Source organism: Paenibacillus sp. 203 (assembly GCF_037027525.1).
Classification (GTDB): domain Bacteria; phylum Bacillota; class Bacilli; order Paenibacillales; family Paenibacillaceae; genus Paenibacillus; species Paenibacillus polymyxa_B.
The window spans coordinates 1-57671 of the sequence record NZ_JAXCHD010000013.1; the positions used below are offsets into that span (position 1 = coordinate 1).

Below are 57671 nucleotides of genomic sequence, written 5' to 3' on the forward strand. Positions count from 1 at the left end.
CATAACCGATGCCTTTTTGCGGAATATGACGCAGCCCTTCCTTAATCCGTTTGATCAGACGAGCCGTATTTCCCCCTTGTCCCAGACTTCCATCCAGTACAACCGGGAATTGGCTCGTAAACCAGCCGACCGTGCGCGTAATATCCACGTCGGGTACAACGGCTTCCCGTCCGTGGCCTTCCAGGTTAACCAGCACCCGTTCGGAACCGGACCATTCATACACGGCTTTGCCGAGTGCGGCCAGCAGCAGGTCATTCATTTCCGTGTTGTATGCGCGATGAGCTTGTTTGAGCAGTTGCTCAGTTTCCTGTTTCGTCCAGCGGACAGTCACAACCTCACTGTCTCCCAGCAGAGCATTGTCATTTGCAAAATCCTTCGGCAAAGGCTTCGCGAGGCTTGCTTCTGCTTGTTCGATATGCTGCCAGTAGGCTAGCTCCCGCTCCATCGTCGCACGATTCGCGTAGGCTGACAGCTGTTTGGCCCATACCTGGAAAGAATCTGTTTTATGCGGCAGTCGAATAGCTGTGCCTATTTGACCTGCAACAGCCTGCTCATAACCGGATGCCAAATCCTCCAGCAAAATACGCCACGATACGCCGTCCACAACCAAATGATGAATGACGATTAGCAAATGGTCGCCCCCAGCGCAATGGAACAGACCAAGCTTCACAAGCGGACCCTCGCTCAAATGAATGCTCGCTTGAATTTCGCTCGCCTTGGCTTCGACAGCGGTGGATTCGTCTTCCACTCCGCTAAAATCTATAATGTCCAGCGTGTATAGCTCGCCCTCCTCCACACTGCGGTTCCAAGCGACATAACCCTGCTCCGTCTCACGGAATACAGTGCGCAATGCGTCATGATGCTGGACAATACGGTCCAACGTACGGTGCAGCGCATCGACGTCAAAGCGCAAAGCTCGATACAGCATCATCGCCTGGTTGCTGTGGTGCAGATCAACCGGCTGCTGCTCGAAGAACCACCGTTGAATAGGTGTCAGTTCTACCTTGCCTACGGCCTCTTCCTGACTGGCCATCTTGCCATCTGTACGAAGCAAAGGACTGAGTGACGCTACCGTCGGATTGCTGAACAAATCCTTTATGTCCAGTCGATACCCTGCTTGCAGCAATCGGGAGGATACTTGCAGCGCTTTGATCGAATCGCCGCCCAGTTCAAAGAAGTTATCCTGCGTACCTACGGCTTCTGCGCCCAGCACCCCAGCCCACACCGAAGCTAATACTTGTTCCACCGTAGTTCGCGGTGCCACATAAGCTGCACCGGTATGAATGCTTCCTTCCGGTTCCGGTAAGGCCTTGCGGTCGATTTTGCCGTTGCTGGTCAATGGTAAGGTCTCCAGACGCATCAAGCGTGCAGGTACCATATGTGCTGGCAGTGCTGCTTCCAGTGCTGCTTGTACTTCCTCGATCTGCAGCTCGGTTTCTCCCGTGATGTATCCGCACAAATACTTGTGCCCACGCTCGTCCGTCCGGTCGATGACTACGGCTTGACGCACACCGGGCACCCGTTGAATCGCCGTTTCAATCTCGCCCAGCTCAATCCGGTAGCCCCGGATTTTCACTTGATAATCCATCCGGCCGATAAAGTCCACATTGCCGTCCGGCATCCACCGCGCGAGGTCACCTGTGCGGTACAATCGTTCACCCGGTACGTACGGGTTTGCCACGAACTTCTCGGCCGTCAGGTCCGCACGATTCAGGTAGCCTCGTGCCACCCCGGCACCGCCAATGCACAGCTCGCCCAGCACGCCGATCGGCACCGGATTCAGCTGGCTGTCCAAGATGTAAAACCGTGCGTTCAGCCACGCCTGACCAATCGGTACATTGCCGCTACTTGGCAGCTTCGACAGTTCTTCGTCGTAGAAGCTGGAGTCGATCGCCGCTTCCGTGACGCCGTAGCTGTTCATAATGCGAACATCCGCGCCAAACCGTTCTTGCAGCACCCGATAATCCGTCACGCTGCAGCTGTCCGAGCTGGTGATTAGCAGTTCCAGACTGCTCATGTCCAGTCCCTGTTCATGTACATGCTGCATGAACGGTACAATTAAAGCCGGTGTGGATTCGAACACCGTAATCTGATAGTCGTGAATCCAGCCGTACAGACGGCTTGGGTCAATCCGGTCGTCTTTCGGGCAGATGACCATCGTGCCACCGTTATAGAGCGCCCGCGCGATATCGCCGACAAACACGTCGAAGGAGAAACTTGCCAGCTGTAGCAGTCGTACCGGAAACTGGTTCAGACGGTAATCCCGGCGGTAGGCCGCGGCTGTGTTTACCAGACTGCGATGCTCGATCATGACCCCTTTCGGGCGTCCCGTTGTACCGGACGTATAGATCACATACGCCAGATCCTGCGGCTCATTGATAGGTTCCACATCCGTGGCATCCCCGGTATACAGCGACTCATCGTCCAGCGTCAGTACGGTGTGCAGACGCAGTCCCGTTGCGGGTTCGGATGCTGCTTCGCTATCAGATGACGAATCTGATTTCAAGCTTAATCCCTCATTAAGGCTGTCTCTTTCCATCGTTTCAATGCTAACCGCCGTTTCCAGCTCGCCCTCAGACTGCCCTCCGGCCAAAGTCTGTCGGCTTTCCTCCAGCCATGCCTGCGCGCGCTCCTGCAAGCCGATTTGCGTCAGCAGCACTGTCGCGCCGCTGTCCTCCAGCATAAAGCGGATACGTTCGTACGGATAATCCGCATCTAACGGTACATATGCCCCGCCGGCTTTCCATACTGCCAATACGCCGACCAGCATGTCCACCGAACGCTCGCTCAAAATACCAACAATGGATTCGCGCCCAATGCCTTCATTCCGCAATCTACGAGCAAGTTGGTTCCCACGCTCGTTCAGCTCACGGTATGTAAGCTGCCGCTCCTCGTATACAACTGCCACGTGATCCGGTGCAAGCTGCGCTTGTTCTTCCACATAGGCGTGGAACAACCCTTCTGATTGCTTTTCATCACTCCATGCAGATACGCCTACTGATCCAAAACCGTCGATGATCTTCACTTTTTCCTCAGCAGTCACTAGCTCCAGCTCATCTACCAGCGCATCTGGTCTGTTAATCGCTTCTTCAATCATATGCAGCCAGTGCTCACGGAATTGCTCGACAGCTGCACGTTCAAACACCAGCGCGTTGAATTCCAAATGAATATCCATTTCATCGCCTGGCACCACTGTAATATTAAAATCATAGTTCGTTTGCTCTGACATTGAAGCATTGGCAATCGTAAAACCATTCGTACCACGGCTACCCATGTGCTCCATGCGCTGTTCTACTGGGTAGTTTTCAAACACCATAATATGGTTCACCAGGTCCTGTTTTTGCTCTGTCAGGGCCTGAATTTCATATAACGGATAGGTTTCATAGGCTCGGGAAGCCAGTGCCTGCTCCTGTATCTGCTTCATTAACGCAGCAAACGTCATATCTTTCTCACTGTGAATCCGTACAGGAACCGTGTTAATGAACAAACCAACCATTGTATCGATGCCCGGAATATCTGCTGATCTACCAGATACGACACTGCCAAATACAACATCCCGACTGTTGTTATACCGTTGCAGCACAACGCCCCACGCTGCTTGCAGCAGTGTATTGACCGTCACTTGCTTTTGCTTAACCAGCTTGTTCATCCGTTCCGTCACTTCGCGGTCCAGTGTAAACGAAAGTTTGTCCGCTTCATATTCTTTAGCGTGACCGTCCAGCTGTTTTGCCTGCGGCAATACCGTCTGCTGCTCGAAACCAGCAAAATAATCACTCCAGAACCGTTCAGCCTCAGCTTTGTCCTGCCGCTCCAGCCATTCAATATATTCGCTGTATGGCGTTACTGGGACAAGCTCCGGCTTGCGGTCTTCGAGGATGGCAAAGTACGTATTAAATGCCTCTCCTACAATTAGGAACAAGCACCAGCCGTCCATCAAAATATGGTGGAAGCTCCACACAAAACGGTACGATTCCTCGCCTGTACGCAAAACAGACACCCGCATCAGCTCGCCAGAGCTGAAATTAAAGCCCTCGGCTTTGTCACGCTCAGCAAAATCAGCAATGTATGCGTCCTGCTCTCCTTGTCCCATTGAACGCACATCTTCAAAACGGAACCCGGCATGTTTGTGGCGGTACACCACCTGTAAAGGCTGCTCATTCCATCCGCTATAAAAATTCGTTCTGAATATTTGATGGCGATCCACCAGTTGATTTAAGCTTTCGGCAAAAGCCTCCACTTGAAAGCTGCCTTGCAGATCAAATGTCGCCTGCTCAAAGTACGCCCCGGAGTTCGGCTCCATTAAGCCGTGGAACAGGATGCCTTTTTGCATGGGTGTGAGCGAATAAATATTTTCTAGTTCTCCCGCAGTAGCCGTCTGCTCTACAATATGATCCAGCTCTCCAGCCGTCAGTCCTTGGAAGGACAAGTCGCTTGGCGTCAGCTCTGGCAACTCTTTTTCCACACAGTGAGCCAATACCTCACGCAAGCTCTCCTGAAGCAGATCAGCCAGCTTTTTGATTGACTTTTTCATGAACGTTTTGTTGCTGTAGCTGATCGTCAGTTCCAGTGCACCGTCCGTGATCATGCCGTTGATATCCAGAGCATACCGCTTGGTCAACGTATCACTAATGGAAGCTCCGATGGAATAAGGAGACATGCGAAATGCGTTATTCTTCAAATCCTGATCGAATTGTCCGAGATAGTTAAAGCTGATTTCCGGCTCGGCGACAAAAGCGGCTTCCCCTTCCCTAGGCGCAGAAAGATATCTCAAAATACCGTATCCAATTCCTTTATGCGGCAAACGACGCAGCCCTTCCTTGACGCTCTTGACACGCCGTCCCACATTCCGATCCTCGCCCATATCGAGCACAACCGGGAATTGGCTGGTAAACCAACCGACCGTACGCGTAATATCCACATCCGGCAAAATAGCTTCCCGTCCGTGACCCTCCAGATTTACAAGCACCTGACGGATGCCTGCCCACTCCTGAATTGCGGTGCCCAGAGCTGTCAGCAACAGGTCGTTCGCTTCCGTGTTGTAGGCTTGGTGTGCCTGCTTCAAAAATTGTTCTGTTTCTTCGACAGTCCACGCTACTGTCAGTGTCCGATCATCGCGAAGCTGTGGCTTGGCCTGAGATTTACGAGTGTAATCTTTAGGCAAGGATGCCTGACTCTTCCCTGCTTGCTCAATCTGCTCCCAATACGCACGCTCGTTCTCCAACGCTCCACTGCTCGCATAAGCGGATAGCTGGTCTGCCCACAGACGGAAGGAATCCGTCTTATTGGGCAAACGGACAGACTCGCCACGTAAAGATTGCTCATAGCCGGTTGCCAAATCTTCCAGCAAAATACGCCAAGACACGCCGTCGACCACCAAATGGTGGATCGCTACCAACAAATGGTCTCCATCGGTGCAACGGAACAGACCCAGCTTCACCAGCGGTCCTTCGGACAGATTCATGTTATTTTGAATTTCAGTTGCTTTCGTCTCAATCGTCGCGCTCAGCATGGATTTATCTGTCAAAGCTCTAAAGTCCAGCACGTCCAGATGATACAGCTCGCCTTCCTGTATTCCGCGGTTCCACGCTTGATAGCCTTGCTCGGTCTTCCTGAACACCATCCGCAGTGCATCGTGGTGCTCCGTCAGCTTGATAAGCGCCTGACGCAAAGCAGCTTCGTCAAAGCCCTGCTCCCGGTGCAGCATAACCGCCTGATTAAAATGATGCGCATCCACTTGCTCTTGTTCAAAGAACCCGTGCTGGATCGGAAGCAACGCTGTTTTCCCGCTCACTTCTCCCTGATCTGCCGTATGACTTGCCTCGTGCATGTGCGGTGCCAATGCTGCAACGGTTGGATACCGAAGCAGATCCTTCATGTCCAGCTTGTAGCCTGCCTGGAACGCACGAGATACGATTTGAATCGCCTTGATCGAATCGCCGCCCAGATCAAAGAAATTGTCCAACATTCCGACGGTTGGCACGCCCAGGACTGACTGCCAGACGGCTGCGAGTGCCCGTTCCGTTGCAGTGCGTGGCTCTACATAATCCGCTCCGCTTTGCAGGCTGCCTTCCGGTGCTGGCAAGGACTTACGATCAATTTTACCGTTCGGTGTCAGCGGCATCTGCTCCAATTGAATGAAATACGACGGCACCATATAGCTTGGTAGCTCCCGCCCCAGCTCACTTCTCAGTTCGCTGGCTCCGAGTTCTTGACTCGCCACATAGTACGCCACGAGTTGTTTTTGACCCGTTTCGTCCGTATGGGCCACGACGACCGCTTCTCGTACCGATTCCACCTGCAATAGCTGCGATTCAATCTCGCCCAGTTCGATCCGGTAGCCCCGGATTTTCACCTGGTGGTCCATCCGTCCCAAATATTCAATGTTGCCGTCCAGCGTCCATCTCGCCAAATCGCCTGTACGGTACATACGTTCATACCCGACTTTGCCTCCGGCAAACGGATTATCCACAAATTTCTCGGCCGTCAGTTCTTCGCGATTCCAATATCCACGGGCCAGTCCTTCCCCTGCAATACATAACTCGCCCGGCACACCGACTGGCTGCAATTCCCCACTCGCATTCATGATATAGATTTGGGTATTCGCGATGGGACGTCCGATATTAATGTCTTGAGCATGAGTCAGTTCCTGTACGGTCGACCAAACCGTCGTTTCTGTAGGTCCGTACATGTTATAAATGCGGGGACCGTTTATTTCTTGCAGTGCTGCGAGCAGCTTGGACGGAAGGGCTTCACCCCCGACCATAATTTCCTTTACGTCTCGCAGCGCGCGGAAACCTGATTCATGATCCATCAGCATTTGCAGCCGCGATGGTGTCATTTGCAACATATCAATATGATGGTGAGCAATCAACTCACCAAGCGCCTGAGGGTTCACCTGATGCTGGCGGTCGCCAAGCACAACAGTCATTCCACTCAACAGGGGCAGGATGGTTTCCAATACGAAAATATCGAATGAAATGGTCGTCAGTGACAAAATCGTTTTGTTCGCTTCAAAGTCGATGATTTCACGCATCCCGGTAATAAAGTTGAGTACCGAGCGATGCTGGAGCATAACTCCTTTCGGATTTCCAGTCGAACCAGAGGTATAGATGACGTAAGCCAGATGCTCTGGGCGGGCAAACGCCTCTAGGTTGCCGCTTTCTCCCTGATACAATGCTGCATCCTCAAGAAACATGGTATTGGCGATGTAATGATGTTCTTCTGCCAGATCACGACTGGTCAGAAGCACTTCGGCCTTGCTGTCTTCCAGCATGTATTCAATACGAGATGACGGAAATTCGGGATCGATCGGCACATATGCACCACCTGCTTTTAAAACGGCCAGCAGACCTACGATCATTTCCAATGAGCGCTGCACCATCAGACCAACCAGTTTGTCAGGTCCTACTCCTTGTGCTTGAAGCATTCGTGCCAATGAATTCGCCCGTTCATTCAGCTCCCGATAGGTCAGACACTGATTTCCAAACATAACCGCTGTTTGACCCGGTGTACGTTCTGCCTGTTCCTCGAATAGCTCATGAATCCCCACATTGTGTGGATAGGGCACTGCTGTCGCATTAAATACATCCATAATTTGTGCCCGCTCTTCGTCACTCATCAGTGACAACTCCTGAATCCGCTTCTGTGGCCCTTTCACCATATGCTCTACCACACTCAGGAATTGGCGAATAATTCGGGCGATCTCCTGCTCGCTGAACAACTCGGTCCGATAATCCAGTTGCAATACAAGTTTATCGTCATCCAGCATGTCTATCATGGCAATATCGAAGTCACTCACCGTATCTCCGCAGAAATCGGTATGCACCTGCTGAACGGCTTCATCAAAACGGGAGAAGCTCAGTGTACGGTATTGAATGGTAACGCCAAACAGGCGGCGAATATCCGTGCCGCTTTGCTGTTCACGCAAATCCTGCATGATTTTGTTGTACGGATAACGCTGATGCCGCAAAATGGACGCCTGCTCCTTGCCAACACCTTGCAGGAAGGTGAGTAGCTCGGATTCCGGCTCAACCCGCAGACGTGTAGCCACAGTGCTGACGAACATGCCCATTGTATTTTTTTCCTTCTTCAACGTACGGTTAGCATACAATGTACCCACGGTTAAATCCTGTTCCCCTGTCATTTTATGCAAATAAATATACAGAGCAGCCAGGAAAAATGTAAAAATACTGATGTTATTCGCCTCGCAAAAAGCCGTGACACCACGATATAATTCGTGCTCCAGTGTATAGTTCTCCCGGCGTGCAGCCGTACTCACCGTAAGCGGATTGTATGATTTTAAACCTGTAACCTCCGGCAAATTGGCAAATTTCTCCGTCCAGTACGTCTTGTCCTTTTGATAGCGGTCCGATTGCTCATAGCTTTGCTCCACCTGAATAAAATCGAGATATGAATTCGCTGGAGCCAACGCATCTGAACCTGTACCATGCACAATATTCATATAATGCCCCGTAATTTCATTAATGGCCTGCTCCATGGTTACGCCGTCCGAAATAATATGGTGCATTTTGAAACTAAACCAGGTGTCTTCTGCCCCCAACCGCAAAATAACAAACCGATACAGCTGCGAATCCAACAAGGGGAACGGCTGTGCGTTATGATGGCTGACCCATAGCTCAGCTTCCTCCGGGGTAACCTGAAGCGTTTCTATGCTTTGAGCAGCAAACGGCTCCACATATTGATAGGGGATGCCGTCCCGAGCCGTGATTTTGATACGAAAAGAATCGTTTTGTGCAATCACCTGGTTCATTGCCTGCTGCAATGCATCTATTCGAACTGTTCCCTTGATTTTAACAGTGGTAATAATCGTAGACGTGTTGCGATTGGGATACACAAGCTCCGTGTACCAAATACGTTGCTGTGGTTGGCTTAATGCAAACAATTGAACATTGTGCTGAGTCATACGTATCTCTCCTCGCGAAATAGATGTGGGTAAAAAGTAACTCCTCATAAATGACCGTCCTTGTCAAGGAACTGGTCATGCGTACCTTTTCACCGGCATTAAATTGCCAATGACAGTCGGCAAAAGCGACCACTCCTGATATACCATTGAGATATGGGTGTCTTCGAAAAGCTGAATTTGAATAGAAACAAGCACATCTCTCTTTTTCATCACTCACACTTTCGCAGTGCAAGCTTTTTTAGTTGGGCGGACATAGTGAAATAACTCTGACTCTGGATGTATGAATATGTGCATGGAGTGAGAACATTTTTGAATTATGCTGAGAGTACATCTTGGTGGTGGGTTGTAGAATGGTTGCCGCAGTGTTAACAACGTAATGTATCATGCTGTGTGCTGTTAGAATCTTGGCTGGAGGGTATCGATGCTGCGAGATACATGAGCTGCTGCAGCGTGGTTAGGAGCGTAATTCTAGGATGAAAGGACAAAAAAATACTCACGACTGCGTTTATAACTTCCCTGATTTTGTACATGGATGAAAAATGATGGTCATCGGACGAGCCAACGGGATTCCAAGGCTGTTTAGGATATATTTCGCATACCTTAAAATAATAGAGTTGACTTTTGGAATACGGAAAATGTGAGACGGATTTACCAGATATGATGCTATGGACAGGAAATCTTGCAGTTTTGCCTATACAACTGCCATGCTGTTTCAATTACAATCAGTGCTCCCATACAGTGTCTAAAAAAGAAAACAGCTTATGTACTTATGAAGCCATTTCGGGAAGCCGTTGAGGGCATATTGTTCTGCTTGATATCCATGGAGCTTCTGTTGAACAACTTTCATGTTCTGTAAGCCATTCAGGTTTAAAGCCCCCATGTCGAGCGAAACAAAATAACTGGATCTTCTCAGTCAGATGGATCACGTTTTTAAAACCAAGTCATGACCGAGTTGACATATAAATTTCTCATATCCTCTTACTGTCCAAAATCTCACAATAAATCCTTATATCCCTTTTTTCCTCCCAATACTTTCTAGCTATTTTAAATATACAAACTTTAAAACCGATTAGCATGGGACATAAGTTCCAAATTGATGGATTTCATGAAATCAATAAATAACCCATATTATTCTATTATTTTTATAGATTCAAATTCAAGAATTTTACTTTTTTATTAAATTGAATACTGACCATGACCCGTTAACGTGATTCAAAACAAATTTTTTGATTTTATCAATTGATAAAATCAAAATAATGTAGGCTTGCAAGAAAGTCTCAAAATCCTTGTGCCAAAACAAATTTTACGTTACATACCATTAACACAAATATAACAAATCAATCCTGACATTATCCGACAAATTTCAACTTTTTCAGCAATATTCTTTAATTACCTATATCATGGAATTTATTTGCATTAAGCTGGAATGATTCAAAATTAATAACTCTTCACTTTTTAAATAGATAGTGACTTTTAATAGATCTTTTGAACTAATTTACATGCGGAATTTTCTTTAATTTTTCTTGTGAAATTTTAGTTCAGCTTAAATTTCCTCTAATTTAAGCTATAAATTTTATTTTTTAATTAATAGAAACGTTTTGATTCCCCTTTAAAAATATAAATTTTTAGAAAACTCATAACTTTGGAACTATTTTTTTCGCAAAATTTAATGAACGGAAAATACAAAATAGCAAGTCTCCATGTTGCAAGAGACTTGCTATTTTAAGGTTTTGGCAACTTGACCCTTAAGAATGAAGTGAATACTCTCACAGCGAACGTACCGGAAACATTTGTTGTGTGATGTATACTGTGTACGAATCGAATCGTTTTTGTTACCGAGCGCATCACAACCGAGTGAGCTTCTGCCCTGTGACCAGACAGGAAACGAATCCTTTGAAACCACTCATCAGAAATCCAGACAAACCCTCGTACATCACGTCTTTTAAATGACAAGGGCTTGCCGCAGCTGTTCACATTAACCGATTCAAAATGGTGTGCGTCAGGCAGGAAAATGATTCGAAATGCTTCACTCGTTGGGAAGCTCCAGTTTTTTTACGCAAAACAATCTCATTACTGTCTTCCTCGCTAAACATCCCATACAAACGAGCGCTGACAGCCCATCCTGACAATCCGAACTGTTCCGAGCTGGAGGTCTCCATTAATGCGCCATCCAAAGCAATAATTAAATCGCAGCTTTTTACCGTCAATGGTTGTTCGCCTAATTTACCAGCTTGCACTGCCTCCGTAATGAGAAACAGCGAAACATCTCTAACCTAGCATGTTCCCCTTTTAGTTGATCCAGCTGTTAAGTCTCTTAGTATCAAGCCAATGGAATATGTATTTTGTGGCATGGATTATTCTTCCCAGTATATTGACATAATTAACAAAAATGCTGACATCTATGTAACTCGATGTCAGCAGGCAGAAATCAGCACTGTCAATTTGCTGTAAAGATATACTACGAAGTCAACTACCTTCAGCAGAATAAGAATAGTGAATAGTTCTTCACCCATCCACCACATCTGCTTGCAAATCTGTTGCAATTTCAATCATCTTAGGCACGACAGCCTCATCGGAAATAGCCACATACACATCACCCATGTAATGACGAAAAGGTATTTCTACATCAGCATACTTCCACATGAAAAAGTCTCCCTCGATCGACATGGTACTCTCAGCACCTTGTATGATTAGCACTCGTGAATACGAAAAGTCTGGCTGGGATGCAAAGTAATCTTTGCACTCCTCCAGGGTAATGGATTGCTCCACAGGACTTTCCTGCATGGAACGGGTGATTCGAAAACGCTGGTTCATTGATCTGCCTCCACAATTATGATTAAAAAATTCTGGCTTTCATACCTTATAATGTACACATGCTGCTGTCAATTTCGTTGGAATTATATGGATATTTAATATGCTTTCAAGCATTTACTTTTAAGATGCATGTTCAAACTGACTATTGTATAGATCGGCATAGAAGCCGCCTTTAGCCAACAATTCCTCATGGTTACCCATTTCGATAATGTCACCGTCCTTCATGACCAGAATCAGATCCGCATTCTTGATCGTCGAAAGTCGGTGAGCAATCACAAAGGAGGTTTTCCCCACAGTCAGCTGGTCCATCGCTTGTTGAATCAGCAATTCCGTACGCGTATCGACCGAGCTTGTGGCCTCATCCAGAATGAGCATGGGTGAATCTTCAATCATGGCTCTTGCAATGGTAATCAATTGCTTTTGACCGGCAGAGAGATTGGCTTTGTCATCCAACACTGTATCATAGCCCTGCGGCAGTGTTTTAATGAAGCTGTGCAGACCCACCGCTCTACATGCAGCTTCCACCTGCTCATCGGTAACATGATCTTTGGAAAAGACGATATTGTCACGAATCGTTCCTTCGAACAGCCAGGTATCCTGAAGCACCATACAGAATAATTCATGAATATTCTCGCGCGTTAATTGGCTAATCGGGGTGCCGTCAATGTAGATTTCTCCATCGTTCAGCTCATAAAACCGCATGAGCAAATTCACGAGCGTGGTCTTACCAGCGCCTGTCGGACCGACAATGGCAATTTTCTGACCAGCTTCAGCTTTCATGGAGAAGTCCTTGATGATCATACGATCTGCATTATAGCCGAAACGGACATGTTTGAATTCGACATCCCCTTTGGCAGTGTCCAGCTTTATGGTCTTGTGACGCTCATCTGCCAATTCTTCTTCACCCAGAAATTCGAATACACGTTCACTGGCGGCAGCCGCCGACTGCAGATTGGTTGCGGCCTGTGCCAGCTGCGACAAGGGCTGTGTAAACAGACGAATATACACCATGAAGGCGACAATAGTTCCAATAGTTATAGTCTGTTGGTTGACCAGCAAAGCTCCCACGACACAGACCGCGACATAACCAAAATTTCCAATGAACATCATGACTGGCATCATCAGACCAGACATGAATTGGGACTTCCATGCATTTGTATATAAGCGGCTGTTAATGCCATGAAACACTTCCTTGGCTGCTTGTTCCCCGTTATATACCTTGACTACGTTATGACCAGCATAAGTTTCTTCGATATGACCGTTGATCTGGCCAAGCTCCGCTTGCTGTGCAACAAAGTATTTCTGTGAATGCTTCATAATCACGCTCATCAGGCAAAAGCCGATCAGCGTAGCTATAATTCCGGTAACGGTCATGATCCAGTTCGTATACAGCATCATAATCAAGGCGCCCACAAAGGTAGCCAGCGCACTGACAAGCGTGCCGAGACTGTTGTTTAACGTTTGTCCAATGGTGTCGACATCGTTGGTTACACGGCTAAGCACATTACCGTAGCTCGTAGAGTCAAAATACTTCAAAGGCATATGATCGATTTTTCGAGACAGTTCTGTCCGCATCTTCTTTGTAAGACGCTGTGAGACGGTTGCTGTAATGAAGCCCTGGAAATAGTTAAAGATAAGACCAAATCCATATAAAAGCGCCAATACAAGAACAATCTTCTGAACAGCACTTACATCAATCCCGGTCACGATTCCTTCCTGAATCAGGTTGGCAATATCGCTGAGCTTATCGGGGCCAATCACGTTGAGGGTGGAGCCGACCAGGGCCAGTACCATAGCTAGTATAATCATAGGCACATAGGCCTTGCTGTAGGATACAAGCTGACTGATGGTCTTTTTAAAATTATTCGCTTTTTCACCAGTACCCTTGCCCCCCGCGGGTCCTTTACCCATGGGACCTCGCTGATTCATTTTCATTTGCTGGCTGTCGACGGTGTGTTCATTCTTATCCATGTATGAGTTCCTCCTTCGAAAGCTGCGAATATGCGATCTCCTGATAGGTGCTGCAGTTCGTCATCAGCTCTTCATGCGTGCCGCTCCCTACAATCTCTCCCTGGTCCAGCACGATAATCCGATCAGCGTCTTTGATAGTACCTATGCGCTGACCAACGATAAGTGTCGTAGCGTGGCCGGTTTCTTTTTTGAGAGCGGAGCGCAGAATTCGGTCTGTTCTGTAGTCTAATGCCGAGAAGGAATCATCGAAAATATAAATTTCCGGCTGACGGTAGATGGCACGCGCAATGGACAGTCGCTGCTTTTGACCACCGGACACGTTCGCTCCACCTTGCGAAATTCTACCCTGATATTGACCATCCATCTTTTCGACAAACTCCGTTCCTTGAGCAATACCAACGGCTTCTTTAACGAGTTTCTCCGAAGCTCCTGCTCTTCCGTTATCGCCATACGAAACGTTGGATACAACCGTACCGTTGAACAATACAGCTCTCTGGGGGACATACCCGATTTTGTTATGGAGTGCCTGCTGATTATAGTTCCTGACATTCACACCATCCACGAGTACCTCTCCCTCGGTCACATCATAGAAACGGGGAATCAGATTGATCACGCTGGTTTTTCCGCTGCCTGTAGCGCCAATAAAGGCAACCGTCTCGCCTCGTTTCGCCGTAAAGCTAATGTTGCGAAGCACGGCCTCCTCCGCGTCTGGATATTTGAAGCTGACATTACGGAATTCCACTTGCCCCATAACGCTCTCTTCTCCTGTCGTCTCATGCCCGTTAACGATGCTGGATTCGGTATTCAAAACCTCCATGATCCGTTTGGCAGAGATCGAGGCGCGAGGCATCAGAATGAATATCATACTTACCATCATAAAGGCCATAACCACCTGCATTGCATAAGAGGAGAATACGACCATATTGGAGAACAACGTGATGCGGTCTGGTACGGCCGCCCCGTTAATCAGGTAAGCGCCGATACAATAGATAGAGACACTCAGACCTGACATAATAAAGGTCATACCTGGGCCAATCATCGTCATTAATCGGTTCGCGAACAGGTTTGTATTCGTCAACTCAACGTTAGCCTGCTCGAACTTCTCCTGCTGATACTGATCTGCATTATAAGCGCGTACTACCCGAAGTCCGATCAGATGCTCACGTGTTACCCTGTTCAGATTATCGGTGAGACGCTGGATTCTCTGAAAACTTGGAAGAGCGAAAACAACAATGACACTTAGCATTAAAATCAGAACAGCCACGGCCGCTCCTGTGGAGGCGGTCCACTGCCAGTTTTTATCCGCAATCTTCACAATAGCCCATACGGCCAGAATAGGTGCCTTGATGATCACCTGCAGCCCCAGCGCAACCACCGTTTGAATCTGCGTAACATCGTTCGTGGAGCGGGTAATGAGGCTTGCCGTCGAAAAGCTGTTCATCTCTTCCATCGAAAAGGATAAGGTCTTGTCAAAGACCATCGCACGCAGACGCATAGCCAGCCCAGCAGCCACCTTTGCCGCGAAATAGCCCACAATAATAGATGCAATCATACTGCCGACGGCACAAAACAACATGTAACTGCCGGGAATCAGCAGTTCGGACACAGGCGTTCCTTCCGTTTGCAGCTTGGTCGTAATTTCCGCCATATAATCAGGCAGCTTCAGATCAAGCCATACCTGCACAACGATGAAAGCTAGGCTGCAAAGTACGAGCATCCATTCATTTTTCTTGAGATATTTGAATATCTTTAGCATTCTGTTGCTCTCCTTTTATCTGATAGTCTTTGATGTTTGGTGAAGTATGGTGCGTCCTGCATCTGCATAGAAATTCAGCTTCTAGAGACAATAAGCTTAATGAGTCGAATCAGTTCTTTAGCATCCTCTTCGTCTAACTTTCGAAGAACATTCTCGGTCCATGCAATTCCTTCATTATGCTTATCAATCATAAATTGCTTACCTGAATCCGTAATGAATACAATCACCTTACGTTTGTCGTTGACATCAGTACGCCGTACAACTAGTCCTTTCTTCTCCAGACTCTTCAGTGCCGTTGCTACCCGTCCCGTACTGACGGACAAGTATTCGCTCAAGTGGCCAGAGGTAACCCCGTCCTTATTGAAATTCAGACAAATGAGAATCCCCATTTCGCCACGTGAGAAGTGCCCTCGTTCCTCTAATGCCGGTTTCCGCGATTTGACGATATACTCGAATAATTCTGTCGCTAATGCTTTATAATCCAATGGTCACAACACCTTCTCGCTAATACCTTATACTATAAGATAATTAATCTTATAGTATAAGGTAATTAATCTTATAGTATAAGATAATAATAATGTCGAGTCACAAAGTCAATTAGAGAAAATATGGAATACAAAAAAATCCTTCGTAACTAGCTTGTATTTGTACCAATTTTTCTACACAAAGTCCAATGTAAAGACATCAGAGCTAAAACTGAATCTCTTCTTATGTATCTTCCTCTGAACATCTTCATTATTGTTTGTAAGGTCAAGTTCTACATGCCGTACTTTGATGAATCGTCTGGTCATCGATTCCGCCCACAGATTCAAAGCATATTCGGCAATCTTACGCACTTCTCCCGCCACAAACGGAAACCTTCTTCCATGCTCCTGCCCAGGCAGCCAGCAAATTGGTTTGAGCAACAATATTCTGGATGCTCTCTGTGATCGCAGAGTTCATTAATTAGACCTTTTGTAGAGTACCTTGATAGAGTACTTTACAGAAGGTCTAAAGGACGTACTTTTTTTGCTTAATCGACCAATTCAAATTCCTTTATCGTTGCATTCGGTCTTAAAATATTTTCCTGGTCGAATATAGCTAGAGGTTCATCATTTTTAACTTTGACAGGCCATGATTAGCAAGAGCTCCTTTGCCGCCATAAAACGCAAGTTGCTCTCCTTGTGGTTGCACTGCTGATGAAGCCAATTTATTTGATTCGAATCGTTTTACTGACCCAAGCAGGCCCAACCAGTAATGTATACAGTCAATCTTAAAACCCTGTAGTATACTGTGTAGGGATTGCAGTTTCTTTTTTCAATTTTGATGCTGCTTCCAGTGACCAATAAGGATTTCTCAACATCCCTCTACCCACAGCAACCAGATCGGCCTCTTCATTACCGATAACTGCATTCGCCAAAATTGGATCTTCCAGTCTTCCAACGGCCATCACCGGAATATCCAGAGCTTCTTTGATATCTTTTGCCAAGGGGACTTGATACGCTGCGTGAGTTCCTGGTCTGCCCCATGCAGCTATAGGTCCCTCACCGCCAGATGAAATATCAAACATATCTACTCCTGCCTTTTGATATTCCTTGGCAAAAGCAATGCTTTCCTTAATACCATATCCACCTTCTACATATTCTTTGGCAGAAATACGCATCAACAGTGGCATATCTTCCGGCATTTCGCCCTTCGCTGCCTGAATGATCTCCCGACCAAAAAGGGTAAGATCTTTACCATATTCATCTTCCCGTTTGTTCGTAAGCGGCGAATGAAATTGATGAATCAAATAGCCATGTGCACCATGAATTTCAATGCTGTCGAATCCAGCCTTAACAGCGCGAGCTACAGCAGCACGAAATTTCTCAACGAGTCCTTTAACCTCTTCGGTTGCAAGCGCGCGAGGTTGTTTTGAATTTTCATCAAATGCAATAGCAGATGGTGCTACAGGGACTTCAGCATCTTCCGCCTTGCGTCCGGCATGCGCGATCTGGATTCCCACTTTGACACCGTAGCTGTGACAAGCATCTACAATCCGTTTGAGAGCAGGAATCTGCTCATCTGACCATAAACCAAGATCAAAATCGGAGATACGACCATCTGGCTCTACATCTGTCATTTCAATTATGATAAAACCAGCTCCGCCTACCGCCCGGCTAACGTAGTGTATATAATGCCAATCTGTGGCGACCCCATCCTTTTTGTCAACCGAATATTGGCACATTGGAGGCATAACTACGCGATTTTTCAATTCCAAACCTTTAATTGTATAGGGACTAAATAAATCTTTCATGTGAGAAAGACTCCTCTCTGATTTATATTATGAAATGCATCAATAAAATGCATGCACAAGCATATACATTAACATGTTTGTTTCATTTGTCAACTCTAGGCATGATTTCAAAACTTCAAAGTAATTGGTGCAAATAATTCTTTATTGTTTGGATTCACACTTGATCATTCATCTTCAGATTTTTTGCAATGCTTCGACAACTGAATCGTCACCAGTAATCAGATCAAATGCTCGCTTGTATGTGTTCTCCTCATCTAAAGCTGCCACAATGGCACGGGCTACATCCTCACGTGGGATACTGCCATAGGTGATATTCTCCGCGGCAGCCACTTTTCCCGTACCGATTTCATTTAAAAGAATCCCCAGTCTTATGATTGTGTAGTTCAAACTGCTGCTTTCCAGCTATGAGTAATGGCTATACTTGAGACAAAAGTTATTCTTACATTCCTAAAATTTCTAGTTATAAGTGATACTTTCTTGCTTTAACTGAGAATTTTTACGTTTTTTTGGATTATAACTGAGACTTATCCTCCAACAATAACATAATCACACCCTAATATGATCACTCGTCATTCTATAACTGTGAAGAGAAATGAGAACCAGTAGATTCCTTTTAGCTACTGGTTCTACCTGAACCGCAACAGCGACACAACATCCGTTTGAGTAAACTGTAGGCAATCTGCCCGGCTAAAAAAGTCTAAGACATATACCAAAAAAAGTATAGCTAAATTCGTCTCATGTATTACCGTAACTCATACCTGCGTCAATATGCCGGAAGTGTATTCAATAAGATATCCTTAGCTCCATGGCTTTTGTCTTGCGTGGCTCTTTAGCCGCAAATACTCTTGCTCACTTTGATATCGCGATCCCCTTGGTTTTTGTACACTGCGGCTTTAACGCAGCCCCGTTGTTTCTTTGCACTCCACCTAGGCGACATTCTTTAGCTTGGCGTATTGTTGCAGGTGTAAGGCTTTTGCCGAAGCCCAACCGCCGATGACAAATTGACATCGGACAATTTGTCCGATATAATCAAAACAAATCGGACAAACTGTCCGAATTTATAATATGAAGGGTGAAACTAGGATGAATATAAAAAAGTTGTATTTTTTACCTGTAGGTGAATGTTTCCTAGATCAATCGGCAGTTAATCGAACCCTTGCCCCCGGGAAATTAGTCGGAATGCCTGTGTGGTCTTTTCTATTGGAAACGACCAGCGGGCTGATACTCATCGATACGGGAATGCCCGACGCTTTTATCAACAATCCCGATTACTACAAGGGGACTAGACGTGAAGGGCGCGTCGTCCCCAACATGTCTGACGGCGACTCGATCGTAAATGTGTTAAAGCGTGTAGGTTATCGACCTGACGATATTCAAATGGTCATTAGCTCCCATTTACACTTGGATCATTCTGGGGGAAACGGGCATTTCCGCAATACGCCGATCCTTATTCAAAGGGCAGAGTATGATGCGGCCATAAACAATGAGGATTACTCTCCATTAGAGTGCAGGCTGCCCGATTTACAATATCAAATCATTGAGGGTGACCATGAATTGATTCCGGGGGTTCAAATTTTATTCACTCCGGGTCATTCCCCTGGCCATCAATCAGTCCTTGTCACAACGGAAAAGTCGGGTCCAGTGCTACTGACAATTGATGTTGCTTATACTCGGGAGAACTTCGAGAATAGCGTACCGTTCTTGACATTCGATCAAGAGATGGCTGCCAAATCGATTACTCGCATGCAGGAGTTAATTCAGGATGTTCGGCCGTCCTATGTTTTCTTGGGACACGATAGAGATCAGGCGCAAAAATGCCGCACCTTTCCTGACTTCCTGTAATGGAGGGACAGGCTATGGATACTCAATCAATGGCTTTATCCGGCAATGAGCGGAAATTAATGGGGACACTTTGCTTGCTCATTATTTTCGGAAACATCAATATGACCATGTTTAATTTGTCTATACCTTCGATTTCCGCTGACTTTGCCCTGACCTCCTCGCAGGTGAGCTGGGTTATGGTCGGTTACAGCATTTTGATGGCTATCGGCGCCGGTACTTACGGCAAGTTAACGGAGTCCTTTTCCTTTCGCCAGCTGTATGTCATTGGTTTAATCCTTTTAGCTTTCGGCTCTATGATCGGCTTTTTTGCAGCTTCATACTTGCAAGTCATCATTGGAAGACTGCTGCAGGCAGCAGGGGCCTCATCCATCTCTCCCCTGTCTTATGCAGCAGTAACCCTGTATTTTAAGCCTACAGTCAAGGGACGGGTGCTGGGAACCTTATCCGCCACAATTGCCTTTGCTTCCGGCTTCGGGCCTGTGTTCGGCGGTTTCGTGGAGCAATACTTTGGCTGGCGTGCTTTGTTCATCGTGTCTAGTCTGAGCCTATTTGTTATCCCTTTGATATTCAAGTATGTTCCTGACAAGAAACACGACCGCGGTTCATTCGATTTTCTCGGAGCTGTTTTGTTCTCCGCGGGACTGGCGTTGGTATTGCTAGGGGTTACGAACTATTGGTTTATGCTCATTGCAGGAGCAGCAGTTCTTCTATGGTTCGGTACTCATATTCAGAAAAAAGAACATCCATTTATCGATGCATCTTTCAGAAAAATGCTCCTTACCGACGAATTCTAGGGATTGGATTCCTTACCTTCGTATGCAACACGGGGTTAACCTTTACTCTTCCTGTCATGATGAAGAATTCCTTTCATTTACCAACTAGTAAAATCGGTCTGCTGATGCTTCCCGGTGCCGCCTGTGCAGCCTTGCTCGGATCCCGGATCGGAGGTTGGACAGATCGTTTCGGAAGCTCCCGCGTGCTTGTCATATCGCAAAGTCTCGTCATCAGCGGATTTATACTACTGGGGGTATCCGTACATTTGCCGCCATGGATCGACGCTTTATTGATCATTATCCTTATGATTGGATTCAACGGTGTCCTCACCTCTAGCAGCAATTTAGTTTCGACGACACTCCGTTCGGCTGAGCTGGGTGTAGGGATGGGTGTTTTCACACTGGCCTATCTCCTAGGCGGAGCATTCGGCCCTGCGCTGGTCGGCCGACTGATTGATCTAAAGATGCCTTTTTCTGTTGTTTATTTTACCATTTCCCTGTTGGCAATCCTGACATACTTATTCGCAAGAAAAGCAAATCGTAGCGGAAGCTATGGTAATTAGTTTGGTAGACTTACGACATGTCCGAAAGATACGGAGGATGAATAGATGAGTAAATTAAATTTCCAACTGTCCTTTGCTGCTATTCATGAGCTGGCCGAGGGGATTCGAACAAGGGAAATATCCCCGGTAGAGATTACAGAACATGCTCTTCACCGCATCGAACGTTTGAATCCGAAACTGAACGTTTTCGTTACCCAAACGTCCGAACTGGCGATTGAACAAGCGAAGCAATCGGAACGCGATATTATGCATGGTCGGTACAAAGGGCCCCTTCACGGGATTCCCATCGTTCATAAGGATCTATATTACACTAAAGGGATCCGAACAACTGCCGGTTCAAAAATATTGAACAGCTTCGTCCCCGATTACGATTCGACGGTTGCAGCTAAGCTACATGAGGCTGGAACAGTTCTGCTAGGCAAAGTACAGACTCACGAGTTCGCTGCGGGATTGACAACAACTAGCCCGCACTTCGGTCCTTGCCTCAATCCGTGGAACACTGAACTTGTAACGGGAGGTTCAAGCGGCGGCTCGGCTTCTGCTTTAGCGGCTGGACTTACTTATCTGGGCACAGGCTCGGATACCGGAGGTTCGATCCGCATACCCGCTGCTTTGTGCGGTGTCGTAGGGATGAAGCCGACGTACGGTCGGGTCAGTCGGTATGGTATCATTCCAATGGCCTGGTCATTGGACCACTCGGGTCCGTTGACCCGCTGTGTCATGGATGCGTCCCTGTGCTTGGATGTGATGTCTGGCTTCGATCCAAAGGATGAATCGACTGTCGATCTGCCTGCGCCAGGTATCAAGATGTATCCGAATGGTCTCAGGGGTGTGCGTATCGGATTGCCGACAAGCTACTATTACGAGGATTTGATGCCGGAAGTGGAAGCTGCGATGAAGGCCGCTATCAATAAATTCCGAGAACTGGGAGCAGAAATCATCGAAGTTAGCCTGCCCCTGATCAAACATGTTAGAAGTGCGACGATGGCCATTATGATGACGGAAATGTACTCGTACCACGAGAAGTGGCTTGAGACAGAATTGGAACAGTATGGACCGGACGTCCGAATGTTTCTTGAAAGCAGTAGAGATATTCCGGCTTCCATTTACCTTCAGTCTCAGCGGGCCCGGCAACTAATTGTCAATGATTTTTTGAATGCATTGTCCGGAATCGACATCTTGTTGACGCCGGCAACACCGATCACTGCGCCGCGTGCAGATGATGATGCTAGTGTATTCAGATTGAACTCATTTACGGTTCCGACCAATTTGACTGGCTTGCCTAGCCTGAGCATGCCTTGCGGCTTCTCACCTTCCGGTCTGCCGATTAATATGCAATTGATTGGCCGCCCCTTCGAAGAAGCGACAGTACTAGGTATCGGCAATACTTATGAAATGAATACAGACTGGCACAAGAGACATCCGGATTTGTAAGCCTGAATATATTTGATGGAGGGTAATCTATGGATCAAAAGCAACTTAACTCTGAAGTTAGCAGGAAAGCATCAACCGAAACCGGAACAGATACGACGAGCGACAAGAAAAAAGCATACGAGCAGTTTATTCATTCGATCGCAAGTTTAAAGGAACTGGACCTATCGGGCATTGAACCGCATTTGCCTCCAATTTACAAAAAGCACTATACCAAGAAATAAAAAAAAGCTCATCGGTCACCCAAATGAATGTATTTTTAATTTTTCACGAAATGTATTATAATATGAAGACGGACAACATGTCCTATACACGAAAAACGGACATATTGTCCGTTTTTCGTGTTAAATAACAGTTAAATTAATGATGAAGGGAGATATTTATGATGAATTCAGAATCGCAATCTGTCTCTCTGAAAATTCCCAGAGAGGAGTTAAACCGAAGACGAATTTTGGCGGCGGCTAGAGAACTTTTCATCAAAAACGGTGTTGACAATGTCAATATGCATCAGATTGCGAAGACTGCTGGAGTAGGACAAGCAAGCCTATACCGCCGCTACTCGGATAAGGGCGACATATGTCAGGAGATCGCGTATGAAGAATACCAACCTTTGTTTGATGAAGTTCAAGCATTTCTTGATCAATCCCCAGAAACCGCTGCCTTGGACCGGCTTTACCATGTAATCGTAAGATATGTCTCTTTTTTAGAAGCGAAAGTTCCTTGGCTCTGTGAGGTCAGCCGGGCCTCAACCGGGCATCGTCCGTTGCAATCTCCGTTATGTCAATGGATGCGCAATATAAGCAGAAATCTGCTAAATGAGGCCGTTGAACAGGGAGACGTATCCGGGGTGGACATTTCATATACTATTGAAGCCCTGCTGGCCGTGCTTCACAATATCGATTACCATCTCCAAGATGAAGGCTTTACAAGCCAACGAGTTCTTGATGGATTACACCGCATATTTATTGAAGGTTTAAGAGCTAATAGACATTAATTGAGGGGCTGGCCACAAAGCCACATAACATGGATGAGGGATAGTCCTGCGTAACTCCTCTTTTTATCTCATAATGGTATATTGAATGTACAAAGAAACCATATCCTTTCAAATGGTCGGGTGGTACCTCCATTTTACCCAGGAACGGTTTCTTATTGTTTTACAATTGGAGAACAGGACGTCCCTAGTCATTTTTATGACTTATGGGACAACCCTTTTTTTTCTGCCAATGGCTGCTATGCGAATTGTCCGGATCGGACTTCCATGGCACGCTCTCCTTATTCGGTCTTCTTATCATCAGCAGCGCTCTTTCGTCTACTTCCTGTAGGCTTCGTAGCAGCAGGCTTAGTAGCCTGAGAATCCATGGAGAACAAGCAGGTTTTCATCTTATGTATTCCAAAATTGCAGTTGAAGAGATTTGTACAGCACTTTTATCGTATGACTTCTTCTCTTGTTGCTTCTCAAGTTTCATCGAGGCTTCCAGTACAAAAGTCGGGTGATTCACTAAATCAGTAAAAAATATCTCTAGATCCTCACCATCAGGCCTCCTTAGCCACACATGAGGGGGATTTATGGTAACCACCTTGAACTTTTTCCCATAAAGACAACACTAAGCATATATCCTGATTTGGTTAAATGCCATACAACATTCCTCCATCTATTTTTTCTACTTGGGGGTTCACCTGTGTGTTTAGTGATATTATGCTACGGGATGAAATAAGCTCGTTGAGATTGGTGATTAATGTTCCTTTTGCGATGAGGTGATAAATCAATGGTTTAATTAAGAGGGGATCTGTATTGTTTACGAATGTGGAGGCAAGATGGTCAACTGGACAAGACACAAATACACTGAAGTCGATAGATAACAGGGTTATACCATTGTGAATAGTACTTTCTCTCTTTTAAAAAACCTTTCAAAAACTTAAGGTTACGGGACAGAGATATCGGAGGTGTTTTTGGGAAAACTACTTGATATTCCCAATCCTTTTTTGATGCGTATGTTCTACAATATTTATTACACAATTCTGTTCGATCATTGTTTCGTTCTTCTTTGGGCTCCAGTTTTATTTGATAAAGTAATGGAATATGCCCTTGCCTAAAAACCAAAACATCAGGAACATGGTACCATTATGATAAGCATTAGCTTGTTCTTGTTTCCTAACCATCGCACGGACTGTGTGTTCTTTGTTTTCTTTCAAAAAATGGATAAGATGTTGTCCAATTTGTCCATTTGAACCTACCACCAAAACCTTCACCTAATCACTCCTCATTATTATATTTTTTCCTTTCCCATTAACTTAAATCACCATTCTTGGCTGTAAGGTCGATCATCTTGTTCTAATTAAACATTAAGTAACCGAATGGTTTAGTGAATACAAATATTGATTGCTTATTTTCCAGAAAAAATACGTCGATTATTTGAATAAACTTTGGTTCATCTTTGCTTTCTAAGTTCTCATCCTTCGGTACGTTAAACTCTGAGCGCTTCTGGTATCCACTAGGAAGCGCTCGCACTGTATATTAATTTTGATGTGGAGGAAAATCTACATTCTCATGCTCTCCATAAAAAAGCTCAATGCATTGGACACCCACTTCTTGGGATGAAGAACAAGCTGAATTTCCAGCTTGAGCTCGGCATGCTCAAAGGGTAACACCTTCAGCTCTTCCCGTTCGATCTCCTCCAGTGCAGCCATTAGAGGTAGAATGGATATGCCCTCTCCAGTCTTGATGCTCCGTTTGATCGCTTCCGGATTACCCAGCTCCAGACTCACGCGATAGGTGATTCCATTTGCTCGAAGCACTCTCTCCAGCAGTTGTCTGTAGTTGCACGTATGCTCGGGCATGATCCACTCCGCATCAACCAGATCATTCAGGTCGATTCGCTCTTTAGCGATAAGCGGATGGTTCGGATGGACAATCAGCACAAGCGGTTCTTCTCGAATGGTAATCCACTGCAACGCCGGATTGCTTGAATCGTCCGCGAGGATCAACCCAACATCGGCCTCCCCTTCCCTCACCTGGTGCAAAATCATCTCTTCGCGATCCGTATGCAATCGTATGTTCAGATCTGGGTATTCTTTGCGAGTCGCCTGCATATACGGGGGCAGAAAATACGAAGCGATGGAATCCATAGTACCGATCGTCATGGAGCCACCGCCCTGCTTGGCCAATTTTTCTTTCGATTGCTCGAAAAGCTCCAGCATTTGTCCAGCAAGCTTGAACAGCTCTTCTCCGGCGGAGGTAAGACGAATCTTATTGTTATTGTAGCGTTCGAACAATTTAACTTGATACGTTTTCTCCAGCTTCTGAATCTGGGTCGTGACGCTGGATTGTGCGTAACCGAGCACTTCTGCTGCTCTTGTAAAGCTTTCACGAATGGCAACTTCCCGAAATGTTTGAAGATAAATGAAATCCAATCTGGCCACCCCATCGAAAATTTTGATTAGAATCATCGTTTATTATAGATAACTCTGATGCTGTTTCCTATGTTACATTAGATTTAATTCAACGGGAAGGGATAACTGATGATGATGAACGAACAACATATTCATGGGATTTTCATACCGCTGATTACACCTTTTACGCGTGACTATAAGTTGGACATCGATTCGTACCGGAAGTATGTTACCTATCTTGCAGGCCATGACATCCAGGGTCTGGTCGTTAACGGTACGACAGGAGAGTCGCCAACCGTATCCTGGGATGAAGTGAAGCAGATGGTACATGTGACGCAGGATGTTCTGAAGAGCATAAACAAAACCATTCCGATCGTCATTGGCACGGGAACGAACGATACCTATTCAACGGTGCATCGGACGGAAATGGCGGCTGAATTAGGAGCGGATGCGGCCATGGTGGTCACTCCGTATTACAACCGGCCGACGCAGGAAGGAATATTGGAGCATTTCCGTGTCGTATCTCGTGTAGGCCTGCCTGTGCTAGTATATGAGATTCCGGTTCGCACGGGTAGTCGCATGACAATAGATACAATTCGCAAAGTGCTGGACCTAGATGGCATAATTGGGCTCAAGGACAGCACGGGCGGTCTTGATCTGCTCTTAAAATTGGCCCAGTACGAGACCAAGCCTGTCCTCTGCGGAGAGGATGCCTATTTCCATGCCATGCTATGCCAGGGGGCTACCGGTGGTATGCTTGCATCCGCTCATCTCCATATCCAGAAGTATGTGGATATATACCAACGTTTTGTGGCTGGCGACATGAACGGGTCGCGAGACAGTTTTATGCTACTAGAACCGATGATCCAGCATGTATTTGCAGAGCCAGCCCCGGCCGCGATCAAGTGGTGGCTTACCCAACAAGAGATTATTGCCGCCGAGCAATTGCGTCTGCCACTTATGCCCCTGTCGGATCAGGTGAAGCAGGGTCTCCTGAATTCAATCATATCCTGATAAATCAGCTTATCTCAGACTCCCCAATCATAACGTAGAAGAAGCATCTCCTGGACAGGAGATGCTTCATTTCTTAGCCGGAACAGGCAGCCTTTAGAAAAACGAATTTAAGAAGATACCCTCTATAGTAGAACGCTGTAAATTACTGGTCCAAAATAAGTGAAGATGTATGTGACGCATAGCAATTTGGTGTTTGTAGACGCTGTCATCAGGAAAACATTTTTTACAAGTCCCGCTATCTGCATTGGGTTGTCTATAAGCGAAATTATTGCAAAAAGAGGGCTGCCGATGAATTTCACCGACAGTCCTTCTCTTTCAAGCAGTATACTCCTCACTCCTATTCGCTGGACAGCTCCTTGAGCGATTTGACTTTACCATGGGGATGCTGCTCTTGCTTTCGTGACTTCCAGGCTGCTTCTTTCCTTTTCTTCTGGTGAGCCATAACAGATATCCTCCTTTGGAAATTGTGATGTATACTACTTTCTTAAGTTGTCATTTCTCAGCTCTGTTCATTCATAAAACTAAATTCGTTGAATTTTCTCCTACATATCACAATCCCAAATATAGGATGTCAAAATCGCTTATCATAAAAATGCACTCACGCACTTTATGTTTGCGGGGGTGTATTTTTGTGATTAAGCAGATCATTGTTCTATTATAATCCATGTATGAACTTACTTATTTAAAATAGGTATCTCTCCAAGCAGATTCTTTAAATTAATAGCATCCCACGGCATATGCTCTGTTATACCTAATCCAACTACATCTGTTTCTTCAGATAGTTCTTTAATCAGATTAAGTAGCTGAGGCATTTGCATTGTTCCCGCAGGAGAAAAATTATAGGGCGCTTCAGGGTTGGCGAACAGTAAAGAACGAAATGCTTTTGGGTCAAGCACATCTAAATCAAGGTGAATAGCTAGATGCTTAATGCCACTTTCTTTAATCCACTCTCTAATAGATTCAGTACTATTCGTTAACTCTTTGGTTCCTGCAGTTTTAATCCCTAGTCTTTGAATCACTTCTGTGTCTGATTCTGCAGGAGCTATCCCTAGTCTTTGAAACGCTTCTGAAATGGCTTCTGTTTCTTGTTCTGTAGGAGCCGCTAATCCCGCGATAAAAACATTTTCAGGTTTTAGTGGGATTTTCACATGTTTTGCGAACTCCTCATCTCCTTCTCCCAAAAGATTTCCGAGCGGTAATGTATGTCCGTTATCATAGCCCACATATCTAACTAAATCACTGTGAGCATCGATCCAAATTAAACCTAATTCCCCACCGTATCGTTCGTTCAAATAGGCAAATGGAGCTTGTTCCACTAAGCAGTCACCACCAAACATTACAATACGATCTGGCTTATGAGCATCAATGATATGCTGAGCAGCCTCTAACTGTTCAAGTAGCTGTTTTCTCCCATTCATACCGTTTTCGTTTTCAAGCGGAGTACCGTTATAAGCTTGAATGGGAACATGAATAAGGGGTTGATCATTATCCGGAGCTAGCCAAGCAAGCAGTTCGGCTCCAAAAGAGTAATTAGGATTGTTTCCCCCTTGCCATTGTGGCATTAACAGACGTATTGTTTTTTTAGTCATGTTTTCTCTCCTTTACTTCAAAAGTAAGGTTAGTATAAACTGAACACAAATAAAAACGTAGTACGCACTATTTTGATAGGTACTACCCGAAAGGATATTGTAAACATGAGTATGGCTGAATTTAAAGGTAAAGTTAAAAACATTCAAGATACACCTTTTGGTTATACAGTTTCACTGATTGGTGGTAAATGGAAAATGGTTATTATTTATCTCCTAGCCGAAAACCGAACAGTTCGCTTTAATGATCTGAAAAGACAGATAGGGGCTATTACTTATAAAACATTGAGTTCACAACTAAAAGAATTGGAAGCGGATGGTCTGGTGAATCGGAAAGAATATCCTCAAGTCCCCCCTAAAGTCGAGTACAGTCTCACAGATAAAGCAGAAACGCTATTACCTGTTTTGGAAGGGTTATGTGAGTGGGGAACAAAAAACCAAAATAGTTAAATCCAATTTTCTAATAAAAAGCCTGTATGCAAAAAGTTGTCCTGTTTTCCAACATTGCTATTCCAAGTTTAAACTCTCTAGTTAAGTGAATCCAGCAATGGCTGAACAACAGCATGCAGCCGTCTTGCAAATTCTATTATCTTAATTATCGCTTCAAGCTAGATTTATTTCCCGAATCACTTCAAGCGGAACCTTCGGTTTTCGGTCTTCCGTCAACAACCCGTTGACTTCCTGCTGTACATCGGTTACCTGTGTATAGCAATAGCCCGAGACGCTTTAATTGCTCCGGTGATTGCACGGAAACGTTCGATAAAAGCTTCGACTGAATCCACCTGGTTTCCGTATCCCCAGCCCTTGTCCGTCTGGAAGGCAATGCCGCCGAATTCGCTTATGATAATCGGTTGTCGTCGGTAGGCATATCCTTCTGCAAAGGCATATTTCCAATTGTTAAAAGAGATGCTGTTGTTTACGATGCTTTCCTTGTCCTGATATCGCTCCAAAAACTCTTCGCCCGTCTCCACATAATCATGAAGGGTCAAAATATCCGAGACCGTATGCTCCCAACCGTCATTGGTAACCACCGGACGATACGGATCAATCGTCTTCGTCAGATGATAGATGGTTTGCGTGAACTGCTGCTGCCTTACATCATGTCCAATGGTCGATATGCCCCACGATTCATTGAACGGGACCCAAGTTATGATGCTTGGATGATTGTACTGCTGCGGCACGATTTCCAGCCATTCCTTCGTAAAGCGGCTAACCGCCTGATCATTGAACTCAAAGGTCGACGCCATTTCTGACCAGACGAGCATGCCTTTCACATCACACCAATATAAAAAGCGAGGGTCTTCCAGCTTCATATGTTTACGAACCCCGTTATATCCCATCACGGCTATTTTATCGATATCTTCGATAAGAGCTTCTTCAGAAGGGGGAGTCAGATGAGTTTCCGGCCAATAGCCCTGATCTAGAATCAGCCGCTGGTAAAGAGGGCCATTATTCAATAGAATCTGTCCGTTTTCAATCGATATTTTCCGCATGCCAAAATAAGAATACACCCTGTCGCTCTCTTTCTCATCCTCATACAGAGCAAACTCTACATCGAACAAGTTGGGCGATTCCGGTGACCACAAGCACTGCTTCCATGGACCACACGCTTCATGAAATACATGGGCCTCCACCGTTATCCAGGGTCTGTCGGCAGATAAGCTGACCTTTTTCACATGCTGTCCTTTCAGCGCAATCCGTGTCTCCAGGCGTAAATTATCTTTAGCCTCAATACCCATGAGCTGAAAGTCAAAGCGGATCATATGACGGTCGATATCCGGTGTTATCTTGACCTCATTGATTCTTACCTCATTCACATATTCAATCCACACACTTTTCTAGATTCCGGTGCTCTGTACATAAAAGCATAATATTTGCTCCAATGCCGAATAACGCTGGCCAAACATCTCCTTGTATCCACGGCACTCACTGTAAAGCAGATTGCACTGGAAACTGGCTTTCATCAAAGCAGCTATTTTATCAAGAGATTTCGGGAGCATACAGGCATCACGCCAGAGCAGTTTCGCCAGCTGAGAAGGATGGGTTAGTACAATCTAATAACTCCTTCAATAGCTGGGCATGTGTGTATGGCAGCGTACAAATCGAAATTACAAATTTTGCAGTTGAATAAAAGAATAAGCGGCCGCTTAGGACGTTTGGTTAACATGTCCTACGCTACCGCTTCTGTTAATGTTTTTTATTTCGCTTATATATAGGATTAAATTGTCTGTTTGGATATCGCTCCGAAATATTCTACAACTACCTCACGGAATTCCAGAGCAGCCCGTGAAATATACCGACTCCTATGCCATAATAAAGCGATCTCCCGTACCAATTCGTGATTTTCTACTTGGAGATATTTAAGATGTTCCCGTGAATTTCTTGCCGTGCTTGGTATAAAGGCTATGCCAATTTCAGCTTCCACAAGCGTACTAAGCCTTGCAGGTTCATCCCCCTCATACACATACTTAGGTATAAAACCTTCCGATTTGCATACAGAGTCCACTAAATCGCGAGTACCGTAGCCTCTCTTTACACCGACAAACCATTCATCCCTTAGATCTGTCAACGTTACACTGCTTCGATCTGCCAGCCGATGCCTCTTTGGAACAGCTACAAGAATTGGATCGATAAACACGATTTGGCATTCGATGTCATCTCCCTCTATTGGAGGTGAGGACAAGCAAAAATCGACCTCTCCTCTATGAAGCAGCGTTACCATTTCCTGCGTGGTCAGCATTTGCACATGAAATTGAATATAAGGTCGCTTTTTCCGAAACTCTCGCAGGATATTCGGTAATGTGCTTGCGGTGGTCACTGCCAATTCGAGAGTGCCATGTTCCGGGCTGGATAAATCACTAAGCTCCTGCTTCCCCTGCTCCAATTCAAATAAAGCCCTCTCTGCACGGTGAAGGAATTTGCTTCCGAACTCATTCAATCGCAGTTTCCTCCCTGTTCGATCGAATAGAGGAACCCCCAGATCTTCCTCTAGACGTTGAATCGTTTTGCTCAGCGACGATTGAGTAACGTGCAGACTTCGTGCAGCTTCGGTCACATGTTCCAAACGAGCTACCGTCAAAAAATATTGCAGTTGAAGAAGTTCCATTATGATCCCCCATTCATTCCCTCAAGTCAATGAGATTATAACATCAAATACGTTGGAATAAATAATCGATTTCAAGTACGATGACATTAATTCGCTATGGGGGGACCAGAAATGAGCGTTCGCAGCTGGTGGTTAATGATTTCAGTTGGTCTAGGGATACTATTGAACCCATTAAATTCTTCGATGGTTTCTGTTGCTATTCCAAGTCTGCAAAATGTGTTCCAACTTGACTTTACAGGTGTTTCCTGGATTATTTTTTCTTTCTACATTGCAAGTAGCATCGCTCAACCTGTCATGGGAAAGGCCAGCGATTTATTCGGTCGTAGGAAAATATTTCTTGCCGGGCTTGTTGTAGCCTTCATTGCATCATTATTAGCTCCATTATCACCAAATTTCGGGTGGCTCATCGTGTTCCGCATTGTGCAATCCATCGGAACAAGCATGATGGTTGGGGTTGGAATGGCTATTGTTCGAATTCATATTACAGAGAAACAAGCAACTGCGTTGTCTGTTTTGTCCATATTCCTATCTGGAGCAGCAGCGATTGGCCCCTTTATTGGCGGTGTCTTGATTCACTGGTGGAATTGGCCTGCTATCTTTTTCATCAATATTCCGTTTGTGGTGGCCAGCTTTGTATTGGCTTGGAGGAATATTCCTAAGGACGAACTGCCAACATCCGTAGCACGCAACATGTCCTTTCGTAAATGGTTTGAATTGATTGATGCATTAGGGATTCTGCTCTTCACAGTGGCTTTGGTTACCCTGCTCGTTGGACTACTCTCAGCAAAATCATCTGGACATATCTTATTAGGAAATGTCATTGTCGGGCTGATAGGTCTCGTTGCGCTGGGGATATTCGTACGACATGAGTTAAAAGCGACATCACCCTTTATTCCTTTACGTACATTTGCCAAGTACCCTGCGATGACTTGGGTTAATGTTGAATTTATGCTCGTTAATGTACTATATTACTCGCTCTTTTTCGGGCTTCCGTCCTACTTGCAAATGGTACGTCATGTCAGTGAGTTCCAAACAGGCATTCTCATGCTAAGCTTAGGCTTGTGCTCGCTAATTACTTCTCCAATTGCAGGACAATGGATCGATAAATCAGGACCCCGACCGGCATTGCTGGTGTCCGCAATTCTGATGACATTGGGGTCAGTGTGGCTCGTGACATTGAATCCAACTTCACCGGTTATCAGCGTGTGTTTGGCTTTAGCTGCATTCGGTATTAGCAACGGTTTGAACAATGTAGGTATGCAAGCAGCACTGTTCCAAAGTTCTCCAAAAGAAATAATCGGTGTAGCATCCGGATTATTTAACACATCCAGATATCTGGGAACCATTATCTCTTCATTATTGATAGCTATCGTAATGGGAGGTACGTTTAGCTTCAAAGGATTTCAAATGCTTGGGATTATCCTCACGGTAATTGCATTGTCTTTGGTATTCATGAGTCGGCAGCAGTGGAAGTCAGCGCAATTGCATGAGTCGTAGGTTCACTAAGTTCATATCTCAAACCATTGCGCGGCACCAATCATCATGCATCCAATGTCATTTATTTGGATTAAAGATCTACTACAACAAGTTTTAATTCAGCGACATTGCTACATAAAACTTCGCTACATTCAAACCACAAAAGCCGTAAATCTCCGGGGTTATTGGAGACTTGCGGCTTTTGTGGTTTGTTTAGATTGCCCCAAAGCCATTCGAAAGCTTTGGGGCAGTTTCCGTATTTTGAACTCGGAGCTTGTTTTTAATGCCTAAAGTGAAAAATCAGATGGACATTATTCCACTTCCGTCTGTTACTAGTAAGTTCGCTAGCTCTGTTTCCAACATTGCTTTAACGATTTCTGGATTTTCTTCAAAAGGAAGTTCCAGTGAGATTTGCAATACATTCTCCATATGCTGAACAGTAAAGAAAATGATTGAATCCCGATAGATGTCCCTCTCTTCTGGCTCGATATTTTTAAACAGCTGATATTTATCCGACGCTTCGCCAAGGTAATTGAAGACAATAGGTAGCTTATTCAGGCTATACTTCAGATACCGGTTAGACTGCGGATACAACGAAGCCATTTCATCATTGTATATGAGATTTAGAAAATTCAGATTACGCGCTACGGCCAACTGCATACTGTTTCTGATCTCATGCCCATGTTCATCCGCATCTGTAAGCAGTACAGGGATTTGGTCTATAAATTCACCTATAATATCAAAATACTGCTTCTCCTCATATGCACGGCCATAATTGGTGAGAAGAATAGGAATCTCGTCCACTTGCAAATATCTGCGGAAAAAGCGGTTAGCTAGTCGTATAGCCAAGTCCCACATGTCTCCGATTGCGTCAGAATCATTCCAATCTGCAAGTTCTACTGTCACATCTGTGCCCGTTGTATGGCTGCGCTCATCAATTGCGAGGACTACAGCGTCCGAAGCAGCAGCAAATGCGGACAAGCGAAATTTGTCGACAATCTCTTGATCGCCCATGCCCTGAGGTCCTTTGCGAACCTGACTCACATAATCACGGTAGCTTCCTGCTAGTTGCTCTTTTACATTGCTCATGTCATCATATGCACGGTAGAACTCACTCTTAACGACCTCTCCGCTCATGCCATCATAGATGAGATGTGAACAAGGGAGCAGCAGCAAATGATCCCGTAAATTAAGGCGAACAAGCGCAATGCGATATAACAAGTTTCCGGTTGTTTCATAAGGGTTCATAAAGAATGCAGGCAGTATATGTGAGAGTATACGATTTTGCATCTCTGCACCGTAGTTCGATAAATCTATCATTGGAATATCCATGCGCTCCTTCATGGACAACATTTCCCATTCCCATCCGACATCTGTTTGGACCAACACACTTCTAAAGAGTTCATGACGCTCTATCAGGCGTTGCATGATTGCAGATAACCGTTCTACATCCAGCAGGTAACTATCAAAAGGAATGACACCTCCTGAGGATTGCGGATGCTCCAAATGATAATGTTGAGCGGGAGCAAGCGCATATCGTTGTAAAGGCTCCCCTGCCAGCATCGTGCTGTTCCATTGGTCATTCATCCGCAGCAGATGTTCCAGCCATTCCTCAGCATGCCGCTTCACAGCTTCATCGTCTACCATCGTATCTGTGTATAACTTTTTACAGTCAGGTGCTTGAGCAGCCGCTTCAAAAGGAAGCAAATGATGTGGATGAAGGTCAGGATGAAGGCGTGACAAAATGACTTCCTTCAGCGCCTCTGCTTGTATAGAATCGAAAGGATCTATGTGCAAAGTTAATTGATCTCGCCCTTCAACAGCTGTTGATTGGAAATGAGCATGTACGTTATAAACCTTTTCGATGATGTCGATTGCCTCGGCAATATCACGTGTTAGCATACCTGACATTGAAGTGTCTGCTCGCATATACTCTGATATTTGGCGAATAGTCTGATATTGAAACACCTGATTAATCCCTATTTCAATGCCAATAGCCTGAGCCTGTGAAACCAATTGAATGGCTTTTAGGGAGTGTCCGCCTAAATCAAAATAGTTATCATCAATGCCAACAATACTGACACCCAGATTCTGCTTCCAAATATCTACCATGTGCCGTTCCATGCCGTTTCGCGGGGCTGCATATTCAACACCTGTTTGAATGTCTCCGTCCGGCGCAGGAAGCGATTTACGATCAATTTTTCCGTTAGTGGTCAACGGCATCTTCTCCAATTGAACAAAATAGCTAGGCAGCATGTACATCGGAAGATTCGGAACCAACGCTGCTTTAAGTTCCTGAATGGTCAGATCGCTATCAGCCACAAAATAAGCACATAAATCTTTTTGTCCTGATTCATTCTCACGAGCAATAACCACCGCTTTACGGATCGCAGGCAGGTTCATTAATTGCGCTTCTACTTCTCCAAGTTCAATTCGGTAACCCCGAATTTTTACCTGATGATCCATCCTGCCTAAATATTCAATATTTCCGTCTGCCATCCATCGCGCCAAATCTCCTGTGCGGTACATACGTTTTCCGGGTTGGAAGGGGTCTGCTATAAATTTCTCATCTGTCAGCTCACGATTTCCCATATAACCTCGCCCTACTCCATCACCACCGATGTAGATCTCGCCTGCAATTCCTATCGGAACCAACTTCCGATTCATATCCATAATATATACGTGCTGGTTAGCCATTGGCTTGCCAATCGGCACCGTATGTGTCCAAGCTGTCATCGTTTCCCCGTCAATGTCGTATGCAGTTGTGTCTACGCAGCACTCGGTAGGACCATAAACATTAGTTATTTGCGGACGATATCCGGGCCGGGTGCTCAAAAATGTTTTAACGAGATGACCGGGCAGCGCCTCTGCTCCAAAAATAAAATGCTGTACATTCAGGTCTGCAACGGAGTCTTGCATTTCCGTCAGCATATGCATGTGTGCCGGTGTACCATCAGTAAAATCAATCCGTTGGGATCTGAAATAGTCAGCCAAACGATGACCATTGGTGCTAATCTCTCTCGGCACCACGTGAAGCGCATGCCCGAGAAGCAGGCATGGGAAAATTTGTTTCACTGATGCGTCAAATACATACGGCGATAGCCATGCCATCCGCATTGGCGATTTGTATTTCTTATACACTTGTTGTCTAAATGCGGTTGTCATATTAACGACATTAGAGTGTTGAATCATCACTCCTTTGGGTTTGCCCGTTGTACCTGAGGTATACATCACATAAGCCAAATGGCCAGGGTCACAAACTTCAGCCAAGTTGGAACCGTCTTCTGCGGATAGCCTGTGACTATCAGGTGAAATGATCAGCACATCCGACGGTACCTTCGCGGCCATTTCTGGCATGGCAACCATAAGCTTAATATGGCTGTCTTGTAACATATAGAGCGTACGTTCCTGCGGAAACTCAGGGTCGATAGGTACATATCCCCCACCAGCTTTTAAAATACCAAAAATCCCTACAATCATTTCGATAGAGCGCTCCATAATCATTCCGACCAATTGATCCGCCTGGACTCCTTCTGCTCTTAGCACGCGAGCCAGTTGGTTTGCACGCACATTTAATTCGTTATATGTGATCTGGCTATCTCCAAAAACTACAGCTACTTGATCTGGAGTCTTCTCTACCTGTTCTTCGAATAATTGATGAATGGTTTTTTCACTTGGGTATTTCACCGCGGTATTTCCCCAGACATCCAATATCATTTCGATTTCCTGTGGCGTAATGATCTCAATTTCAGAAAGCTTTGTCTGTGGTTCATCTACAACAGCTTTAATCAACTGGAGAAAGTGATCGGCCATTCGTTTAATCGTGCTTCTCTTGTACAGGCTATCGGCATATGTGAAGCTGAAAACCAAACCTTCAGAGCTTTCCATGGCCGTAAGTGTCAAATCGAATTTTGCCATATTCTGTTCGCCTGGGCACAGAGTAACCTGCAAGTCTTGGAATTCCGACGTACCAGAGTCCATGTTATCTAGCTCAAAAAGAGTATCGAATAACGGATTCCGACTCAGGTCCCTCTGTACATTCAGCTTCTCCACCAGCATTTCAAACGGATAATCCTGATGCTCAAAGGCATCAAGCACCTGGTCCTTTACTTCCTGAACATATTCGTAAAAAGACTTATCCCCTTCAGGAAAGCTCCGCAATGCAAGCGTGTTGACAAACATGCCGACGACAGGCTGCAAATCGTGATGCTGTCTACCTGCAATAGGTGTTCCAACAACGATATCCTCCTGACCGCTGTACTTGAACAATAGGGTCTTGTAGGCTGCAAGTAATACCATAAATAAGGTAGCTCCAGCCTGCAAACTGATTTGTTTCAAGCCGTCCACGTCCTGATGTGAAATGGCAAAGGAAACGGTGCTGCCCGAAGTGCTACGTGTTGCAGGTCTTTCAAAGTCGACTGGGATACCCAAAATCGGAATGTCGCCGCTCATCTGCTTGAGCCAGTATGCTTCTTGTTTTTCCATCCATGAGCTACCAATATCTCCTTGCTGCCATACCGCATAATCCTTGTATTGAATTCGCAAGGCCGGCAACGTTTTTTCTTCATACAGTGCGGGCAGCTCGTTCAGCAATATACTCATAGATACACCATCTGAAATCACATGATGCATGTCAAACATAAACCAATGACGCTGTGGAGATTCTTGCAACAGAGCAGCTCGAAGTAACGGTGCCTTCCCAAGATCAAAAGGTCTGATAAATTGTCTCATCATTGCTCTTGCTTCGTTCTCTCCGTGTCCCTGCATAACCTCCAAAGTGAAATCGACATGGTCGTGAATCCGTTGTACCAGTTTATCATCTACGAATTCAAAAGAGGTTCGCAAAGTATCATGACGCTGAATTAATTGCTTAAGCGCTCTTTCTAATCTTAAAAAATTCAGTTCCCCTTCCATCAAAAGCATGGCAGACATATTGTAGTTATTCATGCTGCTCAAAACGTATAGTCTATTTTGAGTTATAGATGCCGGATAACTGTCTCTCAATTCGGCAACAGGAATCGCTGCAAATGGATTTGGTGACAATTCATGAACAGCCTGCGCCATTTGCTCAATTGTTGGAAAGTCAAATACATAACGCAACGGTAACTCAATATTCAGTTCTTTGTGAATTTTTGCGGCCAATGCAGTTGCACGAAGTGAATGTCCGCCAATGGCAAAGAAATTATGATGAATTCCAACGGACGGAATGTCGAGTACCTCTCTCCAGATTTGTGCTAACTTCGCCTCCATGGCTGTGCGCGGCGCTGCATATTCTGCAGTCAAATCAGTATGTTCCTCGAATGCCGACAGTGCCTTGCGATCAATTTTTCTGTTCGGTGTCAGCGGCATGTTCTGCAGTTGTATAAAATACGACGGTACCATATAGTTCGGCAATTTCTCATTCAGCAAATTCAACATCATACTGCCACTGATTTCTTTTTCAGCTACGTAGTAAGCGGCCAAATGATAGGCTCCCTGCTGATCTGCACGAGCCATGACAATAGATTCTTTAACACCGTCCACCTTGATAATTTGCGCTTCAATCTCACCGAGCTCAATCCGATACCCGCGGATTTTGACCTGATGGTCAATCCTACCCAAATATTCAATGTTCCCATCTGGCAACCATCGTGCCAAGTCACCTGTACGGTACATTCGCTCATAGCCAACTTCCTCTGCTGCAAACAGATTGGCTACGAATTTTTCTTTTGTCAGCTCTGGACGGTGCAGATAGCCGCGTGCCAGCCCCGGACCGGATACACACAGCTCACCAGGGACTCCTGCAGGTGAAAGATTTCCGTGTGTATCCACCATATACACGCGGTGATTAGATACTGGCCGTCCGATGGATATGATTCCACCTAACTCAGAATTTTCTTCCGATACCGGCCAAAGAGACGTTGCAACGGAATTTTCGGTAGGACCATACGCATTGTAATAAGCCACTCGGTCCTTCCATTTGGACACCAGTTCTGCGGTAGAGGCCGATCCTGCTGTAAGCAGAACACGCAAATCAGGCATGCGATCCGGGTTCAGGTATACAGCATAGTTTGGCGGCAGCGTTGCAATTGTAATTCTGCAGGCAGCCATGTATTGCTCGAAACGTTCATAATTCAAAATAGTCTCGGAGGAAGGTATATACAATGTCGCTCCGCAAAGTAAAGACTGGATTATTTCCGAGCATGACGTATCAAACGAATAACTGGCAAACATGACAACCCGATCGGACAAGCCAATACTCAATTTTTGCTCGAAGTAGGTTTTAAGATTACTAAGACCGTGATGCTCAAGCATTACTCCCTTAGGCTGACCTGTCGTCCCGGACGTATAGATGACATATGCTAGATCGTTTGGACCCGATACAGCCTCCAGATTCGAACCGTTCTGATGATATACGGGCAGCATTTCCCCGCGTACATCCGCTTTTCTTGTATCGGAAGCGACTCCGTCCTGTTCACCGTCAAGCACCAGCACCTTGCCTCCAAACAGCACCTTTTCCGTCAGGTGCTGTTGCGTTAACAACAGTTCCGTACCTGAGTCGTCCAGCATGTAGCGGATGCGTTCCTCCGGATAGGTTGGGTCTATCGGGATATATGCTCCCCCCGCCTTCAAAATTCCCAATATGCCCACAATCATTTCTACGGAACGCTCTGTCATCAGACTAACCAGACTATCGGCTTTCACACCATAGCTGCGTAAAGTACGGGCCAGACGGTTTGCGCGCTCGTTCAATTCATGGTAGGTCAATTGTTGACCTTCAAAATATACCGCTGTCTGATCCGAAGTCTGCAGAACCTGTTCCTCGAACAGTTCGTGAATTGTTTGTTCACGCGAATACTCTGCCGTGGTATTTCCCCACACCTGGATGATGTGCTCCCGCTCCTGCTTAGTCAACAGATCCATTGTCTCAATTAAACTATCCGGATTCGCTATAATTTGATCCAGCAACTGCAGTAGATGTCCTTGAATCTGCGACACACTCTGATGATCATATACCTGGGCATTGTAGGAAAAATCAATTCGTAGCGTATCTCCCTGAAGTACTATGATGCTTAAATCGCAGCTTTCTTGCTCAGTATTGGCCTCTTCCAAAGTAGTCTCAAACACCATTCTATGTCCAAAAAGTGCCAGTTGTTGCACTTTCGTTGTAACCATTTCACACATTGGAAAATGTCCATATACCGCAGATTCATCGGTTTGCTGCTGCACATTTCTCATCAACCCGATAAAGTTGGCTCCTGCTTCGGTTCGAATGCGAACTGGTAAGGTGTGGTTACCCAGTCCAATTGAATGCTTCGAATCCAATTTATCTGTTAAAGGACTTGATATGGAGCAAGCGAACACCACATCATCTGTACCGTTATACTTTTGTAATAAAATTCCCCAGACTGTCTGCAGCAGCGTATTTATCGTCACCTGCTCATTTTGTGCAATTCGCTGCAGTGCCACCGTTCGTTCAACATCCAAATTAATCTCCAGATGCTCTGCCTGATATGGACTGCGCCCCATCAGATTGGCATATGGCAATTGAGGTGCTTCTTCATAGCCTTCGAGCAGAGTACTCCAGTAGCGAGAAGCCTTTAGGGTGTCCCTATGTTTTTTTAGAATCCCTTTGTCTTCTTCCGAAATCAGCGTCAATTCGCCCAGCTTAGTATTGGGATTGGCTACAACAGTTTTAACCAACTGTACAAAATGCCTTGCCATGCTTTCTACCGTTTCCCGTTTAAACAAAGATGTAGCGTACAGAAATTGGAGCTGAATAGATGCTTCCTCCTCACTAACTTCAAGCGTCAGATCGAATTTCGCAGAAACCTGATCTATGTCAAAAGAGCAGAAGAACAACTTGTCCAACTTCACTTCCTTTTTCTCCATATTCTGCAATACAAACATCGTGTCGAACAACGGATTACGGCTCATATCTCGTTTCAGATCGAGCTTTTCCACCAGCTCCTCAAAAGGATAGTCCTGATGCGCATATGCTTGCAGTGCACATGTCTTGGCGTCCTCAATGCAGTTATAAAACGTCTGTTCAGCGTGAGGATGATTGCGTAATGCGAGCGTGCCGACAAACATACCGAGCATAGGCTCCAGGTCAGCATGCGGTCTACCTGCAATCGGAGTACCAACAATGATGTCTTCCTGCCCTGTGTAATAATGCAGCAATGCTGTGTATGCAGCCATAAGTACCATGTACAGCGTAGAATCCGTATGCACCGCCAGTTCTTTTAAACACTGAGTCAATTCCTGTCCCATTTCAAACTCAACAGCGTCACCTTTCGTACATCGTGTTACCGGACGCTCAAAATCAGTTGGCAAATCCAGTTGAGGCAAGTCACCACTAAATCTATTCAGCCAGTACTCTCCCTGACTCTTTATTCGCTCCTGCTGAGTTTTGCTATGCTGCCACACAGCATAGTCCGTATATTGAATACGCAGCGGAGATAATACTTCACCGCTATATAAGCGGGCAAAATCACCAGCTAATATTTCAATGGATACTCCGTCTGAAACGATGTGGTGCATATCAAGCATCAATAAGTGCTGCGGCTCCTGTCCTTCCTCGTCCAATCCCAATTTAACCAGCTTTACACGTAGCAACGGAGCGATCCTCAAGTCAAATGGGCGTACAAAGGAACGGGCATGTTCTTCTGCTAAATTTTCAAGCATAAGTTCATTGGATTCTGTCCGCAGTTCTGATATTGTGGCATATTCCAACTCAAAGTGAATCGTATCGTGCACCCGCTGCATCGGCACACCATTCACCAGTTCAAAGCTTGTCCGGAGTGACGCATGACGTGAAATTAATTGACGGAATACCTCTTCCACCTGGTTCACATCTATCGGACCGATTACTCTCAGTGCTGATGTGGTGTTATAGCTTATCCCTTCCGGATCCAGCTGGTGAAGCACATACATCCGTGTCTGTGCGAAAGAAAGCGGGTAAGTGTCGCGTTTTTCTGCCACCGGAATGGATGCATATATGATTTGATCCTGTTCTTCAAGCAAGACTGCCAATTGCTCGATCGTTGGTGCCTCAAATATGTTTTGCAAATCCATCGGTTTGTTTAAATCTTTGCGAACTCTAGAAGTCAGTGTCGTCGCCCGTAGCGAATGACCACCAATTTCAAAGAAATTTTCGTTGATGCCTACTTGCGGTAGACCCAGCACATCCTGCCAGATGTCTGCCAATTTTATTTCCATCCACGTTCGCGGTGCAACATGGTCGGCCAAACGAACTTCTGGTATCGGCAGCGCCTTACGGTCAATTTTACCGTTTGGTGTAAGAGGTACGTTCTGCAACTGAATGAAATGTGAAGGGACCATATAATTCGGGAGTTCTTCATTTAACATCTTGCGAAGTTCGCTCCCCGTCACTTCGCGTTCCGCCACGTAGTAGGCAACCAGTTCGTGTTGATTTTGGCTGTTTGCATGTGCCAGTACGATGACCTCTTGCATGCGATCTGCCTTCAGCATAGCCGCCTCAACTTCGCCCAGTTCAATCCGGTAACCGCGAATTTTGACCTGATGGTCAATCCGGCCCAGGTACTCAATGTTACCGTCAGGCAACCATCTTGCCAGGTCGCCTGTCCGATACATGCGTTCATAGCCCGCTTCCCCATCTGCAAACGAATTAGCCACAAATTGTTCAGCCGTTAATTCCGGGCGGTGCAGGTAACCGCGTGCCAATCCTGGACCGGATACACACAGTTCACCGGGGATTCCTGCTGGTGCAAGCTGCCCATGTGCATCGACCATATACACGCGGTGATTCGGTACAGGGCGTCCGATTGAGATGGATACCCCTGCTTCGGACCCTCCCGGCACTGGCCAAACAGACGTTGCTATGGAATTTTCCGTTGGACCGTAGGCATTGTAGTATGTCACATGATCCTTCCATTTGGATAACAATTCTGGTGAGGCAGCCGAGCCGCCTGTAAACAGGATGCGCAGATCCGGCATTCGTTCCGGATTCAAGTATACAGCATAGGTCGGCGGCAATATCGTAATTGTAATTCGATGATCCGCCATATACTGCTCAAACTTGTCATAACTGAGAATGGTTTCTGATGTCGGGATACATAAAGTGGCCCCGTTGAAGAGCGCCTGAAGCATTTCCCAGATCGAAGCATCAAAGGAATAACTGGCAAACGATACAACACGGTCGGAACTGCTGATCCGCAACGTCTCCCTGAAGTACGTATGCAGATTGCAGAGTCCACGATGCTCAAGCATGACTCCCTTAGGCTGACCTGTCGTTCCGGACGTATAAATCACATACGCTAGGTTATGAGGACCGGATATAGCATCCAAATTCGTACCATCCCTGTGATATATGGACACAGGTTCTCCTTTTGCCTCAGCCGTACTTGCATCCGCACTGCCTTCGCCCATTTCTGCATCCAACAGCAGGACCTTGCCCCTAAATTCCACTTTTTCAACCAAATGCTGCTGCGTTAACAGCAGTTCCGTACCTGAATCGTCCAGCATATAACGGATGCGGTTCTCCGGATAAGTCGGATCGATCGGAATGTAGGCGCCCCCTGCCTTCAAAATACCCAAGATGCCGACAATCATGTCAATCGATCGCTCTGTCATCAGGCCGACTAGGCCGTCTGCTATCACACCGTTACTGCGTAAAGTACGCGCCAGTCGGTTCGCTCGCTCATTTAATTCACGGTAGGTCACTTGCGCTCCTTCAAAATATACCGCTACCTGCTCCGGTGTCTGCTTGACCTGCTCCTCAAACAACCCGTGAATCGTCTGCTCACATGGATATGCTGCTATCGTGTCACACCAAGCACCCAGCAGTTGCTCGCGTTCCTGAGGGGTTAATATATCCATCTCGCAAATCCGACCAGCTGGATTGATCTTGATTTGCTCCAGCAGTTGCAGCAAATGCCCCCGGATCTGTTCTACCCTTTCATAGTCATATACCTGGGCATTGTAACCAAAATGAACTCGCAGCGTCTCTCCCGGTAACACCACGATATTAAAATCATAATTCGTCTGCTCAACCGCTCCTGCTCCGGTTATTTTAAAATCAGCTTTCTCTCTTTCACCTAATTGTTCAATTTGTTCATCCACCGGATAGTTCTCAAATACCATAATATGATTAATCAGTTCCACTTTCTGCTCTGCCTGTGCCTGAATCTCATAGAGTGGGAACGTTTCGTATGTTCCCAAAGCAAGCGCCTGTCGCTGAGTTTGCTTCATCAGCTCTGTAAATGCAGTTGCTTGTCCGCCTTGAATACGGACGGGGACCGTGTTAATGAATAGTCCAATCATCTGCTCTACTCCGGCAATGTCCGCTGGACGTCCCGATACCACGCTCCCGAAAACGACATCCTCTGTGCGATTATACTTTTGCAACAAAACGCCCCAGGCCGTTTGCATTAGCGTATTTATCGTTACCTGTTCTTGCTTCGCCAATTGCAGTAGGGCCGTTGTCAGGTCTATACCCAAATCAAACTCCAGATATTCGGTCTCATATCCCTGGGTCTTCCCTCTTTTGGCCTGAGGCAAGACCGCCGCCTCCTCATAGCCCCGCAGGTAACCGCTCCAATACTCCGCTGCTTCTTGGCGGTTCTGCCCCTCCAGCCATTCGATGTATCGGCTGTATGGTGTTACCACAGGCAATTGCGGTGGCTTCCCTTCTGCTAGGGCGGTATATCCTCCAAAGACTTCGTTGGTAACCAGCGACAAACACCAGCCATCCATTATGATGTGATGGAAGCTCCATACAAAATGGTATGATTCATCTGATGTACGCAAGATAGATACCCGCATCAGTGCATCCTTTGCCAGATCAAAGCCCCTCTGCTGATCTCGACGCGTGAACTCCTCGATGTACTGCTCTTGCGCCGACTTCTCCTTCTCACGTATATCCTCTACGTACAGTTCTCCGCGTTTATTCCGGTACACCACTTGCAACGGCTCGTCTTGCAAATCGCTCCGGAAGTTGGTACGCAGTGCTGAATGACGCTGTACCAACAAGTTCAGACTGGCAGAGAATGCAGCGAGATCCAGCGTTCCCTTCAGTTCAAAGGTGGACTGCTCTACATAGGCGCTCGACTGGGAATCCAGCATGTTGTGGAACAGCATTCCTTTTTGCATCGGCGTCATGGGATATATATTCTCAAGCTCTCCGTCAGGCTGAAGTTGCTCCACCATCCGGTCCAGTTCTTCAAGGCTTAAGTCCGAAAGCAGCACATCACTCGGCGTCAATTCGGAGTGCTCCCGAGATGTACAATGCTGAATCACTTCCAGCACGTTCTGCTTGAATTGCTCTGCTAGTTGCTCAGCAGCATTTTGTTGAAGTGCCTTATTGTTGTATTGAATACTTAGTTCCAGCATGCCATCTGTAACGAGTCCTCCCACGTCCATAACACAGGACATTTGGGTCAGTTCATGAGTATTAGCTCCGCTGGAATATGGAGAAAAATGCATGCCGCTATGCTGCAGTGTCTGATCAAATTCGCCCAAATAATTAAAGCTTATCTGTGGCTCGACATATGTTGCCCCGGACGGTCCATTCTGGCTGAGATATCTCCAGATGCCATACCCAATTCCTTTATGTGGAATGCTGCGCAGCATCTCCTTCATCCGTTTGATGTGCCCGGAGATATCATCTTCTCGGTTAATCCGCAGCAGTACCGGGTATTGACTCGTAAACCAGCCAATCGTCCGTGATATATCCGTATCCTTTATGATTTCTTCCCGGCCATGGCCTTCGAGAAGAATCGCTACCTTTTCACTGCCAGTCCAAGCGCTTAGCGTCTTGCCGAGTGCCGTCAACAACAGATCATTCACTTCTGTGTTGTACGCGCGGTGGGCTTGCTTCAGTAGTTGATCAGTCTCTTCCTTCGTAAGCCTCACATTTACGATACCCATGTCTTGCTGCATAAACCTATCGCTATGCTCTTGGGACACTAGAAGTTGGGGCGACTCCGATGCCGCCAGTTCATTCACTTGCTCCCAGTATGCGTGCTCACTTTCCATCTCAGGACTATCGGCATAGGCTGATAACCGCTCCGACCAGACCCGGAAGGAGTCTGTTTTGGCCGGGAGCTGTATGGCTTCTCCACGTACAGCCTGCTCATAGGCATTCGACAAATCCTCCAACAGTATCCGCCACGATACGCCGTCTACCACCATATGATGAATAGCCAGTAGCAGATGGTCCCCATCAGCGCACTGGAACAGGCCCGCTTTCAGCAAAGGCCCCTCATTCAGTCGGATGCTACTCTGAATAGTGCTCGCACGGGCTTCTATAGCTTGACCCAATACGGGACCGATCGGCACGTCTTTGAAATCGGCCACTTCCAGATCATACAGCTTCCCTTCCTTCACTCTGCGGTTCCACGCTTCCCAGCCTTGCTCCGCCTTACGGAACACCATCCGTAACGCATCATGGTGCACCGCTAACTGCGTCAATGCCTGACGTAGCAGCTCTTCCTCGAATCCCTGCTCCCGATGAAGCATAACAGCCTGATTAAAATGGTCCGGCATAGGCTGCCCTTGCTCCACAAACCACTGCTGAATCGGCGTCAGTAGAACGGCTCCCTCGATCTCTTCCTGATCAGCTAATTGGGTATCCGACACACGCAGATGCGTGGCTAGCTCAGCAACCTCAGGGTACTTAAACAGGTCTTTAATATCCAGCTTATACCCTGCCTGCAGCAGGCGTGAGGATACCTGAATCGCCTTGATCGAATCCCCGCCCCGATCAAAAAATTGATCTGTCAATCCGACAGGACCGCCGCCCAGTACAGCTTCCCACACATGGGCCAGCGCCTGCTCCTCTGCTGTCTGCGGAGCCCTATATTCCTGCGTGGAACGGGAAATCTGCTCCGGTGCCGGCAATGCCTTACGGTCGATTTTGCCGTTGGGTGTGAGCGGCATTTGCTCCAACTGAACAAAGTACGAGGGAACCATATAATTTGGAAGCTCTTCACTCAGCTGCTTGCGAAGCTCGCCCCCCGTTACTTCCCGTTCCGCCACGTAGTAGGCAACCAGTTCGTGTTGGTTTTGGCTGTTTGCATGGGCCAGTACGCTGACCTCTTGGATACGATCTATTTTCAGCATAGCCGACTCGACCTCGCCCAGCTCAATTCGGTAGCCGCGAATTTTAACTTGTTGATCCATCCGTCCAGCGTATTCTAATGTACCGTCTTCACGCCAGCGAACAAGGTCTCCCGTGCAGTACAGGCGATCTCCGTCCACCCACGGATTGGCAAGGAATCTCTCAGCCGTCAAATCAGGACGGTTCAGGTAACCGCGTGCAACTCCGTCTCCGCCAACAACCAGCTCACCCCATGCTCCAATCGGCTGCAGGTTAAACGCCGAATCGACCACATACGCCGTCGAATTGCGGATAGGACGCCCGATCGGCACAGAATCAAGCTGTTCTTCTTTAATATGATAAGTCGTCGAAAAAGTAGTATTTTCCGTTGGTCCATAGCCGTTAATGATATTCATGTCCGGATTATCACGCAGCACCCGATTGATATGCGGTGCAGACAGCACATCGCCTCCGACCAGCAAATACTTCACATCTCCGAACAATTTACTGTCCTGCTGCGAAAGCTGATTAAATAGCGGTGTAGTCAGCCACATCATAGTAATGCGATGGTCTCGTATGGTCTCCTTGAGCTTAGCTACGTCCAAAAGATCATCCTTATGCACGAGTACAAGCTCACCGCCGTTCAGTAACGCCCCCCAAATTTCAAACGTAGACACATCAAATACAAACGCGCAAGTCTGCAACATTCGGATCGATTCATCGAACGGCACATAATCCGTATTACGCACCAAGCGCACGACACTTTGATGCTCAACAACGACGCCCTTAGGCTTGCCTGTTGATCCCGAGGTATAGATGACATAAGCAGCATGTTCGCCTGATCCATCTATTCCTAAATTGGAAGTATCTGGACTGTAGGACGTATCCTCATTCAGATTGACAATCTGTCCATCAAAATAGCAACGTTCCAGTAAATCTTGTTGAGTCAGCAGCAGTTTGGCTCCCGAGTCCTCCAGCATATAGCGGATACGGTCCTCCGGATATTGAGGATCTATCGGCACATACGCGCCTCCAGCCTTCAAAATAGCCAACGTTCCGCTAATCATATCCAACGAACGCTCCGTTAGAATGCCGACAGTCTCATTGGCCTTCATTCCAGCAGTCTGTAGTGTATGTGCTATTCGGTTAGCCTTCTCATTCAGTTCCCGATAGGTTAGAGATTGATGCCCCAAAGCTACAGCAATATGATCAGGCGTACGCGCAGCCTGCTCCTCAAACAGCTTTTGGATCGTCTGATTGCGCGGATATACAGAAGCCGTGTCGTTAAACTCGCCTGTAATCTGTTGTCTTTCCGCCGTTGTCACCAATTCCAGTTCTTCAACGCGAACATGCGGGTTGAACGAAATTTGCTCCAGCAGACGAGCAAAATGACCATGCAGACGCTCAATGCCGGTTTGATCAAAGCTCAATGCGTTATACATAAAACGAATATTTATGCCTTCTCCCGGCATTACGACGACGTTCAGATCGTAGTTGGTTTGCTCTGTAGCCACCGCGTTTAAAATTGTGAATACATTCTGCCCATCACTTCCCAGCTGCTCTACCTGCTGCTCCACCGGATAATTTTCGAATATCATAATGTGCTTGATTAGATCCTGCTTCTGTTCGGTCAGTGCCTGAATTTCATACAGCGGGAACGTGTCATAGGCATTGGCAGAAAGCGCCTGTCGCTGAGTTTCCTTCATTAATTCAGTAAATGCAGTTGTTGGTTTACCTTGAACACGGACTGGGATTGTATTAATGAATAGTCCAATCATCTGCTCTACTCCGGCAATGTCCGCTGGACGTCCAGATACCACGCTCCCGAAAACGACATCCTCTGTGCGATTATACTTTTGCAACAAAACGCCCCAGGCCGTTTGCATCAGCGTATTTATCGTTACCTGTTCTTGCTTTGCCAGTTGCAGCAGGGCCGTTGTCAGGTCTATACCCAAATTAAATTCCAGATATTTGGCCTCATATCCCTTCGCTTTCCCTGTTTTGGCCTGGGGCAAAACTGTAGTCTCCTCATGGCCCTGCAGGTAACCGCTCCAATACTCCGCCGCTTCCTGACGATTCTGCCCTTCCAGCCATTCGATGTATCGGCTATATGGTGTTACCACAGGCAATTGCGGTGGCTTCCCTTCTGTAAGGGCGGTATATCCTCCAAAGACTTCGTTGGTAACCAGCGACAAACACCAGCCATCCATTATGATATGGTGGAAGCTCCATACAAAATGGTATGCATCGTCTGATGTACGCAAGATGGATACCCGCATTAGTGTATCCTTTGCCAGATCAAACCCCTTCTGCTTATCCCGACGCGCGAATTCCTCGATATATTGCTCTTGCGCCACCTTCTCCTTCTCACGTATGTCCTCTACGTACAGTTCTCCGCGTTTATTCCGGTACACCACTTGCAAGGGCTCGTCCTGCAAATCGCTCCGGAAGTTGGTCCGCAGTGCTGAATGATGCTGTACCAACAAGTCCAGACTGGCAGCAAACGCTACGAGATCCAGCGTTCCCTTCAGTTCAAAGGTGGACTGCTCTACATAGGCGCTCGACTGGGAATCCAGCATGTTGTGGAACAGCATTCCTTTTTGCATCGGCGTCATGGGATATATATTCTCCAGTTCTCCGTCAGGCTGAATCTGCGCCACCATCCGGTCCAGTGCTTCCAGGCTTAAACCCGGAAGCAGCACATCACTCGGCGTCAATTCAGAATGCTCCTGTGATACACAGTGGCGGATCACTTCCAACACGTTCTGCTTGAGCTCCCTGGCTAGTTTTATCACATTATCTTCCTGTAACACTTTTGTGTTATAACGAATATCCAGCTCAAGCATTTCATCCGTTACAATGCCCCCCACATCCAGGGAACACGGCATTCTGGTCAGTTCGTTAACATCTGCTCCACTGGAGTACGGTGACATGCGCGTTTCGCTGTGCCGTAGCGTCTGATCAAATTCACCCAAATAATTAAAGCTGATCTGTGGCTCGGCGTATGTTGCCCCGGACGGTCCGTTCTGGCTGAGATATCTCCAGATGCCATATCCTATCCCTTTATGTGGAATGCTGCGCAGCATCTCCTTCATCCGTTTGATGTGCCCGGAGATATGATCTTCCCCATTAATCCGCAGCAGTATCGGGTACTGGCTCGTGAACCAGCCAACCGTTCGTGATATATCCGTATCCTTCATGATATCTTCCCGGCCATGGCCTTCCAGAAGAATTGCAACCTGATCACTGCCAGTCCAAGTGCTTAACGTCATGCCGAGCGCCGTCAGCAACAGATCGTTCACTTCTGTGTTGTACGCGCGATGAGCCTGCTTTAGCAGTTGATCAGTCTCTTCTTTCGTGAATTTCAAGCTCAAAGTAGCTGTGTTATTTATGGTCAATGTTTTTTTAGAATCCAACAATTCTGTAAGTCTTAAAGACTCGGATGCCGCCAATTTATTCACTTGCTCCCAGTATGCGTGCTCACTTTCCATCTCAGGACTGTCAGCATAGGCTGATAACCGCTCCGACCAGACCCGGAAAGAGTCTGTTTTGGCCGGGAGCTGTATGGCTTCTCCACGTACAGCCTGCTCATAGGCATTCGACAAATCCTCCAACAGTATCCGCCACGATACGCCGTCTACCACCATATGATGAATAGCCAGTAGCAGATGGTCCCCATCAGCGCACTGGAACAGGCCCGCTTTCAGCAAAGGCCCCTCATTCAGTCGGATGCTACTCTGAATAGTGCTCGCACGGGCTTCTATAGCTTGACCCAATACGGGACCGATCGGCACGTCTTTGAAATCGGCCACTTCCAGATCATACAGCTTCCCTTCCTTCACTCTGCGGTTCCACGCTTCCCAGCCTTGCTCCGCCTTACGGAACACCATCCGTAACGCATCATGGTGCACCGCTAACTGCGTCAATGCCTGACGTAGCAGCTCTTCCTCGAATCCCTGCTCCCGATGAAGCATAACAGCCTGATTAAAATGGTCCGGCATAGGCTGCCCTTGCTCCACAAACCACTGCTGAATCGGCGTCAGTAGAACGGCTCCCTCGATCTCTTCCTGATCAGCTAATTGGGTATCCGACACACGCAGATGCGTGGCTAGCTCAGCAACCTCAGGGTACTTAAACAGGTCTTTAATATCCAGCTTATACCCTGCCTGCAGCAGGCGTGAGGATACCTGAATCGCCTTGATCGAATCCCCGCCCCGATCAAAAAATTGATCTGTCAATCCGACAGGACCGCCGCCCAGTACAGCTTCCCACACATGGGCCAGCGCCTGCTCCTCTGCTGTCTGCGGAGCCCTATATTCCTGCGTGGAACGGGAAATCTGCTCCGGTGCCGGCAATGCCTTACGGTCGATTTTGCCGTTAGGTGTGAGCGGCATTTGCTCCATCTGAACAAAGTTCGAGGGAACCATATAATTTGGAAGCTCTTCACTCAGCTGCTTGCGAAGCTCGCCCCCCGTTACTTCCCGTTCCGCCACGTAGTAGGCAACCAGTTCGTGTTGGTTTTGGCTATTTGCATGTGCCAGTACGATGACCTCTTGCATGCAATCTGCCTTCAGCATTGCCGCTTCAACTTCGCCCAGTTCAATCCGGTAACCGCGAATTTTGACCTGCTGATCGATCCGGCCCAGATACTCAATGTTGCCGTTCGGCATCCATCTTGCCAGGTCGCCTGTCCGATACATGCGTTCATAGCCCGCTTCCCCATCTACAAACGGATTAGCCACAAATTGCTCAGCCGTTAATTCTGGGCGGTGCAAGTAACCGCGTGCCAATCCTGGACCGGATACACATAACTCTCCTGCTACTCCAGCAGGTAAAAGATGACCAAGAGCATCGATCATGTACACCCGGTGGTTGGGTACGGGACGTCCTATAGAAATGGTATCGATTGCTCCGGGCTGTTCCGACACCGGCCAAATGGACGTTGCTACCGAGTTTTCTGTCGGGCCATAGCCATTAAAATAGGCAACCTGATCCTTCCACTTGTTTACAAGCTCCATCGAGGAAGCGGAACCAGCGGTGAACAGAATACGCAGATCCGGCATTCGTTCTGGGTTTAGATACACAGCGTAGGTAGGAGGTAATGCCGCTACCGAAATTTTATGTTCCGCCATATACTGTTCAAACTGGTTGTAGTTCAGAATGATTTCCGAAGTAGGCACGTAAAGTGTCGCACCACAAAATAGCGCCTGAAATATTTCCCAGCATGCAGCATCAAATGCGTAGCTCGCAAACAGTAGGGCATGATCTGACGGACTTATCTGCAATGTTTCATCAAAATACGTTTTCAGGTTACACAATCCATGGTGCTCCAGCATTACACCTTTAGGCTGTCCTGTAGTACCTGAAGTATATATAACATAGGCTAGGTCGTTTGCCCCTGATACGGCTTCCAGATTTGATCCTTCCATGTGATATACAGTTGGATCTACATCCAATACCAGAACTTTTCCTCCAAAGGCGGCTTCTTTGACCTTTTCCACAAGATGGGTTTGTGTTAAAAGCAGGTCTGCACCGGAATCGTCAAATATATAACGGATACGTTCCTCTGGATATGACGGATCGATGGGTACATATGCCCCTCCTGCTTTAAGAATAGCAAGAATGCCAATCACCATATCTATAGAACGATCAGTCATGAGTCCAACTAGCCGATCAGTTGTGGTGCCGTAACTACGCAGGGTACGAGCCAGTCGGTTAGCACGTTCATTCAGCTCAGCATAAGTCAGACTGGAGTTCTCACAGACAATTGCTGTTGCCTTCGGTGTCTTTTCTACTTGTTTTTCAAAACAAAGATGGATGGTATCACTAGAAGGATATGAGATCTGTACTCCGCTAAATTCGGATAAAACCTGACTTTTCTCTTCTGTTGTCAGAAATTCCAAAGCGGAAATCGGTAGATCCGGCTGTTGAACAATCTGCTCCAGTCCCTGTTTAAGATGAGCTGCAATTAGCTTAATCCAATTTTCATCGTAAACCAGCCGATTATAACTAAATGTAACTTCATACTGTGATCCAGGAACGACAATCACATTAAAATCATAGTTGGTCTGTACAATATCCTCTACGTCGGTAACCTGAAGTGTATCAGGCCCTTTTTCCGCATGAATAAGCTCCTCTGAATAAGGATAGTTCTCAAAAACAACAATATGACGGACTAAATTTTGTTTCAAATCCGTGTGATTCTGAATATCTGCCAAGGAAGAATAAGAGTACTGAGTAGACTCGATGTTGGAGTTTTGCACAGATATCAGCAGATCTGAGAATCTCTGGTCCGCATCACTGGTTATGCGTGTTGGTATTGTATTAATGAACAATCCAACCATATTTTCAATTCCCGGAACTTCATCTGGTCTGCCGGATACTACGGACCCGAACACAACATCCCGGCTGTGGTTGTACATTTGAAGCAATAATCCCCATACCGTTTGAAATACAGTGCTGACTGTCGTGTGGTAGTGTTTAGCTATTCTCTCCATTCCTTGAGTCAGTTCTTTCCCCAGCTTGCATGTGTAACGTTCTGCTTCGAAGATTGGATTCAATGGACGGTTATAACCCGGCAAAATTGTTTCATTTTCAAGCCCATTTAAATATCCCCGCCAATAGGCTGTCGCTTCTTCCTTGTCCTGTTGCTCTAGCCACTGAATAAAACTGCTGTACGGATATACCGTATCCAATTGCGCAGGCACTCCAGACCGAAGGGAAGTATACATAGTAAAAAATTCCTGGGCTACCGTTCCCATGCACCAACCATCCATTATAATGTGATGAACACTCCAAACAAGCCTGGAAGACTCATCATCCCATTGAAACAGAGCAAGCCGAATCGGAACATCTTTTTCCAAGTCAAAACCCGCTTGGCGCTCTGCCTTTAAAAAGGCCGTAAAATGCTCCCTTTTCTCAGCTTCGGGAAAAGCACGGATATTTTCGAAATGAACAGGCAACGCATCACGTTCCTCCAAGACAATTTGAAGCGGACGTTCTGTTTCTTTATACATAAAAATGGTACGGAATATATCATATCGATTCATGAGCTGCTGCAAGCTTTGCTGAACCAAATGAACATCTAGCACTTCATTAAAGGTAATAACGGTCTGCTCAAAGTAAGCTTCTGATTTTGCGTCGAGGATGGAATGAAACAACATTCCCTCCTGCATCGGGGATAGCGGATAGATATCTTTAATATTTACCTGTGCCAAATCATTCACCTTTCCTTTATCCATGCAGAATTTGAGTTTCAACTTGCTGATATCCTTTATTTCAACAGATTTCCCAGCTTATCCGATAATCGGCTTGATATTTGTTCAAATTGCCCCATAGACAATTGATTATATGTAAAATCCGTAGGGCTGCGCTCCGCCTGATCTTTAGTGCAACAATGATGGATAATATTCAATAGATGTTTTTTAAAGCCGTTCGTTAATCGCTCTACCGTCGCTACACCATATTCAAGCCCGTTATATTCAAATTCAAACCGAAGGATTCCGTTCGTGATCATGCCGTTAATGTCAAATGTATTCGTCTTTTCCGCACGCGGGCTTCTCTCACCATTGGCTAAGTTTGCTAATCGGGAAATACGCCAAGGCATGTCTGTCTTGTTTTCTTCGTCGAATTGTCCCAAATAATTGAAGCTGATTTCCGGGAATGGTGCAGCGACTAGAGAAGCGGCTTTAGTCTGGTCCTTGGTCAAATAACGTAAAATACCATAACCGACGCCCTTATTAGGCACCCGCCGCAGCTTATCTTTAACCATTTTGATCTGATAGGCCAAGTTCTCAGGTCTGTTGACCTCGATTACAAAGGGATACAGGGAGGTAAACCAGCCGACTGTACGAGAGATGTCCAAATCTTTAATGATCTCCTCCCTGCCGTGTCCCTCCAGCAAAATAGGAATTTCGTTGTAACCGCTCCATTCATAAAAAGCCAGGCCCAAGGCTGTAAGCAACAGATCATTCATTTCCGTATGATAGGCATGATGTACATGCTTCAATAGCTTTTCCGTCTCATCCCTGCTGAGTACCACCTCCGCTTGGCGTCGGTCTTGCATCAGGCTAACCGCGATTTCATGATCTCTTGGCAACCGACGTATCCTGCGTGAATCTACATTGTTCCAGTAGCTGATTTCTTGGCGTACCTGTACACTTTCGGCGTAAGTGGTCAGTCCTGAAGCCCACTCTTTGTAAGCATCAGTCTTGGCGGGCAGATTCGGCATCTCACCCCGAGCTACCTGATCATAGGCGGTGCCCAAATCTTCCAGCAAAATTCTCCAAGACACACCGTCTACAATAAGATGGTGGATAACGATCATCAGATGATCTTCACCGGATAAATGGAATAAAGCCAAACGTATGAGAGGACCTCGTTGCAGATCCAAACTGCTTTGCAGCTCATCACCAATGTGTCGGATTTCTTCTTCAGGCTGGCTTGATTGTGTCAAATCATAGCTCGTTAATGTAAAGAACTCACCTTCGTTCACTCCCCTGTTATAGGCGGTGGTTCCCTTTTCCTCTTCCACAAAAATGATGCGTAATGCATCGTGATGAGCTACCAGCTTGTCCATAGCGTTTTTCAGCCATAATTCATTCCATCCTCTATCATTTTGCAGCATGACTGCCTGATTATAATGGTGACGATCTCTCCGATGATGCTGAAAAAAATCGAGTTGAATAGGTGTCAATTCTACCTCACCTTCTACAATCCCCTGGGGAATGATACGGGTGATTTTTTTTATAAACGGTGCTATCAAGTGAATTTCAGGGTAACGGAATAAGTCCTTTACTTCCATTTTCAGGCCTTTGGCATTTAAGCGGATTGCAATTTGCAATGCTTTAATCGAGTCCCCGCCAAGCTCGAAAAAGTTGTTGTGTAATCCAATTGGTTTAACGCCAATCACTTCTTCCCAGATCAAAGCGATTGTTTTTTCCAATTCATCCTGTGGTGCCTCATATATGCTATCCACCGATGCTATTTCATCCGGTTCGGGCAGATTGGATCGGTCTATTTTCCCGTTATGGGTCAATGGCAACTGTTCCAATACAATGATTTGAGCTGGAACCATGTAGACTGGTAACTGCTGAGCCAGTTTATCTCGCAGCATGTCTTTCTCAGCTGCACCTGCAACATAGGCACATAAGTACTTTTGTCCCGCCGTGTCCAGTCGATCAACAACAACCGCCTGGCGTACTCCTTCCGTTTCGAGCAAAATAGATTCAATTTCTCCAGGCTCAATCCGGTATCCGCGAATTTTATATTGGTAGTCAGCTCGCCCGATAAAATCTATATTCCCATCTGGCTGCCAGCGTGCCAGATCCCCCGTACGATACAAGCGTCCACCGGGCGAGAAAGGATCAGACACGAATTTCTCCGCTGTAAGCTCAGGCCTGTTCAGATATCCCCGCGCTACAGAAGCTCCACCAATACACAGCTCGCCCGTTACACCGACAGGGACCGGACGCATCCTGTCATCAACAATGTATAGCTTATGATTCGGTAGAGCTCTTCCGATAGGGACAATACCGGACAGCGGCAATTTTTCCAGCTCGTCCTCATAAAAGCTAGATTCGATTGCGGCTTCGGTAACTCCATACGTATTAATAATTCGCATCTTGCTGCCAAAACGGGTCAACATCTTACGGTAATCTGCAACAGCCAAGCTATCTGCTCCAGTAGTAAGCAGCTTTAGTGAACTGATATTTGTACCGTGCTCATAGATGTAATTCAATAGCAGAGCTAAAAGCACAGGAGGCGTCTCAAACGTAGTAATCTCCTGCTGCTCCAACAGTGTAGCCAGGGCAGCTGGATCATTTCTCACGTTTTCAGGACAAATGACTAAGGTACCTCCATTGACAAATACCTTGGCCAAATCGCATGCAAACACATCAAACGACATGCTGGCAATTTGCAGTAGCTTAACTGGGAAATATTTGAATCCTTGGCTGTGTCTGTAGCCAAGTGCAGTGTTAACATATTGTTGATGTTCAACCATAACGCCTTTGGGCTTACCTGTGGTACCCGATGTATAAATGACATACGCCAAAGAGCCAGGCTCATATGTGGAGATATACTGCTTGTCTAAATCCATCTCGGGCTGGAGTGGCAACGTAGCGAGATCGACTACCTCGCCCATGAAATCCATTGTTTTCAGCCAGCCCGTCAGGTGAGATTGCGTAAGCACAATCGTCGTTCCGCAGTCACGCAGCATATATTCAATACGTTCTTCTGGATACACGGGATCTACTGGTACATAGGCAGCTCCTGCTTTCATAATTCCCAGCACCGCCACTATCATCTCAACAGACCTGTCAACCATGACAGCGACCAGACTTTCCCGTGTAATCCCACGCTTCTGCAAAAGATGGGTAAGAGCGTCTGCCCTATCATTAAGTTGTCTGTAAGTGAGCATCGTATCTTCATATATGACGGCCGCTCGTTCTGGTGTACGCTCCGTCTGCGCTTCGAATATCCCGTGAAAAGTAAGTGCAGGAAACTGGACAACGGGTCCGCTCCATATTTTCGTCATATTAGCCTCTTCTTCGGTTGTTAACAGCCGAACATCACGAAGGCAAACATCTGGATTTCTGGAAATTTGCAGGAAGACATGCTTCAAATGATAGGCCAGATGCTTCATCGCTTCACTGCTATAGACCTTGCCGTTATAGGACAATATGAAAC

At 46.3% G+C, this 57671-nt stretch carries 24 protein-coding genes and 3 pseudogenes (1 of these 27 running past the window's edge); 10 read left to right on the top strand and 17 right to left on the bottom strand.

The window, feature by feature from the left end:
* The 9 genes and pseudogenes from WA407_RS22645 to WA407_RS22685 form a co-directional block, all read right to left on the bottom strand.
* On the bottom strand, positions 1-8923 hold an 8923-nt coding region (locus WA407_RS22645), incomplete at its 3' end, for an amino acid adenylation domain-containing protein (RefSeq protein WP_336078427.1).
* A 1970-nt stretch (positions 8924-10893) separates the two neighbouring features.
* The gene (locus WA407_RS22650) at positions 10894-11130 is read right to left on the bottom strand and encodes a hypothetical protein (protein ID WP_196765466.1); all 237 of its coding nucleotides are present in this window, start codon (positions 11128-11130) and stop codon (positions 10894-10896) included.
* Positions 11131-11428: 298 nt separating this feature from the next.
* The gene (locus tag WA407_RS22655; RefSeq protein ID WP_061830895.1) at positions 11429-11737 is read right to left on the bottom strand and encodes a hypothetical protein; all 309 of its coding nucleotides are present in this window, start codon (positions 11735-11737) and stop codon (positions 11429-11431) included.
* A 120-nt stretch (positions 11738-11857) separates the two neighbouring features.
* A complete protein-coding gene (locus tag WA407_RS22660; protein ID WP_250261360.1) occupies positions 11858-13708 on the bottom strand; it encodes an ABC transporter ATP-binding protein in 1851 nt (616 codons plus the stop codon).
* A complete protein-coding gene (locus tag WA407_RS22665; RefSeq protein ID WP_165179824.1) occupies positions 13701-15464 on the bottom strand; it encodes an ABC transporter ATP-binding protein in 1764 nt (587 codons plus the stop codon). The genes WA407_RS22660 and WA407_RS22665 overlap by 8 nt, the downstream gene beginning before the upstream one ends.
* A gap of 74 nt (positions 15465-15538) precedes the next feature.
* The gene (locus WA407_RS22670) at positions 15539-15949 is read right to left on the bottom strand and encodes a MarR family winged helix-turn-helix transcriptional regulator (RefSeq protein WP_250261362.1); all 411 of its coding nucleotides are present in this window, start codon (positions 15947-15949) and stop codon (positions 15539-15541) included.
* A gap of 174 nt (positions 15950-16123) precedes the next feature.
* Positions 16124-16369: a hypothetical protein gene (locus tag WA407_RS22675; protein WP_336078429.1), complete on the bottom strand. Its 246-nt coding sequence runs from the start codon at positions 16367-16369 to the stop codon at positions 16124-16126.
* Between the two features lie 347 nt (positions 16370-16716).
* Positions 16717-17739, bottom strand: a complete 1023-nt coding sequence (locus WA407_RS22680; RefSeq protein WP_336078430.1) for an NADH:flavin oxidoreductase/NADH oxidase — start codon at positions 17737-17739, stop codon at positions 16717-16719.
* Positions 17740-17913: 174 nt separating this feature from the next.
* Positions 17914-18141, bottom strand: a pseudogene (locus WA407_RS22685) (NAD(P)H-binding protein); the annotation flags it as partial.
* Positions 18142-18822: 681 nt separating this feature from the next.
* Here WA407_RS22685 and aiiA point away from each other — a divergent pair.
* The 6 genes from aiiA (at position 18823) to WA407_RS22715 (ending at position 23342) form a co-directional block, all read left to right on the top strand.
* A complete protein-coding gene (gene aiiA / locus WA407_RS22690) occupies positions 18823-19581 on the top strand; it encodes a quorum-quenching N-acyl homoserine lactonase AiiA (RefSeq protein ID WP_336078431.1) in 759 nt (252 codons plus the stop codon).
* A 14-nt stretch (positions 19582-19595) separates the two neighbouring features.
* A complete protein-coding gene (locus WA407_RS22695; RefSeq protein WP_336078432.1) occupies positions 19596-20375 on the top strand; it encodes an MFS transporter in 780 nt (259 codons plus the stop codon).
* 56 nt (positions 20376-20431) lie between these two features.
* A complete protein-coding gene (locus WA407_RS22700) occupies positions 20432-20917 on the top strand; it encodes an MFS transporter (protein WP_336078433.1) in 486 nt (161 codons plus the stop codon).
* 45 nt (positions 20918-20962) lie between these two features.
* Positions 20963-22351: an Asp-tRNA(Asn)/Glu-tRNA(Gln) amidotransferase GatCAB subunit A gene (locus WA407_RS22705; protein WP_029515916.1), complete on the top strand. Its 1389-nt coding sequence runs from the start codon at positions 20963-20965 to the stop codon at positions 22349-22351.
* A gap of 29 nt (positions 22352-22380) precedes the next feature.
* Positions 22381-22572 carry a hypothetical protein gene (locus WA407_RS22710; RefSeq protein ID WP_235306327.1) on the top strand — a complete coding sequence of 64 codons (192 nt, stop codon included), beginning with the start codon at positions 22381-22383 and terminating at the stop codon, positions 22570-22572.
* Positions 22573-22733: 161 nt separating this feature from the next.
* Positions 22734-23342: a TetR/AcrR family transcriptional regulator gene (locus WA407_RS22715; protein ID WP_061830913.1), complete on the top strand. Its 609-nt coding sequence runs from the start codon at positions 22734-22736 to the stop codon at positions 23340-23342.
* Between the two features lie 1133 nt (positions 23343-24475).
* On the opposite strand, the pseudogene WA407_RS22720 reads toward WA407_RS22715, so the two are convergent.
* Together WA407_RS22720 and WA407_RS22725 are read right to left on the bottom strand one after the other, a co-directional pair.
* Positions 24476-24598, bottom strand: a pseudogene (locus WA407_RS22720) (NAD(P)H-binding protein); the annotation flags it as partial.
* A 288-nt stretch (positions 24599-24886) separates the two neighbouring features.
* On the bottom strand, positions 24887-25795 hold the full coding sequence (locus WA407_RS22725; RefSeq protein ID WP_416145810.1) for a LysR family transcriptional regulator: 909 nt from the start codon (positions 25793-25795) through the stop codon (positions 24887-24889).
* A gap of 78 nt (positions 25796-25873) precedes the next feature.
* Here WA407_RS22725 and dapA point away from each other — a divergent pair, with 78 nt between their 5' ends.
* Positions 25874-26752 (top strand): 4-hydroxy-tetrahydrodipicolinate synthase, encoded by an 879-nt coding sequence (gene dapA / locus WA407_RS22730; protein WP_336078434.1) that lies wholly within the window; start codon positions 25874-25876, stop codon positions 26750-26752.
* 337 nt (positions 26753-27089) lie between these two features.
* Here the strand turns inward: dapA and WA407_RS22735 are convergent, their stop codons facing one another.
* Both WA407_RS22735 and WA407_RS22740 read right to left on the bottom strand, forming a co-directional pair.
* Positions 27090-27194 carry a DUF6254 family protein gene (locus tag WA407_RS22735; RefSeq protein ID WP_023988604.1) on the bottom strand — a complete coding sequence of 35 codons (105 nt, stop codon included), beginning with the start codon at positions 27192-27194 and terminating at the stop codon, positions 27090-27092.
* 232 nt (positions 27195-27426) lie between these two features.
* Complete coding sequence (locus WA407_RS22740) at positions 27427-28341, bottom strand: arginase family protein (protein ID WP_336078435.1); 915 nt, start codon at positions 28339-28341, stop codon at positions 27427-27429.
* 105 nt (positions 28342-28446) lie between these two features.
* On the opposite strand from WA407_RS22740, the gene WA407_RS22745 reads away from it, so the two are divergent.
* Positions 28447-28788: a winged helix-turn-helix transcriptional regulator gene (locus WA407_RS22745; protein ID WP_336078436.1), complete on the top strand. Its 342-nt coding sequence runs from the start codon at positions 28447-28449 to the stop codon at positions 28786-28788.
* Positions 28789-28941: 153 nt separating this feature from the next.
* Here WA407_RS22745 and WA407_RS22750 read toward each other — a convergent pair.
* Positions 28942-30206, bottom strand: a pseudogene (locus WA407_RS22750) (glycoside hydrolase family 2 TIM barrel-domain containing protein); the annotation flags it as partial.
* 6 nt (positions 30207-30212) lie between these two features.
* Here WA407_RS22750 and WA407_RS26815 point away from each other — a divergent pair.
* Complete coding sequence (locus WA407_RS26815) at positions 30213-30386, top strand: helix-turn-helix domain-containing protein (protein WP_442952048.1); 174 nt, start codon at positions 30213-30215, stop codon at positions 30384-30386.
* A 170-nt stretch (positions 30387-30556) separates the two neighbouring features.
* On the opposite strand, the gene WA407_RS22755 is transcribed toward WA407_RS26815, so the two are convergent.
* Positions 30557-31444 carry a LysR family transcriptional regulator gene (locus WA407_RS22755; RefSeq protein WP_336078437.1) on the bottom strand — a complete coding sequence of 296 codons (888 nt, stop codon included), beginning with the start codon at positions 31442-31444 and terminating at the stop codon, positions 30557-30559.
* Positions 31445-31555: 111 nt separating this feature from the next.
* Here WA407_RS22755 and WA407_RS22760 point away from each other — a divergent pair, with 111 nt between their 5' ends.
* Entirely contained in the window at positions 31556-32941 is a 1386-nt protein-coding gene (locus tag WA407_RS22760; protein ID WP_336078438.1) for an MFS transporter, read from the top strand.
* 279 nt (positions 32942-33220) lie between these two features.
* Here WA407_RS22760 and WA407_RS22765 read toward each other — a convergent pair whose 3' ends face one another.
* Positions 33221-54223 carry a non-ribosomal peptide synthase/polyketide synthase gene (locus WA407_RS22765; protein ID WP_336078439.1) on the bottom strand — a complete coding sequence of 7001 codons (21003 nt, stop codon included), beginning with the start codon at positions 54221-54223 and terminating at the stop codon, positions 33221-33223.
* A 32-nt stretch (positions 54224-54255) separates the two neighbouring features.
* On the bottom strand, positions 54256-57671 hold the 3' portion of the coding sequence (locus WA407_RS22770) for an amino acid adenylation domain-containing protein (RefSeq protein WP_336078440.1). The gene runs 1210 nt beyond the window's last position; 3416 of the gene's 4626 nt are visible here — the last part of the coding sequence; its start codon lies beyond the right edge, outside the window — the gene reads right to left on this strand; the stop codon is at positions 54256-54258.

What these genes read in the sequence shown, in the direction of transcription:
- WA407_RS22655 (WP_061830895.1), bottom strand. Translation starts at nt 11,737, where the DNA reads ATGAACCAGCGTTTTCGAATCACCCGTTCCATGCAGGAAAGTCCTGTG.
- WA407_RS22660 (WP_250261360.1), bottom strand. Translation starts at nt 13,708, where the DNA reads ATGGATAAGAATGAACACACCGTCGACAGCCAGCAAATGAAAATGAAT.
- WA407_RS22665 (WP_165179824.1), bottom strand. Translation starts at nt 15,464, where the DNA reads ATGCTAAAGATATTCAAATATCTCAAGAAAAATGAATGGATGCTCGTA.
- WA407_RS22680 (WP_336078430.1), bottom strand. Translation starts at nt 17,739, where the DNA reads ATGAAAGATTTATTTAGTCCCTATACAATTAAAGGTTTGGAATTGAAA.
- aiiA (WP_336078431.1), top strand. Translation starts at nt 18,823, where the DNA reads ATGAATATAAAAAAGTTGTATTTTTTACCTGTAGGTGAATGTTTCCTA.
- WA407_RS22695 (WP_336078432.1), top strand. Translation starts at nt 19,596, where the DNA reads ATGGATACTCAATCAATGGCTTTATCCGGCAATGAGCGGAAATTAATG.
- WA407_RS22700 (WP_336078433.1), top strand. Translation starts at nt 20,432, where the DNA reads ATGATGAAGAATTCCTTTCATTTACCAACTAGTAAAATCGGTCTGCTG.
- WA407_RS22705 (WP_029515916.1), top strand. Translation starts at nt 20,963, where the DNA reads ATGAGTAAATTAAATTTCCAACTGTCCTTTGCTGCTATTCATGAGCTG.
- WA407_RS22710 (WP_235306327.1), top strand. Translation starts at nt 22,381, where the DNA reads ATGGATCAAAAGCAACTTAACTCTGAAGTTAGCAGGAAAGCATCAACC.
- WA407_RS22715 (WP_061830913.1), top strand. Translation starts at nt 22,734, where the DNA reads ATGAATTCAGAATCGCAATCTGTCTCTCTGAAAATTCCCAGAGAGGAG.
- WA407_RS22725 (WP_416145810.1), bottom strand. Translation starts at nt 25,795, where the DNA reads ATGATTCTAATCAAAATTTTCGATGGGGTGGCCAGATTGGATTTCATT.
- dapA (WP_336078434.1), top strand. Translation starts at nt 25,874, where the DNA reads ATGAACGAACAACATATTCATGGGATTTTCATACCGCTGATTACACCT.
- WA407_RS22735 (WP_023988604.1), bottom strand. Translation starts at nt 27,194, where the DNA reads ATGGCTCACCAGAAGAAAAGGAAAGAAGCAGCCTGGAAGTCACGAAAG.
- WA407_RS22740 (WP_336078435.1), bottom strand. Translation starts at nt 28,341, where the DNA reads ATGACTAAAAAAACAATACGTCTGTTAATGCCACAATGGCAAGGGGGA.
- WA407_RS22745 (WP_336078436.1), top strand. Translation starts at nt 28,447, where the DNA reads ATGAGTATGGCTGAATTTAAAGGTAAAGTTAAAAACATTCAAGATACA.
- WA407_RS22755 (WP_336078437.1), bottom strand. Translation starts at nt 31,444, where the DNA reads ATGGAACTTCTTCAACTGCAATATTTTTTGACGGTAGCTCGTTTGGAA.
- WA407_RS22760 (WP_336078438.1), top strand. Translation starts at nt 31,556, where the DNA reads ATGAGCGTTCGCAGCTGGTGGTTAATGATTTCAGTTGGTCTAGGGATA.
- WA407_RS22765 (WP_336078439.1), bottom strand. Translation starts at nt 54,223, where the DNA reads ATGGATAAAGGAAAGGTGAATGATTTGGCACAGGTAAATATTAAAGAT.